Source organism: Geodermatophilus sp. SYSU D00696 (genome assembly GCF_054050235.1).
In genome coordinates this window covers 1-47,352 of sequence record NZ_JBJGYY010000037.1, presented here as the reverse complement: position 1 = coordinate 47,352, position 47,352 = coordinate 1, and the positions used below count along the sequence as shown (strand labels likewise).

General features: G+C 75.0%; 49 protein-coding genes, 1 other RNA gene and 1 riboswitch. Of the genes, 14 read left to right on the top strand and 36 right to left on the bottom strand.

Features of this window, described 5'->3' with window-relative positions:
* Both nadE and panB read left to right on the top strand, forming a co-directional pair.
* The gene (gene nadE, locus ACI79O_RS19695) at positions 1 to 1,236 is read left to right on the top strand and encodes an NAD(+) synthase (RefSeq protein ID WP_456914969.1); all 1,236 of its coding nucleotides are present in this window, start codon (positions 1 to 3) and stop codon (positions 1,234 to 1,236) included.
* Entirely contained in the window at positions 1,233 to 2,063 is an 831-nt protein-coding gene (gene panB / locus ACI79O_RS19690) for a 3-methyl-2-oxobutanoate hydroxymethyltransferase (RefSeq protein ID WP_456893204.1), read from the top strand. Before nadE ends, panB begins: the two co-directional genes overlap by 4 nt.
* A gap of 143 nt (positions 2,064 to 2,206) precedes the next feature.
* Here panB and ACI79O_RS19685 read toward each other — a convergent pair whose 3' ends face one another.
* Positions 2,207 to 2,779, bottom strand: coding sequence for a DUF2784 family protein (locus tag ACI79O_RS19685; RefSeq protein WP_456914968.1), 573 nt, complete (start codon positions 2,777 to 2,779; stop codon positions 2,207 to 2,209).
* Between the two features lie 126 nt (positions 2,780 to 2,905).
* Here ACI79O_RS19685 and ACI79O_RS19680 point away from each other — a divergent pair, with 126 nt between their 5' ends.
* Positions 2,906 to 4,015 carry a glycosyltransferase gene (locus ACI79O_RS19680; protein WP_456914967.1) on the top strand — a complete coding sequence of 370 codons (1,110 nt, stop codon included), beginning with the start codon at positions 2,906 to 2,908 and terminating at the stop codon, positions 4,013 to 4,015.
* A gap of 16 nt (positions 4,016 to 4,031) precedes the next feature.
* On the opposite strand, the gene ACI79O_RS19675 is transcribed toward ACI79O_RS19680, so the two are convergent.
* Positions 4,032 to 4,217 (bottom strand): hypothetical protein, encoded by a 186-nt coding sequence (locus ACI79O_RS19675; RefSeq protein WP_456914966.1) that lies wholly within the window; start codon positions 4,215 to 4,217, stop codon positions 4,032 to 4,034.
* A 150-nt stretch (positions 4,218 to 4,367) separates the two neighbouring features.
* Between ACI79O_RS19675 and ACI79O_RS19670 the strand changes: the two genes are divergently transcribed.
* Both ACI79O_RS19670 and ACI79O_RS19665 read left to right on the top strand, forming a co-directional pair.
* Positions 4,368 to 5,519, top strand: a complete 1,152-nt coding sequence (locus ACI79O_RS19670; RefSeq protein WP_456914965.1) for a diguanylate cyclase — start codon at positions 4,368 to 4,370, stop codon at positions 5,517 to 5,519.
* Positions 5,520 to 5,571: 52 nt separating this feature from the next.
* Positions 5,572 to 6,861, top strand: coding sequence for a M24 family metallopeptidase (locus tag ACI79O_RS19665; RefSeq protein ID WP_456914964.1), 1,290 nt, complete (start codon positions 5,572 to 5,574; stop codon positions 6,859 to 6,861).
* A gap of 2 nt (positions 6,862 to 6,863) precedes the next feature.
* On the opposite strand, the gene ACI79O_RS19660 is transcribed toward ACI79O_RS19665, so the two are convergent.
* From ACI79O_RS19660 to ACI79O_RS19645, 4 genes are all read right to left on the bottom strand, one after another.
* Positions 6,864 to 7,850: an SDR family oxidoreductase gene (locus ACI79O_RS19660; protein WP_456893194.1), complete on the bottom strand. Its 987-nt coding sequence runs from the start codon at positions 7,848 to 7,850 to the stop codon at positions 6,864 to 6,866.
* A 24-nt stretch (positions 7,851 to 7,874) separates the two neighbouring features.
* Positions 7,875 to 8,300 (bottom strand): ChaB family protein, encoded by a 426-nt coding sequence (locus ACI79O_RS19655; protein ID WP_456893192.1) that lies wholly within the window; start codon positions 8,298 to 8,300, stop codon positions 7,875 to 7,877.
* 89 nt (positions 8,301 to 8,389) lie between these two features.
* Positions 8,390 to 9,127 carry a polysaccharide deacetylase family protein gene (locus ACI79O_RS19650; RefSeq protein WP_456893190.1) on the bottom strand — a complete coding sequence of 246 codons (738 nt, stop codon included), beginning with the start codon at positions 9,125 to 9,127 and terminating at the stop codon, positions 8,390 to 8,392.
* Positions 9,128 to 9,252: 125 nt separating this feature from the next.
* The gene (locus tag ACI79O_RS19645; RefSeq protein WP_456893188.1) at positions 9,253 to 10,446 is read right to left on the bottom strand and encodes an endo-1,4-beta-xylanase; all 1,194 of its coding nucleotides are present in this window, start codon (positions 10,444 to 10,446) and stop codon (positions 9,253 to 9,255) included.
* 169 nt (positions 10,447 to 10,615) lie between these two features.
* Between ACI79O_RS19645 and ACI79O_RS19640 the strand changes: the two genes are divergently transcribed.
* Complete coding sequence (locus tag ACI79O_RS19640) at positions 10,616 to 11,635, top strand: LacI family DNA-binding transcriptional regulator (RefSeq protein WP_456914963.1); 1,020 nt, start codon at positions 10,616 to 10,618, stop codon at positions 11,633 to 11,635.
* Between the two features lie 16 nt (positions 11,636 to 11,651).
* On the opposite strand, the gene ACI79O_RS19635 is transcribed toward ACI79O_RS19640, so the two are convergent.
* From ACI79O_RS19635 to ACI79O_RS19620, 4 genes are read right to left on the bottom strand one after another with little or no spacing between them, the layout of a single operon-like run.
* On the bottom strand, positions 11,652 to 12,011 hold the full coding sequence (locus ACI79O_RS19635) for an acyl-CoA thioesterase (protein ID WP_456914970.1): 360 nt from the start codon (positions 12,009 to 12,011) through the stop codon (positions 11,652 to 11,654).
* Positions 12,012 to 12,037: 26 nt separating this feature from the next.
* The gene (locus ACI79O_RS19630; protein WP_456875438.1) at positions 12,038 to 12,268 is read right to left on the bottom strand and encodes a hypothetical protein; all 231 of its coding nucleotides are present in this window, start codon (positions 12,266 to 12,268) and stop codon (positions 12,038 to 12,040) included.
* A gap of 9 nt (positions 12,269 to 12,277) precedes the next feature.
* On the bottom strand, positions 12,278 to 12,535 hold the full coding sequence (locus ACI79O_RS19625) for a DUF2795 domain-containing protein (RefSeq protein WP_456893186.1): 258 nt from the start codon (positions 12,533 to 12,535) through the stop codon (positions 12,278 to 12,280).
* Positions 12,536 to 12,549: 14 nt separating this feature from the next.
* The gene (locus ACI79O_RS19620) at positions 12,550 to 13,683 is read right to left on the bottom strand and encodes a baeRF2 domain-containing protein (RefSeq protein ID WP_456914962.1); all 1,134 of its coding nucleotides are present in this window, start codon (positions 13,681 to 13,683) and stop codon (positions 12,550 to 12,552) included.
* A 139-nt stretch (positions 13,684 to 13,822) separates the two neighbouring features.
* Here ACI79O_RS19620 and ACI79O_RS19615 point away from each other — a divergent pair, with 139 nt between their 5' ends.
* Complete coding sequence (locus ACI79O_RS19615; protein WP_456893182.1) at positions 13,823 to 14,167, top strand: hypothetical protein; 345 nt, start codon at positions 13,823 to 13,825, stop codon at positions 14,165 to 14,167.
* A gap of 35 nt (positions 14,168 to 14,202) precedes the next feature.
* Here the strand turns inward: ACI79O_RS19615 and ACI79O_RS19610 are convergent, their stop codons facing one another.
* The 9 genes from ACI79O_RS19610 to ACI79O_RS19570 form a co-directional block, all read right to left on the bottom strand.
* Positions 14,203 to 15,096 carry a type II secretion system F family protein gene (locus ACI79O_RS19610; RefSeq protein ID WP_456893180.1) on the bottom strand — a complete coding sequence of 298 codons (894 nt, stop codon included), beginning with the start codon at positions 15,094 to 15,096 and terminating at the stop codon, positions 14,203 to 14,205.
* Positions 15,096 to 16,037 carry a type II secretion system F family protein gene (locus ACI79O_RS19605; protein WP_456875433.1) on the bottom strand — a complete coding sequence of 314 codons (942 nt, stop codon included), beginning with the start codon at positions 16,035 to 16,037 and terminating at the stop codon, positions 15,096 to 15,098. The genes ACI79O_RS19610 and ACI79O_RS19605 overlap by 1 nt, the downstream gene beginning before the upstream one ends.
* Complete coding sequence (locus ACI79O_RS19600; protein WP_456875432.1) at positions 16,037 to 17,455, bottom strand: CpaF family protein; 1,419 nt, start codon at positions 17,453 to 17,455, stop codon at positions 16,037 to 16,039. Before ACI79O_RS19600 ends, ACI79O_RS19605 begins: the two co-directional genes overlap by 1 nt.
* The gene (locus ACI79O_RS19595; RefSeq protein ID WP_456893178.1) at positions 17,452 to 18,642 is read right to left on the bottom strand and encodes an AAA family ATPase; all 1,191 of its coding nucleotides are present in this window, start codon (positions 18,640 to 18,642) and stop codon (positions 17,452 to 17,454) included. Before ACI79O_RS19595 ends, ACI79O_RS19600 begins: the two co-directional genes overlap by 4 nt.
* On the bottom strand, positions 18,639 to 19,424 hold the full coding sequence (cpaB, locus tag ACI79O_RS19590) for a Flp pilus assembly protein CpaB (protein WP_456893176.1): 786 nt from the start codon (positions 19,422 to 19,424) through the stop codon (positions 18,639 to 18,641). The genes ACI79O_RS19595 and cpaB overlap by 4 nt, the downstream gene beginning before the upstream one ends.
* A gap of 9 nt (positions 19,425 to 19,433) precedes the next feature.
* Entirely contained in the window at positions 19,434 to 20,363 is a 930-nt protein-coding gene (locus ACI79O_RS19585; RefSeq protein WP_456893174.1) for a pilus assembly protein TadG-related protein, read from the bottom strand.
* Between the two features lie 233 nt (positions 20,364 to 20,596).
* Positions 20,597 to 20,986: a TadE/TadG family type IV pilus assembly protein gene (locus tag ACI79O_RS19580; protein ID WP_456875428.1), complete on the bottom strand. Its 390-nt coding sequence runs from the start codon at positions 20,984 to 20,986 to the stop codon at positions 20,597 to 20,599.
* Positions 20,987 to 21,096: 110 nt separating this feature from the next.
* On the bottom strand, positions 21,097 to 21,306 hold the full coding sequence (locus tag ACI79O_RS19575; RefSeq protein ID WP_456891967.1) for a Flp family type IVb pilin: 210 nt from the start codon (positions 21,304 to 21,306) through the stop codon (positions 21,097 to 21,099).
* 212 nt (positions 21,307 to 21,518) lie between these two features.
* Positions 21,519 to 22,202 carry a prepilin peptidase gene (locus tag ACI79O_RS19570; RefSeq protein WP_456891965.1) on the bottom strand — a complete coding sequence of 228 codons (684 nt, stop codon included), beginning with the start codon at positions 22,200 to 22,202 and terminating at the stop codon, positions 21,519 to 21,521.
* Between the two features lie 341 nt (positions 22,203 to 22,543).
* On the opposite strand from ACI79O_RS19570, the gene ACI79O_RS19565 reads away from it, so the two are divergent.
* The gene (locus ACI79O_RS19565) at positions 22,544 to 22,810 is read left to right on the top strand and encodes a DUF1905 domain-containing protein (RefSeq protein ID WP_456914961.1); all 267 of its coding nucleotides are present in this window, start codon (positions 22,544 to 22,546) and stop codon (positions 22,808 to 22,810) included.
* 124 nt (positions 22,811 to 22,934) lie between these two features.
* Here the strand turns inward: ACI79O_RS19565 and ACI79O_RS19560 are convergent, their stop codons facing one another.
* The 3 genes from ACI79O_RS19560 to ACI79O_RS19550 all read right to left on the bottom strand — a co-directional run bounded on the left by ACI79O_RS19560 (position 22,935) and on the right by ACI79O_RS19550 (position 24,957).
* Positions 22,935 to 23,672: a hypothetical protein gene (locus tag ACI79O_RS19560; protein ID WP_456914960.1), complete on the bottom strand. Its 738-nt coding sequence runs from the start codon at positions 23,670 to 23,672 to the stop codon at positions 22,935 to 22,937.
* 155 nt (positions 23,673 to 23,827) lie between these two features.
* Entirely contained in the window at positions 23,828 to 24,469 is a 642-nt protein-coding gene (locus ACI79O_RS19555; RefSeq protein ID WP_456914959.1) for an SIMPL domain-containing protein, read from the bottom strand.
* Positions 24,466 to 24,957 carry a hypothetical protein gene (locus ACI79O_RS19550; RefSeq protein WP_456891957.1) on the bottom strand — a complete coding sequence of 164 codons (492 nt, stop codon included), beginning with the start codon at positions 24,955 to 24,957 and terminating at the stop codon, positions 24,466 to 24,468. Before ACI79O_RS19550 ends, ACI79O_RS19555 begins: the two co-directional genes overlap by 4 nt.
* A 178-nt stretch (positions 24,958 to 25,135) precedes the next feature.
* Here ACI79O_RS19550 and ACI79O_RS19545 point away from each other — a divergent pair, with 178 nt between their 5' ends.
* Together ACI79O_RS19545 and ACI79O_RS19540 are read left to right on the top strand one after the other, a co-directional pair.
* Entirely contained in the window at positions 25,136 to 26,089 is a 954-nt protein-coding gene (locus ACI79O_RS19545) for an ABC transporter substrate-binding protein (RefSeq protein ID WP_456891955.1), read from the top strand.
* Positions 26,082 to 26,522, top strand: a complete 441-nt coding sequence (locus tag ACI79O_RS19540; protein WP_456914958.1) for a hypothetical protein — start codon at positions 26,082 to 26,084, stop codon at positions 26,520 to 26,522. The genes ACI79O_RS19545 and ACI79O_RS19540 overlap by 8 nt, the downstream gene beginning before the upstream one ends.
* Here ACI79O_RS19540 and ACI79O_RS19535 read toward each other — a convergent pair.
* Genes ACI79O_RS19535 through ACI79O_RS19525 form a run of 3 tightly spaced genes read right to left on the bottom strand, consistent with a single transcriptional unit; the run spans position 26,471 to position 29,242 of the window.
* The gene (locus ACI79O_RS19535) at positions 26,471 to 27,928 is read right to left on the bottom strand and encodes a protein adenylyltransferase SelO (RefSeq protein ID WP_456914957.1); all 1,458 of its coding nucleotides are present in this window, start codon (positions 27,926 to 27,928) and stop codon (positions 26,471 to 26,473) included. The genes ACI79O_RS19540 and ACI79O_RS19535 overlap by 52 nt on opposite strands.
* A 35-nt stretch (positions 27,929 to 27,963) precedes the next feature.
* Positions 27,964 to 28,347 (bottom strand): hypothetical protein, encoded by a 384-nt coding sequence (locus ACI79O_RS19530; protein ID WP_456891950.1) that lies wholly within the window; start codon positions 28,345 to 28,347, stop codon positions 27,964 to 27,966.
* A gap of 58 nt (positions 28,348 to 28,405) precedes the next feature.
* Positions 28,406 to 29,242 (bottom strand): alpha/beta hydrolase, encoded by an 837-nt coding sequence (locus ACI79O_RS19525; RefSeq protein WP_456891948.1) that lies wholly within the window; start codon positions 29,240 to 29,242, stop codon positions 28,406 to 28,408.
* A gap of 187 nt (positions 29,243 to 29,429) precedes the next feature.
* Here ACI79O_RS19525 and ACI79O_RS19520 point away from each other — a divergent pair, with 187 nt between their 5' ends.
* Positions 29,430 to 30,326, top strand: a complete 897-nt coding sequence (locus tag ACI79O_RS19520) for a helix-turn-helix transcriptional regulator (protein ID WP_456891946.1) — start codon at positions 29,430 to 29,432, stop codon at positions 30,324 to 30,326.
* An 18-nt stretch (positions 30,327 to 30,344) separates the two neighbouring features.
* Here ACI79O_RS19520 and ACI79O_RS19515 read toward each other — a convergent pair whose 3' ends face one another.
* On the bottom strand, positions 30,345 to 31,745 hold the full coding sequence (locus ACI79O_RS19515) for a TonB-dependent receptor (RefSeq protein ID WP_456891945.1): 1,401 nt from the start codon (positions 31,743 to 31,745) through the stop codon (positions 30,345 to 30,347).
* A 174-nt stretch (positions 31,746 to 31,919) separates the two neighbouring features.
* Here ACI79O_RS19515 and ACI79O_RS19510 point away from each other — a divergent pair, with 174 nt between their 5' ends.
* A complete protein-coding gene (locus ACI79O_RS19510) occupies positions 31,920 to 32,060 on the top strand; it encodes a hypothetical protein (protein WP_456891944.1) in 141 nt (46 codons plus the stop codon).
* A gap of 88 nt (positions 32,061 to 32,148) precedes the next feature.
* On the opposite strand, the gene ACI79O_RS19505 is transcribed toward ACI79O_RS19510, so the two are convergent.
* The 7 genes from ACI79O_RS19505 to ACI79O_RS19475 all read right to left on the bottom strand — a co-directional run bounded on the left by ACI79O_RS19505 (position 32,149) and on the right by ACI79O_RS19475 (position 43,277).
* Positions 32,149 to 32,781, bottom strand: a complete 633-nt coding sequence (locus tag ACI79O_RS19505) for a hypothetical protein (protein ID WP_456891942.1) — start codon at positions 32,779 to 32,781, stop codon at positions 32,149 to 32,151.
* 50 nt (positions 32,782 to 32,831) lie between these two features.
* Complete coding sequence (locus tag ACI79O_RS19500) at positions 32,832 to 33,350, bottom strand: nitroreductase family deazaflavin-dependent oxidoreductase (RefSeq protein ID WP_456891941.1); 519 nt, start codon at positions 33,348 to 33,350, stop codon at positions 32,832 to 32,834.
* Between the two features lie 79 nt (positions 33,351 to 33,429).
* Positions 33,430 to 37,176 (bottom strand): CHAT domain-containing protein, encoded by a 3,747-nt coding sequence (locus tag ACI79O_RS19495; RefSeq protein ID WP_456914956.1) that lies wholly within the window; start codon positions 37,174 to 37,176, stop codon positions 33,430 to 33,432.
* Between the two features lie 66 nt (positions 37,177 to 37,242).
* A complete protein-coding gene (locus ACI79O_RS19490) occupies positions 37,243 to 38,079 on the bottom strand; it encodes a hypothetical protein (protein WP_456891937.1) in 837 nt (278 codons plus the stop codon).
* Between the two features lie 153 nt (positions 38,080 to 38,232).
* Complete coding sequence (locus ACI79O_RS19485) at positions 38,233 to 39,693, bottom strand: family 14 glycosylhydrolase (RefSeq protein WP_456914955.1); 1,461 nt, start codon at positions 39,691 to 39,693, stop codon at positions 38,233 to 38,235.
* A gap of 100 nt (positions 39,694 to 39,793) precedes the next feature.
* The gene (gene helR / locus ACI79O_RS19480; RefSeq protein ID WP_456914954.1) at positions 39,794 to 41,944 is read right to left on the bottom strand and encodes an RNA polymerase recycling motor ATPase HelR; all 2,151 of its coding nucleotides are present in this window, start codon (positions 41,942 to 41,944) and stop codon (positions 39,794 to 39,796) included.
* 199 nt (positions 41,945 to 42,143) lie between these two features.
* A complete protein-coding gene (locus tag ACI79O_RS19475) occupies positions 42,144 to 43,277 on the bottom strand; it encodes a serine hydrolase domain-containing protein (RefSeq protein ID WP_456891931.1) in 1,134 nt (377 codons plus the stop codon).
* A 180-nt stretch (positions 43,278 to 43,457) separates the two neighbouring features.
* Here ACI79O_RS19475 and ACI79O_RS19470 point away from each other — a divergent pair, with 180 nt between their 5' ends.
* Positions 43,458 to 43,796 carry a GYD domain-containing protein gene (locus tag ACI79O_RS19470; RefSeq protein WP_456891929.1) on the top strand — a complete coding sequence of 113 codons (339 nt, stop codon included), beginning with the start codon at positions 43,458 to 43,460 and terminating at the stop codon, positions 43,794 to 43,796.
* On the opposite strand, the gene ACI79O_RS19465 is transcribed toward ACI79O_RS19470, so the two are convergent.
* The 3 genes from ACI79O_RS19465 to rnpB all read right to left on the bottom strand — a co-directional run bounded on the left by ACI79O_RS19465 (position 43,687) and on the right by rnpB (position 45,898).
* A complete protein-coding gene (locus ACI79O_RS19465) occupies positions 43,687 to 44,568 on the bottom strand; it encodes a response regulator transcription factor (RefSeq protein ID WP_456914952.1) in 882 nt (293 codons plus the stop codon). The genes ACI79O_RS19470 and ACI79O_RS19465 overlap by 110 nt on opposite strands.
* A 110-nt stretch (positions 44,569 to 44,678) precedes the next feature.
* A complete protein-coding gene (locus ACI79O_RS19460) occupies positions 44,679 to 45,242 on the bottom strand; it encodes a dihydrofolate reductase family protein (RefSeq protein ID WP_456914951.1) in 564 nt (187 codons plus the stop codon).
* 243 nt (positions 45,243 to 45,485) lie between these two features.
* Positions 45,486 to 45,898, bottom strand: an RNA gene (gene rnpB / locus ACI79O_RS19455) — RNase P RNA component class A.
* Between the two features lie 201 nt (positions 45,899 to 46,099).
* A riboswitch (cyclic di-AMP (ydaO/yuaA leader) is annotated at positions 46,100 to 46,259 on the top strand.
* 259 nt (positions 46,260 to 46,518) lie between these two features.
* Here rnpB and ACI79O_RS19450 point away from each other — a divergent pair.
* A complete protein-coding gene (locus ACI79O_RS19450; protein ID WP_456891901.1) occupies positions 46,519 to 47,169 on the top strand; it encodes a hypothetical protein in 651 nt (216 codons plus the stop codon).
* The last annotated feature ends 183 nt before the right edge of the window (positions 47,170 to 47,352 follow it).

Genomic DNA, 47,352 nt, shown 5'->3' with positions numbered 1-47,352 from the left:
GTGGTTAACCCCCCACCCGCCCCCCCGCCGGGGGGGGAATCTTCGGCCGGGGGGGGGCGGGGGGGGCGCCCCCGCGCGGCCGCGCCCCCCGCGCCGATCGTCTACTGCAACCTGGTGGGCGGGCAGGACGAGCTGGTCTTCGACGGCGACTCGCTGGTCGTCGCCGCCGACGGCGAACTGCTGGCCCGGGCGCCGCAGTTCGTCGAGCACCTGCTCTGCGTCGACCTCACCCTCGACCGTGCCCGGGTGCCCGAGCGGCGGGAGGGCCGGATCGGCCCGATGACGGTCACCCGCACCGTCGTCTCCGAGGAGCCGGTGGCCGCCTTCGAGCCGCGGCCGGGGCGGGTCGCCGAGCCGCTGTCCGACCACGAGGAGGTCTGGCGGGCGTTGGTGCTGGGCCTGCGGGACTTCATCGACAAGAACGGCTTCCCGTCGGTGGTCCTCGGTCTCTCCGGCGGCATCGACTCCGCGCTGGTGGCCGCGCTGTCGGTCGACGCGCTGGGCGCCGACCGGGTGCACGCCGTCGCGCTGCCGTCGCGGTGGTCCTCGGAGCACTCACTCGCCGACGCCGAGGACAGCGCGCGGCGGCTGGGCCTGCACTTCTCCACGGTGCCGATCGCGCCGATGGTCGACGCGTTCGAGTCGGCGGTGGAGCTGTCGGGGACGGCGGCGGAGAACCTGCAGGCCCGCATCCGCGGCACGCTGCTCATGGGCCTGTCCAACCAGCACGGGCACCTGCTGCTGACCACCGGCAACAAGAGCGAGGTCGCCGTCGGCTACTCGACGCTCTACGGCGACGCCGCGGGCGGGTTCGCACCGATCAAGGACGTGCCCAAGACGCTGGTGTGGGAGCTGGCCCGCTGGCGCAACGCGCACGCCCGCGACCGCGGCGAGACCGAACCGGTCCCGCAGAACTCCATCGACAAGCCGCCGTCGGCCGAGCTCGCGCCCGGGCAGAAGGACAGCGACTCCCTGCCCTCCTACGAGGAGCTCGACGCCGTCGTCGCCGACTACGTCGACCGCGACCTCGGCATGGCCCAGCTGCTCGAGCGCGGCCACGACCCCGAGGTGGTGGCCCGCGTCCTGCGGCTGGTCGACGTCGCCGAGTTCAAGCGCCGCCAGTCGGCACCCGGGACGAAGATCAGCCTCAAGGCCTTCGGCCGTGACCGGCGGCTGCCCATCACCAACCGCTGGCGGGAGAGCCTGCCCAGCGTCCGCGAAGGAGCCCAGGCGTGACGGAGTCGGTGCTGTACGGCGGGACGTCGACCGCCCGGGTGCGCATCCACCACCTGCAGCAGGCCAAGGAGCGCGGGGAGCGGTGGGCGATGCTCACGGCCTACGACACCTACGCCGCCGCGGTGTTCGAGGAGGCCGGCATCCCGGTGATGCTGGTCGGCGACTCGGCCGGCAACGTCGTGCTCGGCCACTCCTCGACCGTGCCGGTCACCGTCGAGGACCTGCTGCTGATGACCAAGGCGGTCACCCGGTCGACCACGCGGTCGCTGATCGTGGCCGACCTGCCCTTCGGCAGCTACGAGTCCGGGCCGCAGCAGGCGTTCGCCACCGCCGTCCGGATGATGAAGGAGGGCGGCGCGCAGGCGGTCAAGCTCGAGGGCGGGGTGCGGGTGGCGCCGCAGATCCGGCTGCTCTCCGACAACGGCATCCCGGTGATGGCGCACGTCGGCTTCACGCCGCAGAGCGAGCACGCCCTCGGCGGGTTCCGGGTGCAGGGCCGCGGCGTCGGCGCCGAGCAGCTGCTCGCCGACGCGCGCGCGGTGCAGGAGGCCGGCGCGTTCGCCGTCGTCCTGGAGATGGTGCCCGCCGCGATCGCCGCCGAGGTGACCCGGGAGCTGGCCATCCCGACGATCGGCATCGGCGCCGGGCCCGACTGCGACGCCCAGGTGCTGGTGTGGCCGGACATGGCCGGCCTCAACGGCGGCCGGGTGCCGCGGTTCGTGAAGAAGTACGCCGACCTGCGCGGAGAGCTGCTCCGCGCGGCCCGGGAGTACGCCGACGAGGTGCGCGGCGGGGTCTTCCCCGGCCCGGAGCACTCCTTCGACTGACCGGTGACCGCCGACGGCACCCCCGACCGGCCCGCCGGACCCGCCCGGCGGCCGCCCGTGGTGCGTCGCGTGGCCGGGGTGCTGCTCGGCATCGTGGTGACGACGCTGCTGACCCAGCCGATCGCCGTCGCGGCGCTGTTCTCCTACGCCGCGTTCAGCGGCTGCCTGGTCGACTGCGCCGACCCGCCCGACCTGGGCGGCGGGCTGCTGTGGTCGGCCGTCACTGCGGTCGGGCTGGCCATCCCGCTCGCGCTGGGCATGGCGGTGGCCGGGGTGCGGTCGCGGCGGGCGTGGCTCGCCGCCGGCGCCGTGGTCCTGGGACTGGTGCTCGCCTGGGCGGTCGCGGGGCTGCTGGGCTGAGCTCCCCGCCGGGCCCGCGCCAGGAGGAGCCCGTAGCCGAGCGCGTTGAGGCCGAACGCCAGCAGGTACGTGCCGACCTGCGTGGACGTCGCCGCCACGTCGAGGCCGAGCGGGCCGTAGACGTAGTGGGCGAGGAAGCCGCCGTCGTAGGGCGCCGCGCCGGCCCGCTCCCGCAGCGCGAGCTCGAGCGTGGTCAGCGGGCAGGCGGCGCCGGCCAGGTTCACGGCCAGCACCGCGAGCGCCACCGGCGCGTGCACGAGCACCAGCCGGGGCCACCGGAGCGCGAGCAGCGCGCCGGTGAGCATGAGCAGCACGGCGGCCCCGTGCAGGACCGCGACCGAACCCGCGAGCACCACGCCCCGATCCTCCCGGAGCGGGTGCGCCCACGCCGCACTCCGGAGCGCGGGACACCGCACCGGCGCACACGCTCACCGGGCGCGGGACACCTTGTGCCGGCGCGCGACCGCGGCCAGCCTGGCGACGTGCGCGTGCTGGTGGTCGCCTCCCCGCTGACCGGCCACGTCCTGCCGCTGGTCCCGCTGGCCCTGGCGCTGCGCGAGGCGGGTGCGGAGGTGACCGTCGCGACCGCCGGTGACGGCATCGGCGTGTGTCCGACGGAGCTGCCGCCCGCCGACGTCGCACCGCGGCTGCGGCTGGGGCCGCTGTTCGGCCGGCTCATGGCGCGCCACCCGCTGCTGGCCCGCCGCGAGCTCGCCGGGCGGGGCGGCACCCGGGCCGTCGGGCTGCTGTTCGGCACCCTCGGCGCGCGCACCGCCGACGCCGTGGTGGCCCTCGCCGACCGGCTCCGCCCCGACCTGGTGGTGCACGAGCCGCTGGCACCGGCCGGGGCCGAGGCCGCCGCCCGGCTCGGCGTGCCGGCGGTGCTGGTCGAGGGCAACCTGTTCGACGTCGGGCAACTGAGCGCCGCCGCCCTCGGCGTCTACCGGCCCGCCCGCCGGCTGGGTGACCTCCCGGCGCCGGTGGAGGTGGTGACCACGGCACCGCCGAGCCTGGTCGGCCCGCGAGAGGGGCGGCCCATGCGCTTCGTCCCGTGGACACCCGACCGCCCCGTCGACGAGGAGTTCACCCGGCCGGGCGCGCGGCGGCGGGTGCTGGTCAGCCGCAGCACCGTCGCCTCCCCCGGCCGGGACCGCCTGATGGGCGACGTCGCCGCCGCGGCCGCGGGCACCGACCTCGACGTCGTCCTCGTCCGCCCCGACCGGTGGGTCACCCGACGTCCGCTGCCGGCCCAGGTCCGGACGGCGGACTGGCTGCCGTTCCCGCGGGTGCTGCTGGCCGCGGACGGCGTCGTCCACCACGGAGGAGCGGGCACCCTGCTCACCGCGCTGGCCGCCGGGGTGCCGCAGCTGGTCGTGCGCGGCGCCGGTGACCGCCGGACCAACGCCGACCTCGTGGCCGCGCGCGGCGCAGGCATCGCGACCGAGCCCGGCGAGGTCACCGCGGCACACCTCGAGCGGCTCGTCGGTGACCCGGCGCTGCGGAACGCCGCCCGCGAGGTCGCCGCGGAGATCGCCGCGATGCCGGCGCCGGGCGAGCTGGTGCCGGAACTGCTCTCGCTGGCCCGGCGCTGAGCGGGACGGGCGCGGGTCAGTCGCCCTCCCGCCACTCCCGGTCCTCGGCGTCGAGGCGCTCGTTGCGCTCGGCCACCGACTGCAGCGCGATCGCGGCCTCCTCGCGGGTGGCGTAGGGCCCCAGCCGGTGCCGCTCCGCGCACCCGTCCCGGTCCTCGACGGTGTTGTGCTTCAGGCAGTAGAACCACGGTCCCTGCGCCACGGGGGCACCTCCTCGTCGACGACCGTCCCCCTGAGCGTGCCCCGGCGAGGGCCGCGGTGAACCCCCCGGCCGCCCGGTCGTGGCGGACGACGGCGTCTCGCGTGCGCGAGGCGCCCCGCTCCGGCCGTCTCATGAGGCATCCTCTCGCCCGTGACGGTCCGAGCGCGTGACCTGGACGGTCCGGCACCCGCCCAGCGCCGGGACGGCGCCGAGACCCGAGTGGCCGCCCTGCTGCTGGCCGTGCTGCTGGTCACCGGCGGCGGCACGGGGCTGGTCAACCTGGCCCTCGACGGCGTCGTCCGCGACGGCGTCATGCGCACCGCCTACGGCGCGACGATGGCCGCCTGCCTGCTCGCCGCGGTGCCGCTGGTGGTGCGCCGGGGTGTCGGCCGCTGGCAGACCTTCGGCCTGGTGCTGCTCGGCGACCTCATCTACGCCGTCGTCGCGCTGTGCATCCAGGACCCGGTGCGCTACGCCACGCCGCTCATGCTGCTGTTCCCCGCGGTCGTGGCGGCCTGGTTCCTGCGCCCGTGGATGCTCGCGGTCAACATGGTCGCCACGCCGCTGGCGGTCCTGGTCGCGCTGTGGACCAGCTACCCCGACCCGGTCGGTCTCGCCGTCCAGGTCGCCGTGCACGCCGGCATGCTCGACCTGGTCGCGGGTTGCGTGGCCGTGCTGCGGCACCGCGAGCGGGCGCTGCTGGCGGAGACCGCGGCGCTCACCCTCCGCGATCCGCTCACCGGCCTGGCCAACCGGCGCCACCTCGTCGAGCAGGCGCCGCGCACCTGGCGGCAGGCCCGCCGCGAGGGCCTGCGGGTGGCCGCGATGGTCATCGACCTCGACCACTTCAAGCAGGTCAACGACGTCCACGGGCACGCCGTCGGCGACGCCGTCCTGCAGACCGTGGCGCGGGCGCTGTCGGCCACCGTCCGGCCCAGCGACGTCCTCGCGCGGCTGGGCGGTGAGGAGCTGGTGGTGCTCGGCCTGGTCGGCGATCCCGGGGAGGCGCAGCGGCTGGCCGAGCGGCTCCGGCAGGCCGTGGCGGGCGCGCGCACCGCGCAGGGCCACGGCGTCACCGCCTCCATCGGCGTCGCACTGACCCGGCCGGTCGACGGCGAGGACCCCGCCGCGGCGCTGTGGTGGCTGGTCGACCGCGCCGACGCCGCCATGTACGAGGCCAAGCAGGGCGGCCGCGACCGGGTGGCCGGCACCTGCCCGCCGCGGCCCCGCCCCGCGCCGTCGGGCGAGCGGTTCGGCCCGCCGACCGTCCCGGGCCCGGCGCTGCCCTCCGACGTCCGCTGAGCGTCCCCGTCCTCACCCGGTGGGGAGGGCGGTTCTCTGCTTCCCTGTCCCCATGACCCTGGTGGTCCCGGACCCGACCCGGACGGTGCCGCTGCCGCTGCGGCAGCAGGCCGACGTCCGCGACCGCTGGCTGACCGAGCGGTTGCTCGAGGTGCTGCCCGGGCTGATGGACCGCGCGGGCATCGACCTGTGGATCGTCACCGGCCGCGAGAACAACGAGGACCCGGTGCTCGCGACGCTGCTGCCGGCCGTGTGGCTGTCGGCGCGGCGGCGGACCGTCCTCGTGCTGCACCGCAGCGACGACGGCGTCACGCCGGTCGCCGTCTCCCGCTACCCGGTCGGCCAGTTCCTGCCCGGCTGGTCGCCGGAGGACGGCGGGGAGTGGGACGCCGTCCGGCGGATCGTCGAGCAGGCCGCACCGCGCCGCATCGGCATCGACGTCTCGGCCCGCTGCGCGCCGGCCGACGGGCTCACCGTCACCGAGCACCGGGCGCTGGCCGACGCCCTGGGCCCGTGGGCGGGGCGCCTGGTGTCGGCCGAGGACCTCGTCGTCGGCTGGCTGGAGACCCGGCTGCCCGAGGAGGTCGCCGCCCTCGACGCCCTCAACCGGCTGACCGACCGGGTGCTCGCCGAGGCGTTCTCCCCCGCCGCGCTGACGCCGGGCGCGACGACGGCGGGCGACCTCGCCTGGTGGCTGCACCAGCGCCTGGCCGACCTCGGCGTCCCCCCGTGGTTCCACCCGGGGGTCACCGTGCAGCGCGCCGGGGTCCCGCTGCTCGACGAGGGCGGCGTGGCGCTACCGGCGCTGCCGCGGGACGCCGTCCTGGAGCCCGGCGACCTGGTCACCTGCGACGCCGGCCTCACCAGCCTGGGCCTGGCCACCGACCTGCAGCGCAGCGGCTACCTGCTGCGGCACGGGGAGACCGCTCCCCCGCCCGGACTGCAGGCGGCGTGGACGGCCGGCACGCGGGTGCGGGCGCTGACCGCCGAGGCGCTGACCGCGGGGCGCACCGGCAACGAGGTGCTCGCCGCCGCCCGCGCCGCCGCCGACGCCGAGGGGCTCGCCGCGGAGGTGTACTCCCACCCGATCGGCGTGCACGGGCACGGGGCCGGGCCGGCGATCGGCCGGTGGGACGACCAGCGTGGCGTCCCCGGCGACGGCGACCGGGTGCTGCACACCGGCACCGTCTACGCGCTGGAACTCGCGGTGCGCGCGACGGTGCCGGAGTGGGGCGGTCAGGGGGTGCGGCTGGGCCTGGAGGAGGCCGTCGTCCTCACCCCGGCCGGGACGTCGTTCCTGGGCTCGCCGCAGCGCGAGCTCTGGACGGTGCCGGCCGGCTGACCTCAGCCCGAGGACCGGCGGCGCCGGGCGCGCATGAGCAGGTCGCCGGGCCGGGGCACCGCCCAGGCCGCCCGGCTCAGCGGGCTGGTGGTCAGCGCCTGGTCGGCGTACTCGCCGCGCACCCGGCCGGGTCCGGGCGTCGGGGTGTCGAGGATGTCGGTGCCGTCGTCGGGGCGGTCGCTGGTCTGGGCCCGCGGGCCGACCACCGACAGCAGCGCGTCGGTGAGCGCGGGGCTGACCTTCTGCCCGGTGAGGAAGCCGAACGCGGCGTCACCGACCGGCACCTCGCGGCGCGGGTGCTCGGCCAGCCGGACGACCGCCTCGGCGACGAGCTCGGGGGCGTACACCGGCGGCGGGGGCTTGGGCATGGACCCGGTCCGGCTGCGCGAGTGCTCGAAGAAGGGCGTCGCGATGCTGGCCGGCAGCACCGTGCACACCGACACCGGGGAGCCGGCGTCGGTCAACTCCATGCGCAGCGCGTCGTAGAACAGCCGCACGGCGGCCTTGCTCGCCGAGTAGGCCGCGTGCAGCGGCAGTGCCCGGTGGCTCTCCACGGAGCCGATGCCGACCAGCACCCCGCCGCCGTCCCGCTCGAGCACCGGGACGGCGGCCTTCGCGGCGGCGACGTGGCCCAGGTAGTTGACCTCGGTGACCCGGCGGAACTCGGCCATCGTGGTGTCGGCGACGGTGGCGTAGACGCTGACCGCCGGCACGGTGACCCAGGTGTCCACCCGCCCGAAGCGCTCCTCCGCGTCCTGCGCGAGGGTGGCCACCGCGTCGTCGTCGGTGATGTCGGTGGGGACGGCGACGGCCTCCGCGGGGCGTTCCCGGAGGTCGTCGACCAGCGTGGCCAGGGCCTCCACCGACCGCGAGGCGACGACGATGCGGGTCACCCCGCGGCGGACGAACTCCAGTGCCGTCGCCCGGCCGATGCCGCTGGAGGCACCGAGGACGACGACGACCTGCTCGGACAGCGGGCGTGGGCTCATGCCGCCCGGGTACCCCGCCCGCGGCTACTCCTCCCGCGCCCGGCGCGTCTCGCGGTCGTTGGCCTGCTGGATGGCATCGACCAGCTCGTCCTTGGTCATCGACGAGCGGCCGTGGACGTCGAGCCGCTTGGCGACGTCCATGAGGTGCTCCTTGGTGGCGTTCGCGTCGACCCCGCCCTTGGTCTCGCGGTCGGTGCCGGCGCCGCCCTCGGCCTGGGGGTCACTCGGCCCCTTGTGGTCCTTGGGCTCCCAGTGGTCGCCGACCTTCTCGTGGGTGTGCTTGACCGCCGCCCACGCGACCCGGTTGGCCCGCTGCTCGTCGCCGTCGTAGGTCTCGACGGCGGAGTCGTGCGCCTTGGCGTACGTGCGCTGCGCCTTCTCGTCGGAGCGCTGCAGGGTGCTGGGGAGTTCCTCGTCCCTCGCGTCGCCGCTCTTCGTCGTCTTCGGCATGGCGCTGCACTACCCCGTTGGGACAGGCAGGACCCGCGACGGGGTGCCACTGGCGGCACCCCGTCGCGGGTCCCCCTGTCAGGAAACGGTCAGCCGCGGCGGTCGGGCTTGTGGAAGCGCCAGCCCTCGGCCTCGAGCTCCGGGATCACCCGCGCCACGGCCTCGACGGTGCCGCTGCGGTTGATGTCCGGGCCGTCGTGGAGCAGGACGACCGCGCCGGGGTTGGCCCGCACCCGGCTCTCGAGCCGCTCGGTGAGGACGTCGGCGTCCTGGGTCTCCCAGTCCTCGATCGTGACCGTCCAGCCGAGCGGCTGCATGCCCAGGTCGGCGGCGACCTGCGGGCTCTGGCCCCAGGCGCCGTACGGGGCGCGGAAGTAGGGGATCCGCGCGCCCGGCACGATCTCGCGGATGAGCGCGGAGGTGGCCTCCAGGTCGGCGCGGACGGCCTCCGGCGACCAGTTGGTCAGGTTGTCGTGGTGCATCGTGTGGTTGCAGAGGGTGTGCCCCTCGGCCACGATCTGCCGGACCAGGTCCGGGTTCTGCCGGGCGACGTCGCCCCACAGGCAGAACACCGCCTTCACGTCGTGCTCACGCAGCACCCCGAGCAGCCGCGGGGTGTCGCGCGTGTTGGGCCCGTCGTCGAACGTGAGGGCTGCGACCCGGCCCTCGAGCTTCGTGGTCGTGACGATCTCGGCGGTCGCCGGGCCGCCCTGGCCCGGGCCGGCGCCGGCGCCGTCGGCCTGCGCCGGCGCGACGCCGAGGAGCAGTGCGCCGAGGGTCAGCGGTGCGGTGGCGAGGCGCAGCGCGCGCCTGCGGGACGTGGTCATGGACTCCCCCTGGAACGTGATCGGACCGGGACGGGCGGCCGCCCCGGGGTGGCCGCTGACGCCGGGCGGTCGCCGTCGTGCGTGGCGACCGCCCGGCGGTCAGCTCCTGGCCGGTGGGGCCGCGGTCAGTCCTGCGCCGCGGCCAGGGTCTCGTGCAGCGCCCAGTAGGCGGGCTTGCGCTCGTAGTCCTCGAACATCACGGTCGCCGCGCCCTGGCCCGGCGAGAAGCTCGGCACCCAGGAGTACTTGTCGGTGAAGCCCCAGATGGTGAACGAGTTGCAGTCCTCCACCGCGAGGCACGCCTCGAGCACGCCCTGGTAGGTGTCCGCCTGGTCCTCGAGCTGGTCGGCGGTGGGGACGCCGCTCGCCGGCAGGGTGAACCGCACGTCGAGCTCGGTGATCGCGGTCTCCAGGCCCAGGTCGTCGAAGCGCTGCATGTTGGCCTGCAGCGTGGTCGGGAAGGGGTACTGCAGGTCCAGGTGCGCCTGGAAGGCGAAGCCGTGCAGCGGGACGTCGTCGGCGAGCAGCTGCTTGGCCAGGTTGTAGTAGGCGGTGCTCTTCGTGTTCCAGTCCTCGACCGCGTAGTCGTTGAGGAAGAGCTTGGCCTCCGGGTCGGCCTCGTGGGCCCAGCGGAAGGCGTCGGCGATGATGCCCGGGCCGAGCTTCTCGATGAACGGGTTGGCCGTGGCACCCGTCGAGCCGTCCCGCAGCCGCACGCCGCCGTCGTCCCACTCGTCGGCGAAGATCTCGTTGGCGACGTCCCACTGCTGGATGCGGCCGGCGTAGCGGCCGACCACGGTCTGGATGTGCTCCTTGAGGACCGCGCGGAGCTCCTCGGGGTCCTCGATCTCGTGCACCCACGCGGGCAGCTGGCTGTGCCACAACAGGGTGTGGCCGCGCACGACCTGGCCGTTGGCCTCGGCGAAGTCGACGATGGCGTCGGCCGGCCCCCAGTTGTAGACGCCCCGTTCGGGGTGGATGAAGTCCCACTTCATCTGGTTCTCGGGCGAGACGGAGCTGAACTCCGCCGCGAGGAGACGCCGGTACTGCTTGTCGTAGGTGAACGGGTCGGGGTAGCCGGCGTCCACGTGGTGCCCGCCACCGGCGGCCGCGGTGCCGATGACCAGGTCGTCGGGCGCGACCGTGCGCAGGCCGTTCTTCTTGGCCTGGCCGTAGGACTGGTCCTCGTTGGCGTGGCTCGGCGGCGCCTCCTGCGCGGGAGCCGCGGCGGCGGGCAGCACCGCCGCGGACAGGAGGACGGGCACCAGACCGAGCCCGAGGGCACCCCGGGCGACGATGCGGGACGTGTGAGCACGCATGCAGCTGGACCTTCCGAGAGGAGCTGTTCGAGGTTTCCGAAAGTTTCCGGAACGTGAGCCACGTTACGGATGGGTGTCGCGGTACGTCAAGGCTCGGTCCCGGACCGTGCGGTGGTCCCGCCCCGAGAGCGCGCGGCCCTAGGCTGGACCCTCCGAGGAGGAGGAACGGGTGTCCGAGAGTCAGGGCCGTGCCATCACGATCGCGGCCATCGCGGCGGAGGCCGGCGTCTCCCTGCCGACCGTGTCCCGGGTCCTCAACGGGCGTTCCGACGTCGCGCCGCGCACCCGCGAGCGGGTCGAGCAGCTGCTGCGCGAGCACGGGTACCAGCGCCGCGGGGGCCGCGCGCGGGACCGGGCACGGCTGGTCGACCTCGTGTTCAACGACCTCGACAGCCCCTGGGCGGTGGAGATCATCCGCGGCGTCGAGGAGGCCGCGCACGCCGAGGGGGTCGGCACCGTCGTCTCGGCCATCCACCGCCGCGCCAGCGCCACCCGCGCCTGGCTGGAGAACCTCGGAGCGCGGGCGAGCGACGGCGCCATCCTGGTGACCAGCGAGCTGGACCCCACACTGCGGTCGGAGCTGGAGGAGCTGCAGGTCCCGGCCGTGGTCATCGACCCGGCGGGGGTCGCGTCGCTCGACGTGCCGACCATCGGCGCGACGGACTGGGCCGGCGGGCTGAGCGCCACCGACCACCTGACCGGGCTGGGTCACCGCCGGATCGGGTTCGTGGGCGGCCCGGCTCCCCTGTGGTCCAGCCGCGCCCGTCTCGACGGGTACCGGGCCGGCCTGAGCGCCGTCGGCGTCGCCGTCGACCCGGACCTGGTACTGGAGGGCGACTTCGGGTACGCGTCCGGGTTCGAGTGCGCCGGTGCGCTGCTGCGGCTCCCCGACCGGCCCACGGCGGTCTTCGCCGCCAACGACCAGATGGCGCTCGGTGTCTACGAGGCAGCCCGCAGGCAGGGTCTGCGGGTGCCCGAGGACCTCAGCGTGGTGGGGTTCGACGACCTGCCCCAGGCCCAGTGGTCCCCGCCGCCGCTGACCACCGTGCACCAGCCGCTGGCCCAGATGGGCATGCTCGCCGCCCGCACCGTGCTCCGGCTGATGCAGGGCGAGCCGGTCGAGGGACCACGGATCGAGCTCGCCACCCGGCTGGTGGTCCGGGACAGCACCGCACCTCCGCCCGGCTGACCGCCCGCGCCGGCGGTCAGTCCACGAGCCAGCGCGACCAGTGCGCCCGCTGGTCCCCGGTCAGGGGCGTCGAGGCGTCGGCGGCGTAGTCGAAGTTGACCAACACCATCTCCGCGCGCAGTGCCGGCTGCCCGTCCTGGGCGAGCTCCTGGCGCAGTCCGATGGAGCTGTGGCCCAGCCGGGTCACCGTGCCGACGACGGTCAGGTGCTCACCGGCGCGGTAGTGGATCTGCCGCAGGTAGTCGACCTCCAGCCGGGCGAGGATGATCCCCCCGCCCGGACCGGGGTCGGCCATGGCCAGCCGGGCGTCCTCGAGCAGGCCGAGCACGCGGGCGTGGTTGACGTGCCCGAAGACGTCGGTGTCCGACCAGCGCAGCTGGACCGGGTGCTCGTGCGGCCGGCTCAGGGCAGGTCCGCCGTCTCCGCGGACTGCCGGTGGGCGCCCTGGGCGTCGTCCGGGTCCGGGTGCAGGGTGCGCTCCTCGGACTCGGCCAGGATCACCTCGGCGGCCACCTCCTCCATGCCCGAGCCCTTCATCTCGGCCTCCTCGGGGAGCAGGTCGGCGCGGGTCTCGATGTTGTGCTCGGTGACGTTGGCCAGCGCCTCGGGGCTGGGTTCCTTCTGGGTGACCACGAGGCCTCCTCAGAACCGCTGCTGCTCGGTGCCGATGCCGAGCGCCCGGGCCACGTCCTGCACGTTGTCGAACTGCCGGCCCTCCGGCAGCCGGCGCAGGTCGGCCAGCACCCGGTCGGTGGCGTTCGACTCCTGCGCCCGGGCGAGGAGGGTGTCCCGGTCGGCCGGCCACACCTCCTTGCCCAGCACCTCGGCGATGGCGGCGCGGCGGTCGACGTCGGCCGGGCTGGTCCCGGCGGGCGTGCCCTCCTGGTGCGGATCGGACATGGCTGCGGCCTCCGTCACTGCGGGGTGGGGGTGGAGTCGTCGGTGTAGCGGAGGATCGCCGCCACCGGGATGTCGCCGGGCATGGCCGCGCGCGGCACGACGACGACGCCGGCCGTGCTCGCCACCGCCGCCGCCAGCAGCGCCCGCTCGGCCGGCACCGAGTGGACCTCCTGCACGCCGAGGGCGTCCATGTCGGCCTGGTCGACGCCGAGCTCGAGCGGCGAGGCGCCCACGAGCAGCTTCTCGTCGTCGGCGGGGTCGGCGAGCACGAGCGTCTCCACCTGCGCCTTGCGCAGCGCCTCGACGACGTTGGCGGTGCCGGTCACGGCCAGCCCGTGGGCGCCGGCGGAGCTGATCTTCTCCACGGCCTCGGCCTCGTCGCGGGCCTCGTGCTCGGCGACGAGCTCGGCGGCCTTGCGCTCGACCGGCTCCCGGTCGGCGCCGGCGGCCCGGCCGCCCTCGTCGATGGAGACGATCAGGTCCGACCACAGCCCGCTGGCGCGGTCGGTGAGGATCTGCCGGGCGCGCATGTCACCGGCGAGCAGGACGAAGCGGGGGTGCAGGCGGCGCACGACCGAGGCGATGTGCTCGGCGACGTCGTCGGCGTTGTGCACCCACTTGTTCTCGGCGTTGTGCTGGTACCGGTGGTGGGCCCAGCCGCCGCCCTGGAACTTGCGGATCTGGAAGGTGTCGCCCTTCACCGTCTCCTCCTCCTCGGCGTGGCCGGGGAGGGTGGCGAGGGTGAGGTCGGCACCGGTGCGGTCGGTGAGGACCACGACGTGCGGCACGCGGCCGGGCAGCGCGCGCAGCACCGGCAGCAGGTCCGGCTGCGGCGACCACTCGGCGAGCTCCTGGCGCGGCACGTCGCCGAGCTGGGAGTCGAAGACCACCCTGCCGTCGGAGGCGACGATCACCGCGCGGCCGCGGATCGTGCCGGCCTCGCCGCCGTCGTTGCCCTCGAGCAGTCGGCTGCGCACCGCCTCGACGACGGCCTCCGGCGCGCCCTGCTCGGTGAGCTTCTCGGCGACCGCCCGGACGCGGAGGTCCAGCTCGGTGTCGGCGTTCTCCGTCACGTGGGTGACGTCAGCGGTGACAGTGGCGAAGGGACCTGGGGCCTCGAAGACCGGTGCCAGGAAGGACACGTCCATGGGTGGGGACCACTTCCTCAGTGCGGGATCGGTGTGCGGAACGGCGTCCTCGGCGGGACGCGCACTGCTCGCCGCCTACCCACCGGCCCGACCGCCACACACGGTGTCGGATCCGGCAGGCAGGGGTAGGCGCCTCCCCATGACCGAGCACGACCAGCTGCCGCTGCCCGACTACGACCACCTGCCGGTGGAGGGACTGATCTCGCGCATCCGCACGCTGGACGCGACCGGCCTGCAGACGCTGCTCGACTACGAGCGGGCCCACGCGAACCGACTGCAGGTCGTCATGGCCATGGAGAACCGCCTGGAGTCCCTGCACGAGGGCGCGCAGCCCTCGGGCGGTGACCCGGCGTCCGCGGCCGCGGACGACCCGGTGCACGCCTCGGCCGGCTCCAAGGTGTCGCAGGCGACCTCCGGTCCACCGATGAACCCGCCGTCGCAGGGCGACCCGACCAACCCGGCCCAGCCCCGCTCGACCGGCTGAGCCCTGACCCGTGCACTTCCGCGGGAGTGCACGGGTCAGCCGCTGAATGCGCCGACCATGTCCATGACGGCGGGACCGAGCAGCACGATGAACAGCGTCGGCAGGATGCAGACGATCAGCGGGAAGATCACCTTGACCGGGATCTGCATCGCCTTCTCCTCGGCCCGCTGCCGGCGCTTGAGCCGCATCTCGGCGGCCTGGGTGCGCAGCACGTCGGCGATCGAGACACCGTAGGCGTCGGCCTGGACCACCGCGCGGATGAACCGGCGCAGGTCGGGGACCGCCGTCCGCTCGGCCAGCGCCAGGTAGGCCTCCCGCCGCGGCTGGCCGACGCCGATGTCCTGCAGCGTGCGGATCAGCTCCTCGGCCAGCGGGCCGCGGCCGTTGCGCCCGGCCCGCGACATCGCCGCCTCGAAGCCGAGCCCGGCCTCCACCGCGATGGTCATCTGGTCGAGGGTGTCGGCGAGCTCGAGGCCGATCGCCTGCTGCCGCTCCTGCCCGCGGCTGTAGAGCAGCAGCTCGGGGACGACGTAGGCCACCCCGGTCGCGACGACGGCCATCAGCACGGTGAGCGGGCCGGGCCGGGCGGTCGCCACCACCAGGCCCAGCGCCGCGGCGACCGCGGCGAGCACCAGCTTGGCGGCCACCAGCCGGGGCACCGGCCACTCGGCGGGACGGCCGGCGGCGGCGGCCAGCCGGTCGAGCCGGGCCACCGTGCCGGCCGGGGTGAGCGCCCTGGCCAGCCGCGGCAGCAGCCGCGGGCGCGACCGGCCGGCGGCGGCCCCGGGCAGGTCCAGGCCCCGGGTCAGGTTGGCGCGGGCACGGGCGGCGGCGTCCTGCGGCCGGGCCAGCAGGGCCCAGCCCAGCAGCGGGACGGCGAGGGCGACGGCCAGCGCGGCCGCGAGCACGGGAGGCGGGAGGGTGCTCATCAGAACCGGATCGTCACGGTCTTCTTGAGCCACACCGCGCCCACGGTGAGCAACGCGGCGGCGACCCCGATCATCACGTAGCCGGCGAGACTCTCGGTGAAGCCGGACAGGTACGCCGGGTTGCTCACCGCCAGGAACGCGACGATGCCGAACGGCAGGGCCATCAGCACGACCGCCGACAGCTTGCCCTCGGCCGACAGCGCCTTGACCTGGCGGCGGATCGCGTTGCGCTCGCGGATCGTGTGCCCGACGGTGTCGAGCACCTCGGCCAGGTTGCCGCCCACCTCGCGGTGGATGGCGATGGCCTGTGCGATCCAGCGGAAGTCGTCACTGGCGGTCCGCTCGGCCACCTCTTCGAGGGCGTCGCCGAGGTCGCGGCCCACCCGGGTCTCGTTGACGATGCGGGCGAACTCCTCCGACGTGGGGGACGCCGCCTCGGTGGCCACCGAGTCCACCGCGCGCAGCAGGCTGTGGCCGGCCCGCAGGCTCGAGGCCATCAGCTGCAGCGAGTCGTCGAGCTGGTCGGCGAAGGCCGCCTGGCGCCGCCGGCGCCGCAGGCCGAGCCCCACCTTGGCGCTCAGCGGAGCCAGCGCCGCGAGCGGCACGGCGAGCAGCACCCCGCCGGCAAGGAAGCCGAGGGCGCCGAGGACGAGGCCGGCCAGGCCCACCAGCAGGACGACGTCGGCCAGCGCCATCGCCACCCCGGCCCGCTCCAGCGCCGCGGTGCCGGCCGCCACCCGGCCGCGGCGGGCCAGCGCGCGCTCGACCGCGGCCCCGGCGACCGCCGACGCCCCCGCCAGCGCCGACGCCGGGGGCGCGACCGTGGGGTCGAGGCGGGACAGCGGCACCCGCCGCGGCCCGGCCGGCAGGACGGCCAGCGCCAGGACCAGCAGCGCGGCGGTGACCGCGAGCAGCCCGGCGGCGAACAGCAGCGGGGACATCAGGCCCACCCCCGGCGCGGCTCGACGGTGCCGAAGACCCGCGGGGAGACCCGGATGCCGAGCTCCTCGAAGCGGTCGGTGAACCGCGGCCGGACGCCGGTGGGCACCGGCCGGCCGAGGAACCGGCCGGCGGCGTCGACGCCGGCGGAGTAGTCGAAGAGGAACGCGTCCTGCAGGGTCACCGTCTCCCCCTCCATGCCCTGGACCTCGGTGACGTGGGTGACCCGACGGGTGCCGTCGCGCAGCCGGGTCAGCTGGACGACGACGTCGACGGCGGAGGCGATCTGCTCCCGGATCGCCCGCAGCGGCAGGTCCATGCCGGCCATGAGCACGAGGGTCTCCAGCCGGGCGATCGCGTCCCGCGGCGAGTTGGCGTGCACGGTCGACAGCGAGCCGTCGTGACCGGTGTTCATCGCCTGCAGCATGTCGAGGCTCTCCCCGCCGCGGCACTCACCGACCACGATCCGGTCGGGCCGCATCCGCAGCGAGTTGCGGACCAGGTCGCGGATGGTGATGGCGCCCCGGCCCTCGATGTTCGGCGGCCGCGACTCCAGCCGGACGACGTGCTCCTGCTGCAGCTGCAGCTCCACGGCGTCCTCGATGGTGACGATCCGCTCGCCCTCGGGGATGAACGAGGAGAGGACGTTGAGCAGCGTGGTCTTCCCGGTGCCCGTGCCGCCCGAGACGATGATGTTCAGCCGGGCCTCGACGCAGGCGTGCAGCAGCTCGGCCATCTCCGGCGAGAGGGTCCCGAAGCCGATGAGGTCCTCGACGCCGAAGGGGTCCTTGGCGAACTTGCGGATGGTCAGCGTCGAGCCGGAGAAGGCCAGCGGCGGGATGATCGCGTTGACGCGGGACCCGTCGGCGAGGCGGGCGTCGACCATCGGCGAGGACTCGTCGATCCGGCGGCCCACCTTCGAGACGATCCGGTCGATCACCCGGCGCAGGTGCTCCTCGGAGGTGAAGCGCGCCCCGGAGCGGACCAGCTTGCCGCCCTGCTCGACGTAGACCGCGTCGGGGCCGTTGCACATGATCTCGGTGACACTCGGGTCGTCGAGCAGCCGCTGCAGCGGGCCGTAGCCGAGCACGTCGTCGGCCAGCTCCGCGGTCAGCCGCGCCCGCTCCTCGGCCGAGAGCGGGACCCGCTCCTCCTCGACCACCTCGTCGAGCTCGCCGAGCACGATCGTGCGCAGCTGGTCCTCCGACAGCGACGGGTCGTTCATCCGGCTGCCCATGCGCTCGAACAGCGCCTTGGCCACCCGGTCCTTGAGCCGGGTGAGCGCGTCGGTGGGCGGCGCCGCGACCGGGGCGGCCGGCCGGGACACCGGCCGCGGCGGCGGGACGGCGGAGGGGGCGGCCGGGGCCTCGGGCGCCGAGTGCCGTCCCTGCGCCGCGGCCAGCCGGGAGGCGAGGTTCACGACGCCGCCCGGTGCTTGGCGCGGTACCGGCCCGGGCGCACGATCGGCGTCGCGGCGAACCGGGCGACCAGCCGGCGCAGCTCCTTGGCGGCGGGGTCCCGGCGGCCGGCGGCGAGGATCGGCACGCCCTGGTTGGTCGACGCCGGCACCGCGGCCGAGCGCGGGACGACGACGTCCACCCCGGTGCCGATCGCGGTCTCCACGTCGCGCACCGACAGGCCGCCCTTGGCCTCGGCGAAGTTCATCACCACGTGCCGGCCGGCGGGGATCATGCACAGCTCGCCCAGCACGTCGAGCTCCTTGCGCAGCCCGCGGACGCCGGGGACGTCCATGCTGCTGAGCATGACGACGTCGGTGGCCCGGTCCAGCGCCGCGAGGGTCTGCTCCGACAGGCCCGGCGCGGTGTCGACGACGACGTAGCGGAACTCGCGGGCCAGCGATGCGAGCAGGCGGGTGACGTCGGCGGCGGTCACGCTGTCGCCCGCGGCCGGCGAGTCCGCGCCGCAGACGGCGTAGAGGCCGCTGGGGTGCTGGGTGAGGAAGGTCTTGAGGACCATCGTGTCCTCGGCCGCCGGGCCGTGGGCGACGTCGGGCAGCGCGTACTCGGGCACCAGGCCCAGCGCCGAGGCGACGTCGCCGAACTGCACGTCGAGGTCGACGAGCACGGTCGACTGGGGCGCGGTCTCGGTGAGCCCGATCGCCAGGTTGGAGGCCACGGTCGTCTTGCCGACGCCGCCCTTGGGCGAGGCCACGGTGATGACCCGGCCGGTGTAGCGGGCGGTCTCCTCGACCGGCCGCAGCACCCGCCGCCGTCCGGCTGCGGCCGACCCGGCCCGCTCGACCGCGGCGCGGATCTCGGCGGGGTCGGCGGTCGGCGCCAGCAGGTCGCGGATGCCGGCGCGCATGGCCTCCTGCCAGGTCTCCGGCGTCGGGTCGGCGACCAGGACGACGCTGATGCCCGGGCACTGCACGTCCAGGCGCGCGGCCAGGCCGAACGCCTCCTGCAACACCGCGTCTGGTCCGATCAGCAGGACGTCGGGCAGCTCGCCGTCGACCAGCTGCTCGAACAGCCGCGCGGGGTCGGCGGGCAGCCGGCCCGGCGGCAGCACGTGCACGTCGCCGTCGGCCGCCTCCTTGACGCGCAGGACGAGCTCCTCGCCCGCCGCGCCCAGCACCACTCGACTCACTTGGACTCCCCGTAGACGTTGCCCAGGGCGGAGAGGTCGCCGTACACGTTGCCCTGGGTGACGATCTTCGTGCCGCTGCGGTCGGCGCCCTCGGGCTCCAGCGCGAGCCACACGGTCCCGTGCTCCATGCCGAAGACGACCAGCTCGGCGTCGCGCGCCGGGACGGCCACGGTCACCAGCAGGCTGCCGGTCGGCGCCGCCCCGCCCGACGACGCGGTGTCGGTGGTGTCGTCGGGCACCGGCGCCGGGGCGCCCTGGACCTGGGTCACCAGCGCGCCGTGCAGGGTCGCGTGCGTGGTGCCGACGGTCTTCCCGGCCTCGTTCTCCAGGGTCATGGAGACGTAGACGCCGATCTCGTCGCCGGCCGCCAGCCGGCCGCCCACGGCCCGCTGCGGCTCGAGCAGGACGCTGACCTCCGAGGTCCCCGGGGGCGCGGCCACGGTGCCGGGCACGGCGAGGTCCTCGGGGGCGGCGAAGCGGGTGGCCAGCAGTTGCTCGCCCGGCTGCAGGTCGGCGGTGGCCACCTGCCCGGCGAGCTGGTCGAGGTCGGTGACCCCGCCCTCGACGGCGGCCTTGGCCGGGAGCCGCTCGGTGCGGACCAGGTCGGGGAGGTCCTCGGCCGGCGTCCCCTCGGGGACCGGCTGGTCCACCACCAGGACGTCCACGGTCCGCACCCCGGCGAGGGCACGGGCGTCGGCGCCGCGCACGTAGGCCAGCAGCACCACCGCGCCGGTCCCGGCGAGGAGCAGTGCCACGAGGGCGGCGAGCAGTCGTCGTCTCACGAGGAGCCCCTATCGGACGAGTCGGAGGACCCAGGCACCCATCTGCGGGGCCTCGGAGTCGTAGTGGAAGGCCTCGCCGAGCTCGACGAAGCGGGTGAAGTAGCCGGTGACGCAGCGGTCGCTGCCGCCGCACGGCTTCGGGTCGGTGCTGAACTGGCCGCCCAGGTGGAACCCGGTCAGCCGGAAGGCGGCGTAGCCGTAGACCCGGTACCAGGCGTTGCTGCCGGTGCCGCCGTACTCGTCGAAGATCGGCAGCAGCACGGTCCGCCCCAGCCAGGCGGAGAAGTCCTGGGGCGAGCACCCCGACGGCGGCGTGTTGCCCGTCGAGGAGTACGAGCGCTCGTCGACGGCGCTGGAGGCGCGGCACCGGCCCGGGTCGCTGACCAGGTAGCCGAAGCCGCCGGGCACGAAGTTGTCCGACGGCCCGGTGCAGTCCTCGGGCGTGTCCGAGGACTTGGTCAGGTAGATGGTGCGCGCCGTGGTGCCCGAGGGCAGCCCGCCGCCGGTCTGCTGGCTGAACTCGCACCAGCTGAAGGTCAGCGGCAGGACGGCGGTGCCGCGGCTGGGACCGCCCCACGCCACGGTGGCGGTGGCCGAGACCTCGGTCGCGTCGTGGCCGATCACGGGAGCGAACCAGTGCTCCTGCGGCGCCCGCCCGGCGACGGTGACCCGGTTCGGGTTCGACGCCAGGACCGGCGGATCGGCGGTGGCGTCGCCGAGGTTGGCGTCGACCATGGCCTGGGCGGTGGCCTGCATGTCGCCGCAGGCGCCCTTGGCGCAGTCGGCCGCGACGGCGAGCGCGGCGGCGTCGGCGGCGACCTGGAGCCGGGCCCGCTCCGCGTAGAGGGCGCCGACGTCGACGGCGATGGCGGTGAAGCCGAGCATCGGCACGAGGAGCAGCACCAGGAGCACCGCCGAGGCGCCGTGCTCGCCGGCCATGCGCCGGCGGAGGAGGGAGCGCCGGGGGGCAGGTGAGGTGCTGGAACGGCCCCTCCGCAGGGCCCCGCTGCGAGCCTGCGAGTCGCGGGGGGCAGGTGAGGTGCTGGAACGGCCCCTCCGCAGGGCCCCGCTGCGAGCCTGCGAGTCGCGGGGGGCAGGTGAGGTGCTGGAACGGCCCCTCCGCAGGGCCCCGCTGCGAGCCTGCGAGTGGCGGGGGGCGGAGGGGTCCTTCGTCAGCCGTTGCACCGCATGACCCCCGTCCCGGTCAGGTCGATGCTCGCGCCGAAGAAGTCGGTGAGGAACGGCATCGGGTAGTCGACGGTCACGCGCACGTTCGCCGTCCCCGTGGGAGGGCACGCGGCCGGCGTGACGGTGATCTGGCCGTTGGTGATGGCAGGGTCGAGGGTCGGGGCGGCGGCGCGGACGGCGTTGCGGGCCGCGGCCGGGTCGTTCTGCAGGGCCATGGCCCGCGCGCCCTCACGGGCGGCGGCGGTCAGGGTGCCCTGCACCTGGAACGCGTGCCCGAACTCGGCGATGCCGAGCACCAGGACGAGCAGCACCGGCAGGATCAGCGCGAACTCCACGACACTCGCGCCGCGCTCGTCGCGCACTCGACTGCGCACCGGTCCCCCACCTCCTCCGCTGGTCGTCGTCGCCGTGCTCGGGGACCGAGTACGGCGCGGCGCAGTGGCCCCGGGGGGACGGGGCCACTGCGCCGTGGGTGGAGCCGGGATCACTCGCCGGCGTTCTCCAGCTCGCCGCCGATCTCGGTGAACAGCGCCGAGAGCTGGTCCTCGAGGAGCATGACGGCGGCGATGATGGCGATCGCGATCAGGCCGACCATCAGGCCGTACTCGACGGCGGTGGCGCCCTTCTCCTCGCGGCGGACGCGGTCCTGGGCGAAGGAGAGCAGGGTGGCGAGGGCGGCGAACGGGTTCTGCACGGGGACTCCCTGGAGGGACGGTGCCGTCCGGCCGGGGTCGGTCGACCCGGCGTCGCGGCGGACACCAGGGGTGTCGGTCCGCAGAAACGCCGGCTTGAGCACCTTCCACCGGATCGGGCGACGCCGGTCCTCCTGACGGGGCAGCCGGACGGGCCGGTGTCACGCGCCGTGACCGGTCGCGGCCCCTTCAGTGCAGCGGTGCGGGGGGGTGCTCAGGACAGCAGCGCTGGAGCCCCGGCCACGAGCGCGGCCCCGACGAGCAGGGCGGGGCCGAAGGGCAACTCGGCGCGCAGGCCGATGCGACGGGCCGCCAGCAGCCCGAGGGCCAGCACCGCCTGGATGAGGAACCCGGCGAAGAGGCCGACGACCACGTGCGGCCAACCCAGCCACCCGAGGTACAGCCCGAGGACGGCACCCAGCTTGACGTCCCCCATCCCCATGCCGGCCGGCGAGACGAGCGCCATCGCCAGCAGGACGCCGAACACCGCGGCGGAGGCCAGCAGCGCCCGCAGCAGCGCCGGCCACTCCCCCTCGAGCGCAGCGGCACCGGTGAGCAGGACCGCGCCGGTGACCAGCGTCGGCAGGACCACCCGGTTGGGCAGCAGCCGCTCGCGCAGGTCGATGACGCCGAGCAGAACCCCGGCGGCAGCCAGCCAGAGCCAGGCCGCCAGCTCCGCCGTCGGCCCGAAGCGCAGCGCGGCGAGCACGAACAGCGCCGCCGTCGCCACCTCCAGCAGGCCCCGGGGGGCCGCTCCCCCGCGCCCGCCGAGGACCGCGCCGACGGTCGCCGGCCGCGGCCACGGGAAGCGGGCGGCCGCACGGTCGACCAGGTGACCGGTCGCCGCGCCGGCGAGGCCCGCGACGGCCAGCGCGGCGACCTCCACGGGGGCGGTCACCGGGCGGTCCGACGGCGGGGAGCGGGCACGGCCAGCACGGTGACACAGCCGCGCCGGCGGCCCGCCCCTCCCCGCCGCGGAGGCACCCCCACGGGGGAAGTCCACCGTGCGGCTTCCCTTAAGGCCGGGCAGGATCGACCGATCCCCTCCCCGCGACCAGATACGTGGCGCGCCGCGTGCCGGGGACCTCCCGCTGGCCTCTCGCCGTGGCCGCCGGCGCGCTCGCGGTGTCCGCGACGGGCGTCGGCTCGCCGTCGGCCGCGCGAGGCGACGGTGTGGCGGGCGATCACGGCGTCACTGCTGTGCACCGCCGTGTCGTCCCCCTGCGGCAGGCTGCGCCCGTGCCCTTCGACGCGACGCTTGTGCGCTGGCCCGGTGCGGCCGGCTGGGTCTTCGCCCCAGTGCCGCCCGAGCACGCCCCCGACCACGCCGGCGCGTTCGGCCGGGTCCCGGTGACCGCCACGGTCGACGGGCGGACCTGGTCGACCAGCGTGTGGCGCGACCGGGAGGCCGGCTGGCTGCTGCCCGTCCCGGCGCGCGTGCGCCGCGGCAAGGACGACGGCGACCTCGTCACTGTCGCCGTCGAGGTGGACCCCACCCGCCTGTGACAGCGCTGTGCCGGCTCATTCCGCACTCTGCCGGCTCGATCGCGACCGCAGATTGCGGAAGGAGCCGGCAGAGGGACCGCCGGCCGACGCGAGAACCGCCTGCGAGTCCGCGCCGCGGGCCGGCTCAGCGGCCGTACCGGACGACGAGCAGACCGTCGTCGCACTCGGTCAACCGCCCACCGGCGGCGGCCATGGCCTCGGCGACCCGGGCCAGCCGCTCGTAGGCCGCGGCGGCGTCGGCCAGCGTGGCCGCCCGGTCGGCCGCGTGCCGGAAGGTCAGCGCCTCGACCGTGCGGACCAGTGCGCCGTCGACCACCGCGTGCACCCGCAGGGCGCCACGCTCGGCCACGAGGTCGAGCCCGGGGCCGACCCGGGCGGGCACCAGGGCCCATCGCCGCAGTCCGGCCTGGTCCGCGGACACCTGGTGTCCCAGCTCCGCGAGCACCTCCGCCCCGACGGCGGGACCGGCGAGCTGGTGCGGTCCCCCACCGGTCCAGGACAGCACCGGCGTGCGCGGGACCGCCGCGAGGTCGAGCACCTCGTCCCCGGGCACCGGCGGCTCGTCGACGAGACGGACCCGCCGGCCCGTCAGCGGCGGGGCCTCCCCGGTCCCGGGTGGGACGGCAGCGGCGCCCCGGGCCCGTTCGCGGCGGGACGGCCGGGTGGCGAGCAGGTGGCCGTCGCGCAGCGGCTGCGCCAGGGTCCAGCCGGCGGCGTGGGCGGCCCGCAGCTCGGCGGCCAGCGCGGCCAGCCGCGGAGCCACGTCGGCCAGCGAGGCGACGTCGTCGAGCTGCCAGCGGTGCACGGTCTCGTGCCGGGAGCCCGGCCAGGGCGAGGGCGGGCGGGTGGTGGGAGCGGTCATGGCGTCCTCGCGCGAGCGCCTCGCGGGCCCCGCGGGGTGCCGGCAGTGGGCTGCCGGGCCGGCGTGGGGTCCCGCGGCGCGCGTCGCGGGTCGGGGCCGGCGGGTGTCCCCGGACGGGGGCCGGCGCCGACCGCACCGATCATGGCACGCCCGGCTCAGTCGTCCAGCGCGTAGGTGGCCTCGACGACGGCCGACACCGTCACGTCCCGCGGGTCGAGCTGCAGGCCCGGCCCGGCCTCCGCGGAGCCCCGCGCCACGACGGCCATCGCCTCGGGGACCGCGGCCGACGACAGCCCGGCGTCGGCCAGCTCGAGCAGCGGGCCGAGTCCCCGGCCGACGGCGTCGGCGAGGTCGGTGGCGGCCTCCCGGGCGGCGTCGACGGCGGCGCGGCGGACCGCCCGGCGGGCCACGGCCGGGTCGTCGAGCTCCCACCCGACGCCGCCGATGCCGGCACCGGCGGCCGCGACGACCTCGGCCAGCGCCTCCGCGGCGGCGGCGTCGGCGTGCACCGAGCCGGCCACGGTCGCCTCCCACCCGGCCGGCTGGTGCCGACCGGCGCCGGGGTCCCAGGCGAACCGCTCGTGCACCGCCACCCGGGACAGCACCACCCGGCGCACCCCGTCGGCGGCCGCGAGCGCCTCGCGCAGCCGCGCGGCCACCCGCGACGCCTCGTCGAGCGCCGTCTGGCGGCTGTCCGGGGACACCGCGCTCGCCGACACCGCGAGGACCGCGACCTCGGGCGGGTGGTCGGCGGTGGCCTCACCGCGCACGCGGACGACGGCGCGCGGCGCGCTCACCCGCGGGGTCCGGCCCCCACCGGAGCCGCCAGCGCCGCCTCGTAGCAGCCGTGCAGCAGGTCGAGCCGCTCCAGCAACCGGGTGACCCACGCCGCCGACGTGCTCACCGGCGCCGGCTCGTGCATGAGCGACCAGAACAGCCGGTCCACGGCCCCGGCGTCCGCCCACCGCCGCTCCTCGGGCGACAGCGGGGCGCCGACGTCGGCCACGACCCGCCGGGCGACGTCGCGCCGCAGCCGCCCGGCGTCGGCGGAGACGAGGCCGATGGCGCGGCCCAGCAGGGGCAGCAGGCGCGGCCGGTCGGCGGCGGAGAGCACGTCGTTGGCGTGGCGCAGGACCGCGGCCAGCTCGCCGTCGACGCACCGCGGCGCGTCGCTGAACGGCTCGCCGGCCAGCAGCGAGGTGTACTCGAGGAAGCAGGCGCCGCGCTCGGGGCTGCGGTGCCTGCCCCGGCTGAGCACCGGCAGCGAGTCCGGGATCCGATGCATGGTCAGCGCCCCTTCCGCCGGTGTCCGGCCGCCCGAGCGTAGGTCCCGGAGGACGCCGCGAACAGCCGCCGTGGACCCGCCGGTGGCCGGAGGACGGCCGGGTAGCGGATCGAGAACGTCCCCGGCCGACCGGCGACGGCACTTGTGAGGCAAGCCTTCCCTCACCTATGACTAGCCGGTGCCCCTCCGTACCCGCACCGCCGGCTGCGCCGCCGGCCTCCTGGTCCTCGCCGCGTGCAGCTCCGAGCCCGACGCCTCCGCCTCCTCCGGAGCCGCGAGCGGATCGGCGACCGACGACCAGGTCGTGCTCGCCCTCGACGACTTCGCCGCGATGCACGCACTCACCCTCGGCGTGGAACCCGACCTCGTGCTGGAGGTCTTCGAGTACGAGTCGACGTCGGCGGTGTTCGACGACGTCGGCCTCGACACCCGGCCCTACGGGTCCGAGCTCGACCTCGAGGCGGTGGCCGCCGCCTCCCCGGACGTGGTCATCGGCGTCTCCATCCCGACGACGGCCTCGGTCGAGTCGCAGCTCGACGCCATCGCCCCCACCACGGTGGTCGACTACACCGCCGGCTGGGACGAGCAGCTGTCCACCGTCGCCGAGGCGCTGGGCCGCGAGGACGAGGCCGCGCAGATCCGGGAGGGACTGCAGGAGGCCACGGCCGACCTCGCCGCCGACCTCGACGCGGCCGGGCTGGCGGGCTCGGTGACCTCCGTCGTCGGCGACAACGGCGGCTTCTTCTCCCCGCCCGCCGCCACCGCCGTCGGCTCGGTGCTGACCGGGGTGGGCCTGGCCCGCCCGCCCGCGCAGGAGCAGCCGGGCGACCCGGCCAGCCCGTTCGTCACCTTCACCGCCGAGACCCTGCCCGACCACGACGGCGACGCGCTCTTCCTCCTCTCCGGCGGCCCGTACCTCACCGACGGCCTCACCGGGTCGCCGCTGTGGCCGGGGCTGCGGGCGGTGCAGGCCGGCGCGGTGCACGAGGTCAGCGGCGAGACGTGGCTGTCGGCGTCGGCCTTCTCCGTGGGCTGGGTGCTCGACGACCTGCGCGCCGCGCTGCTCGGCGAGGGCGAGCCGGCCACGACCGACCAGGCGCCGGCCCGCTTCGCGGAGTTCACCGGTGCCTGAGCCGGACACCTCGTCGGCCACCTGGGACGGCGCGGTGCTGCACCTGGCCCTCGTCGGGCGGCTGACGGCGGCCGACGTCGACCTGGTCGCGGGCGCGCTGCGCTCCGCCGGCGGACGCGTCGGCGTGGTGCTCGACCGGCGGCGGCTCGGCGCCCCCACCGCGGAGGGCCGCGCGGCGCTGGAGCGCTGGGCCGCGGAGGAGCTGCCCGCGCACGTCCCGGCGATCGCCGCGTGGGCCGACGTGTTCGACGAGCGCCGCTACCGCTCGCTCACCCGCGACGGGCAGGACGAGGGCCACGGGCCGGGGTACCCCCAGCGGACCTTCGCCGACCACGACGCCGCGCTCGCCTGGGTGCGCGCCGCCCTCGACGCCGCGAGCGGTCAGGTGCCGCAGAAGGTGACGTACGGGCCGCCGGGGCCGGGCTCGGCGTAGCGCTCCAGACCGGGGCGCTCCTCGAACGGACGGCCGACCACCTCGACCAGCCGCTCGACCGGGCCGATGTCACCGGCGGTCGCGGCGTCCAGCGCCTCCTCGACGAGGTGGTTGCGCGGGACGTAGACGGGGTTGACCCGGTCCATCGCGTCGGCGTCGGGCCCCACCGCCCGCCACCGCTCGAGCCACGCGTCGACCGCGGCGAGGTCGAGCACCAGGCCGCGCGCCGGCTCGGCGTCGCCGCGGGCGGCCGCGGACAGCCGCCGCGCGAAGCCGGTCAGGTCGACGCGGTGCGTCTGCAGCAGGTCGAGCAGGTCGTCGACCAGCGCGGTGGCGACGGCGTCGTCGAGCCCCTCGGGCAGGCCGAGCTTGGCCCGCCAGCCGGCCGCGAGGGCGGCGTCGTAGGCGGGGCGGAACCGGTGCAGCGCCTCGACGGCGAGCGCGACGGCCTGCTCCTGGTCGTCGGCGAACAGCGGCAGCATCGCCTCGGCCAGCCGGGCGAGGTCCCACTCGGCCGCGAGCGGCTGGTTGCCGAAGCGGTAGCGCCCGCCCTGGTCGACGGAGCTGTACCAGGCGTTCGGGTCGTAGCCCTCCATGAACGCGCACGGCCCGAAGTCGATCGTCTCGCCGGAGATCGTCATGTTGTCGGTGTTCATGACGCCGTGCACGAACCCCACGAGCATCCACCGCGCCACCAGGGAGGCCTGCGCCGCGACGACGGCCTCGAACAGCGCGAGGTACCGGTTGCCGGCGTCGGCGCAGGCGGGGTGGTGCCGGCTGATCGCCACGTCGGCCAGGCGGCGGAGCAGGCCGTCGTCGCCGGTGGCCCGGGCGTACTGGAAGCTGCCCACCCGCAGGTGGCTGGCGGCCACCCGGGCCAGGACGGCGCCGGGCAGCAGCGTCTCCCGGCGGACGGGCCGTCCGATCGCGACGACGGCGAGCGAGCGGGTGGTCGGGATGCCGAGAGCGTGCATCGCCCGGCTGACGACGTACTCGCGCAGCATCGGCCCGACGGCGGCCAGCCCGTCGCCGCCGCGGGAGAACGGCGTGCGCCCCGAGCCCTTGAGGTGCAGGTCGTGCAGCCGGCCCGCGGTGTCGACGAGCTCGCCGAGGAGCAGCGCCCGCCCGTCCCCCAGGCGCGGGTTGTAGTAGCCGAACTGGTGGCCGGCGTAGGCCTGCGCCACCGGGTGCGCACCCTCGGGGACGGCGGTGCCGGTGAGCAGGCCGATCCCCTCGGGACCGCGCAGCGCGGCGGGGTCGAGACCGAGCTCGGCGGCGAGGTCCTCGTCGAGCACCAGCAGCCGCGGATCGGGCACCTCCGCCGCCTGCCAGGCGACCGCCATCTCCGGCAGCTCGCGGGCGAACCGGTCGTGCAGGGTGACGGTCAGGGCGGGGGCGACGCTCATCCTCGCCAATGTACGAGCGTCCGTGGGCGGCCGCGTCAGCCGCGGAGCAGACCCGAGAGGCGGTCCTGGGCATGGCCGACCAGGGAGCGCACGAGCCGCGTGGCGCGCGGGCGGGCGGGCAGCCGCGACTCGACGGCGGCCAGCCGGGTCTCGAGGGCGACGACGTCGGCGACGACGTCGCCCTCCCGCGGGGGCTCCGCCGGCCGGGCCGCCAGCCGGGCCAGCCCGTCCGACAGCGCGGCCACCAGGCCGGAGACCTCCTCCGGCCGCAGCTTGACGGTGCCGACGCAGAGGTCGTCGCGCCAGACGCTCAGGTTGAGCAGGCCCTGCTCCGGGTGGGTGGAGACGCGCAGGGCGCGGCTGCGGTCCCGCGCGTCCCAGACCCACCGACCCGGCTTCGGCAGTGCGATCACCGTCATCCCGCCATGATCGACGGGATCGGCCCGCGCGGCCAGCAGGACCACCGCGCCGGTCCCGTCACTGGGCGCCGGCCACCTCCGGCCGCGGACCCGTGGCGTGCGCCAGCGCCCAGTCGAGGACCTCGTCGGCGATCCGCTCCCACCCCTCCTGGGCCGGCAGCAGGTGGGCGTAGCCCGGGTAGTCGCGCACCTCGGTCACCGTGTCACCGCGGTAGTGCCGGGCGTTCGAGCGCTGGATGGCCGGCGGCATGATGTGGTCCTCCCCGCCGGAGCCGAACAGCAGCGGCGGCCGGGCCGGGTTGGCGTAGTCGACGTGCGCGTCCTGCGGGCCGGGCATGAGGTTGGCGAGCACGGAGTTCCACAGGATCCGGCCGGACGCCGGGACGTGGTAGCGCCGGTAGAGCGCCCGCGACTCCTCCTCGGAGAAGGTGTTCGTGAACGCGTAGTGCCACTGCTCCTCGGTGAGCCCGACGGCGCGGTGCCGGTTGGCCGGGTTCTTGAACACCGTCCAGGTGGAGCGCAGCTGCGACAGCGGCAGCAGCTTCACCCCCTCGGTCGGCGCCGAGTTCAGCGCCACCCCCACGGCACCCAGACCGCGGTCGAGCAGCAGCTGGGTGAGCGTGCCGCCGGCGGAGTGGCCGATCAGGACCGGCGGCCGCTCCACCCCGCGGACGACGGCGGCCAGGTGCTCGACGATCGCCGGCAGGGTGAGCTCGGCGATCGGCGTCGGGTCGGCGTTGAGCGCCTCCACCTCGACCTCGAAGCCGGGGTAGCCGGGGGTGAGGACGCGGAACCCGCGCTGCTCGTAGTGGGTCTTCCAGTTCTCCCAGCTGCGCGGGGTCACCCAGAAGCCGTGGATCAGGACGATGGTGTCCGGTGCGGTCGGCGTGGTCACGGTCGCTCCCTCGGGATGGTGGCCGGTCAGCGGGGAGCCTGGCAGCGGGCCCGGCCGGTGACGGGTCCCTGCGTGCACGACTCCGGTCCCTGCCCGCATCCCCGGGCGGGTTCCGATCACCGCGGGCCTCTGCCAGGCTCGGCGGCGTCCACGGGGGACGTCAGCTGCGCGACGCCCAGGGACGGCGATGCTGCTCTCCGAGACCATCCCGCTGCCCCGCGCCGGGCACCGCGGGGAGCCCGCGGCGGTGCCGGGGAGGCTGCAGGCGTTCCCCTTCGGGACGACGGTGCTGCTGACCACCGGCGCGACCCGCCCGGGCCCGGTCCGCGGCCGGCCGCACGAGGCGCGAGACGGCACCTCCCTGGTCGCCCTGGTCTTCCCGCACCGCGCCCCGGACGGGTCCGGCCGGCCCGGGCACGGGACGCCGGTCGAGGGCGGTGACCTGGAGCTGGTCGACCCGGCCACGCCCGCCGGGTCCGCCCGGGTCACCGGCGGGCGGTCCGGCGCGCTGCTGGTCCCCCTCGACCGGCTCGGCCTGCCCGTCGACGTCGTCCGCCGCGCGGCCCCCCGGCTGCGCACCAGCGCACTGCACGGGCTGGTGCGCGCGCACCTGCAGTGGCTCGCCGACGACGCGGCCGGGCTGTCGGCCGACCCCGGCGCGGCGGCCCTCGGCGGCGCGACCGTCGAGCTGGTGCGCGCGCTCGTCCTGTCCGCCGCCGGCGACGACCGGCCCGACCCCCCGGCGCCGGAGGACCCCCTGGTGACCCGGGTCCGGGCGCACGTCGCCCGCTACTCGACCGACCCCGACCTCACGCCGGACGCCGTCGCCCGCGCGCACGGGGTCTCGGTCCGCCACCTGTACAAGGCCCTCGCCGCGGCCGGAGTCAGCCTCGAGCAGGAGGTGATCGCCCAGCGGCTGGAGGCCGCGCGGACCCGGCTGGCCTCGCCCGCCGGGCGGCAGCGGTCGATCGCCGCCACCGCACGGTCCTGCGGCTTCGCCGACCCCAGCCACTTCGCCCGGCGGTTCCGCCGCGCCTACGGCACCAGCCCGCGGGAGTGGCAGCGGACCGCCGTTGCCCGCTGACCGGTCCCCGCCGCGTGGTCAGCGGTCGCGCCGGTAGCCGAAGAAGCCGCGCTGCTTGATGACCTCGCAGACCTCCGGCGGGACCATCGACTCCCAGCCCTCGTCGTCGGTGGGGATCCGCTTGAGCACGTCCCGGCTGAGGATCGGCAGGTACTCGGGCTTGTACCGGTCCAGGTGCACGAAGCTGCCCCGCTGCGCCAGGTAGTCGTAGAGCGGCTGCAGCTGCCCGCCGATCGAGACGGTCTCGACCGTGGTGACCTCGCCGTCGCGGAGCATCGGGTAGACGAACAGCCGGAGCTCGTTCTTGAACAGGCGGCCGAAGCTCTCCAGGATGCCGCCCGGCAGGTCGGCGTGGCTGGCCTCGTCGAAGAGGTCCAGCAGGCTCGGCAGGCCCATGACCATGCCGATCCGGCCGTCGGTGCGCCAGGCGAGGTAGGCGGCGAGCCGGTGGTAGGCCACGTAGTCGGAGATGAGCACCGTCATCCCGCAGGCGGCCAGCAGGTCGGCGCGGGCGAGGAAGTCACGGCGGTCGACGACATCACCGCCGGCGCGCAGGTTGGCCATCGTCAGCTCGGTGAGCAGCAGGACGTCGCGTCCGGCGACCGCGGGGTCGGCCTCGAACTCGGCCCGGGCCGCCTCCAGCATGTCGATGTTGACCACCGTGGGCGGGCGGAAGCTGCCCCGCTCGACCAGGATCGCCTTCTTGCGCAGCACCTCGCTGGGCTGCAGCACCCGCCGGTCGGGGCCGAACATCGCCGCCCCGCTGAGCCCGACCTGCACGAGCTTGAGCGCCATGACCCGGTTGTCGACCGTCCGGAACTCGATCCCGGACAGCTCGATCATGTCGATCTCGATCCGGCCGGTGGTGAGCTGGTCGAGGAGGCTCTCGACCAGGCGCTCGGGCTCGTGGTGGTGGAAGAACGCCGCGTGCAGCAGGTTCACGCCCACCACGCCCAGCGCCTCCTGCTGCTGGGGCGCCTCGTCGTCGAGCATCCGCACGTGGACGACGACCTGGCTGGGCTCGTCGCGGGGGTGGGACTGGAACTTCACGCCCATCCAGCCGTGGCACTCGTTCCCGCCCCGGTAGCTGCGCGCCACGACCGTGTCGGCGAAGGCGAAGAAGGCGGTGTCGTCGCCGCGCTGGTCCCCCAGGCGGTCGAGGTTGAGCTGGAACTCGTGGTCCAGCATCGCCTGCAGGCGTCCCTTGGAGACGTAGCGCTCGCTCTTGCCGTAGACGGCGTCACTGACCGCCATGTCGTACGCCGACATCGTCTTGGCCACGGTGCCGGCCGCGCCGCCGGCCCGGAAGAACCACCGGGCGACCTCCTGGCCGGCACCGATCTCCGCGATCGTGCCGTACCAGCGGGGGTCGAGGTTGATCTGCAGTGCCTTCTGCAGGGTGTCGACGCCGGCGTCCATCGCGGGCTCCCGTCCTCACCAGGGTGGCGGCGAGCGTAGTCCCCGGCGCACCGCCGGGCACCCGGACCGGACGGCGGACGCGAGGCCCTCGCCCTGCGGGAGCGCCGACGGGCGAGGAGTCCCGTCGGGAACCCGCACCGTGCCCCGCCGGGGCCCCGGGAGACGAGGAAACCCATGAGCACTCCGACCAGGAACTCGGTCTGGCGGCGGATGCCGATCGACCAGATGGAGGGGATCGAGGAGGAGACCGGCGGCGTCCTCCACCCGGAGGGCGGCTGGGCGCTCCGCCGAACGGACCCTCGTCCTCCGCGGTGAGTCGAGCAGCATCGTCGGGACGCCGTCGGCCAGGTCACCGAGCGCGGCACGCTCGGCTGAGCCTCGGGCCGGCCTTCGCGCGGCGATCTCAGGGGCGCAGCGCCTGGCTCTCCCGGTAGGACCGGTCGCGCACGGAGCGGAAGAGCGCGACCGGCTGCAGGTCGTCGGCGCCCAGGGTCGGCGCGAAGCGCAGGTGCTCGGCCCGGTCGCCGGACACCGCCGGTCCCGGGGTGAGGTGCCCCCACCGTGCCCAGCCGCCGGTGAGCGTCGCGGCGAGGAGCTCCCACCCGGTGCCGGTCCCGTCGTCGCGCGCCCCGAGCAGGACCAGCCGGCCGCTGCCGGTGCGGTAGGGCAGCACGGAGGAGAACGTCCGGCCCAGCGGCGCGGGCAGGAACAGGTGGCGCAGTCCGGGCGGGCCGCCGGCGGTGTTGACCAGCACGTCGAGCGGGCCGCCGGCCCGGCCCAGCCCGTCGAAGCGGACGGCGAGGCCGACGACGTCGGGCAGCGGCTCGGGCAGCCCGGCCCCGCGCGAGCGGCGGACGACGACGTCGTGGCGGCCCGCCTCGTCGAGGAGCCGGGCGCCCCAGGCACCGCCGCCCTCGGTCTCGACGGTCGCCATGAACGCCTCCCCGCGGGGGTGGAAGACCCGGGCGCCGCGCAGCGCTGTCCCCAGGGCGAGCGCGGACGCGGTGGCGGCACGGGGCAGGGAGAGCAGGTCCATGCCGCCCGGCTACCCGGCCGGGCGCGCGGTGACCCACCCCGCCGCGGGGCTCAGGCGGGCGCGAGGACGAAGACCCGCAGTCGCCGGCGGTCGCCGATGCGCCGGCGGTAGGCGGCGTAACCGCGGTAGAGCGGTGCCGCGTTGGCCATGACCTGCTCGACCTCGTCGTCGCCGGCCGGACGCGCGACGACCTCCACGGAGCGGTGGCGGTAGGTCACGGTGGCCCGCGGGTCGGCCTCCAGGTTGAGGACCCAGTCGGGCGTGGCCGGCTGGCCGAAGTTCGTCCCGACCAGCGCCAGGGTGTCGCGGTGCGGGACGGCGATGAGATGGGTGGTGCGCCGCCGTCCGGAGCGGCGGCCGGTGGTGGTGACGTCGACGACGGGCAGGCCGGCCAGGAGCTCGGGCGCGCTCGTGCGTCCCCGGCTGATCCGCCCGATCCAGTCGTCGACGGTGGGGAGCACCCGGGCGAAGACCCACGCACCCGGCCGTGACGCGACGACGGCCTGCGTCGCCCGCTGGACGGGGTTGGCGGGGTGGAACCCGTAGCCGAGGTCCCTCGCCAAACCCATGCCCTCAGCACAGCGCACCGGCGGCTCGCGCGGTGGTATGCCGGGTGCGGGAAGCCGTCGTCCAGCCAGCCAGGACACCTCAGTGCACCTCCACTCCGACAGCGCGTGTGCCGGCCTGCCGTGTGGCCGGCAGTTCGTCCTCCGCCATCCAGCGCAACAACTCATCCGGCTCGCGTTCCCGGAGGGGAGCGAATCCCTCGTTCAGGTAGGGAGCGAAGCGGGCATCGTTGGCGTGGCTCAGCCGCCAGAGGGCCGCGGTCATGTGCTCCTCCATCGCGTCCTGTCCCTCCAGCGACGTGTAGGTGTTCCTCGTGGCGAGGACCCCGGTCACGAAGGCGGCCGCAGCGGGCAGTTCCTCGGGCGGGATGGTGTCCAACAGTGCCTCGGCACGATCGGCCAGGTCGGCCATCTGTGTCGGCACCTCGATGTGCACCCGCTCCCACGGGACGGCGTCGAGAACCGCCAGCACGCGGTCCACCTCGGCGGGGAACTCCAGCACGTCGTCGACCGGATGTCCGGCAGCGATGTCACGGACCAGAGCGTCGACCGCTCCGGCTTGGCCCTCGACGACGTCACGGTCGAGGAAGCTGGTCTTCTGGGTGGACCACAGGTGCCACAGCAGGCCACAGACCATGGGGAGCGTCCGCTCCTCGCTGGTCGCCGGCACGTGGCCACCCGCGATCAGCTTCCGCGTCAGGAGTCGGCAGTACGCAGTGGCGGAGATCGTGTCCTCGAAGCGGTTGGGGTGCCCGAGGACCACGGCGTTGTAGCTGATGTCGTGCAGTCCGGTCTCCACGACACGGGGGGTGACGCGACCGCGCTGTTCCTCCGCCCGCTGCTCGGACACGAGGACGACGTCGACCACGGCGTCCATGGCCGGGTCGGGCTCGGTGCCGTCCGGCAGGCGCTGCGTGATGGTCAGTCCCCGAGCCGCCATCTCCGCCCGACGGAGGCGCGCTCGGATGCCGAAGGCCATGCGACCCCACGCAGGCTGCTCCGGCCCGAACGTCTCCAGGTGCGTGACGGCGTCACGCAACAGCTGTTCCTCGGTCCAACGAGCGGGTTCCGGCAGCCCGACCTGCGCACGCAGGAGGCGGAGGACGGCCTGCGCCTCGGGGGCGCCGAGCTCGTCGGCCAGGGCGAGCGCGATGTCGACGTCGGCGCGCGTCTGCTGGTCGGAAGACCCCGGTGCGATCCCGGCCGCCGCTGAGACGAGCGCACGAGCAGCAAGGAGCCGGTGGTGGGAGGAAGGCCCTGCGAGGGCCTCGGCGAGCCGCTGCTCCGCGGCGGCGTCGGTGGCGCCGGGCTCGATGTCGAAGTAGGTGCGGATGAGCTCACCGGCGGCATCGACGGTCTCGTCCTGGCGCTGACGAGGATCGAGGACGTGCCAAGGGTCTCCGATCAGGACGACTCGCGCCAGCACCGCGGGATCGACACCATCGGCAAGGAGCCGCCGACGGGCTGCCAGGAGAGCTTGACCGGCAGGCGCGTCCTGGCTCTCCTCGTAGAACCGCACGGCGATCGACGTCGAGGCGGTGTCGAGGACGTCGGTCGTGTTCGCCACCACGGCCGGGGCACCCATCTCGGCGAGCGTGAACGCCAAGCCGCGCGCCTGTCCCCCGCCCAGGTAACGCGTCCGTCCCAGCTCGCAGGTGTTGAGGTAGACGAACGGCGGCCGGGGCGCGGGCCGCCGGAGGAGGTCGTCGACCGAGAGCCGCTCACCATTGGGCAGCACCAGGTACTCGGTGCCGGCCTCGGAGGTTCCGTGCGCAGCGACGTGCAGCACGTCGACCCGGCCGAGGCGCTCGGTGAGGTAGTCCGCGGAGAGCCTCCCGGGGGAGATCTGCGGCGCGTCGAAGCCGCGGCCGGCCAGGACGTCTCGGACGGTCGAGACCTCGGGGTCGGCGGTCGGCAGCGGACGTTCGGGCAGACCCTCCGCGGCTGCGACCGCGAGGGCACGCGGAGGCCGCTGCGGCGGCAGGACGGGGGTGTCGAGCGTCCGCGCCAGGTGACGGAGCGAGGTGAACCTCGCGACCACACGGGAACCCATCAGGTGGGCCGTGCCATCGTGGAGGAGCTCCCAGGGGACGTCGGACAGCACATGACGGTGATCGGGCGCCACCAGCACGGTGTTCGCGGCATGCAACGTCTCCTGGACGGCTCCGGGGAGCGCGTCGAACGCCGCCCGTGCCGGTCGTGTCAAGGCATCCGCGGTCCCGCCGAGGAGTCCTGCGCTGCTCTTGAACAGGGCCAACTCCGCCGCGCGGTCGAGTTGCTCGACCGCGCCGGCGAAGGTGCGGTCGACGCGGTGGACGGAGACGGTGGCCGAGTCGACCAGGACGATGTCCTGCTCGCCGGAATCGTGCTCGTGCGGGATGACGGCAACCACCCCGTCGGCGCCCGCGAGAGCAGCCGCGACACGGCCGAGGGTGTCCTGGACGACGCGCAGACCGGCGGCCAGCGCGCTGGCTCCGTCACCCAAGACGTCCTTGCCGCCCAGCATCGTCCTCGGCGGGATCCGCGGTACCCGCAGGAGGTCCAGCAGGCCGGCGATCCGGTATCGGGTGGGCTCGTCCTCCATGTCCGGAGCACGCCCGAGCAGCCAGCTCGCCGTCTCCGCCACGAAGGGGTCGAAGAGAGCCCGGAGACGAAGATCTTCGAACGCGTCCGGATCGGATCTGCGGGCCGCGTCGAAAACCGTGAGGAACATGTCGATCATGGCCGAGACGCGCTGCTCGTCACTCGACCTCCGGGCGAGCAGACCCGCATAGCTCCCGAAGAGGAAGGCCAGAGGGACGGCAGGGCTGCCGGGCCGGCTCATCTGGGACGTCACGGCTTCGTGGAGGGCACCGTTCGCGAGCTCGTGGTCGCCGGTACGTTCCATCGCGGACGCCATCGCGGCAGCCATGGCGATCTCGAGAGCCCGTGCCTCCCCGTGGTCCGTCGGGACCGCGGAGTACCTCTCGATCAGCTCGGGCGGGAGGTCACCGGCCTCTCTCAGCAGAGCGGCCGGATCGGCTGACGATGCCCTGAGCAGAGCGTCTGCGAAGGCGCGCGCATCGCCCGGAGCGAGCCTGGACACGGGATCGACGAGCAAGAGTGGGTGGACGGCCTTGGCGAGGCGGCGATCGGCGATCGCCGCACGGATCGCCTCGGTGAGCTCAGCCAGGCCCGCAGCGTCGCCGTCGATGGTCCGGAACGCACCCAGGAGCGCGTCCACGTGCCACTGCCCGAGTTGCACCTCGGTGGCGTGCCGGAGGCCCTCACGCTGCTGCTGCGAGACGTCGCCGACGCCGTACATCTCGGGCAGCCACAGCTCCAGGAGGCGGTCGCGGTGCGTCTCCGCCGTCAGCGACCCCAACCAACGGCGCGCCTCGGCGAAGGCCGTGCGTGCTTCGGTCCTCTCAAGGCCGAGCTCCTGCAGTTCCGCTCGCACCAGCGCGCTGTGACCCAGGGCAGCCGACGCGATGACGTCGTCGGGATCGCGGCCGGCCAGCCGCGCGTCGGCGCTGCGGAGTGTGGACAGTCCGTCGAGCCGCGCACCATCGCGCTGCTGCGAGGCCGCCAGGTGCGTCAGCAGGAGCGCGGCCGGGCCTGGATGGCGACCGCTGGATTCGGTCATGAGGTCGGCGTCCAAGCCCGCCCTGACCGCCCCGGCGACCAGGTCGGTCCGGTGCGAGGACCACATCCCGGCGACGAACTGCCAGGCGAACAGCCGGGCGTCCGTGCCGTATTCCGGCTCGCGCACCACCAGGTTCTGCAAGGCGTCGCACGCCCGCTCCGCTGCGCCGGCGTCGCGACCACCAGAGCGCACGTAGCTGCTCATCGCCTCGAGGTACTGGGACACCCAGACCTGACCGGCCCGGGTCGTGGGTGGCGTCCGCATGTCCGGCTACTCCGAGGCGATGACGAACAGCAACGGCACCACGGGCTCCTCACCCGCGCGGGCACACAACGCGTAGTCATGTCGACCCGGTAGCTCGAAGTCGGCTCTGAAGCCCTCGGACCGTTGGCATGTCGCGCCGAGCTCGAGAGTCGAGGGCAGGCCCGGGACGCCGAGCTTCACCTTGATGGACCAGCTGCGCATGGTCGTCGATGACCAGGACAGGCTCGTCGCGGTTGCCCGATCTGCCCGGCGCTCGATCTGGGGGACGGTGTAGCCGGCGGCGCGTATCTCCGCGACGCTCAGCGTCGCGCCGTTCAGGGGACGGAACTCTCCCACCAGGTCGCGCACGCGGAACTGGGGCGTCTCTTCCCGTTCGTCCACGTCCACGCGCAGGAGTTCCTCACCCGTCAGGTCGTTGACGTACGGGATGACGGTGAGGTGGATCAGCGTCTCGTAGAGCACTCCCTGCCCGTCAGCGGGCAGGACCACGTCGCGGGCGAGCTCTTGACGGCTGAAACCCCCGAAGCCCATCGCGGGCACGATCGAGATCTCCGCGCGGTGCTCTCGCTGGCCCACGACCTCGTAGGTGAGTTCGGCCGTGCTGCCGGGCGCGGCCCACAGCTCCGCGAGAGGGACCCAGGCGGGTGCACGTTCGCAGAGGGGGACCCCGCGACGGAACCCGCGTAGCCAGTCCCACATCTGTTGTGCGACCGCCCCGACCTTGCCACGGACCGCCGGGACTGCGTAGTCACGGTCGGCGACGTCCTCTGGCGACTCGGCACCGGCCTCCATCAGCTCGAGAAGCCCTGGCACGTAGTTCCAGCTCACCGTGGGTGCTGTCATCAGACCTCTCCTCGCAGACGATGGGGCCAGCCTGCGGTGAGGGCGTCACCGGTGCGTCACCGGTGAAGAGTGCGACCCCCGTCCGGGAGTCAGGTGCCGCCCACGGGAGGGTGTCCGGGACACCCGCCCGTGGGCGGTGGTGACGCCGGGCGGTCAGCGGTTGGGGCTGTACTTCTGGATGAACTGCGCGTAGCGCGTCTCGCCGACGCCCTCGGCCACGTCGTTCATCCGCAGCACGGTCAGGCCGAGGTACCCCCACCCGTCGAAGGCCTCGTTGATGTTGTCCCAGCCGCCGTCCCAGGTGACCCCGCCGGAGAGCGCGTTCTCGCCCTTGAGGTCGACGCCCGCGCGGAACCCGTAGTCGCCGATCCACTGCACGAGGGTCTGGGCCAGCGAGTACTGCGGCGCGTAGTTCTGGTCGTCCATCTCCAGCGCGGTGAAGTGCATGACCACCTCACGCGGGCCGCCGTCGAACCGGTTGGCGAGCTCGACGATCCGCGCGTAGCCGTGCCCGGTCGCCCACGAGTTCTCGTCGACACTGGTCTGGATCAGACCGGTGGTCACCTCGGTCGCCCGCGGGTGCACCGGGTGGGTCATCTGCCAGTGGATGCCCGGGACCTTGTAGCCGATGTCGGCCTCGGGGAACTCGTTGCCCAGCGTGCGGATGACCGTGGTCAGCACCCGCTCGCCGTGGTCGACGAGCGAGCCGTTGTACCAGTCGACGAAGTCACGGCCGTACTGCGTGTCCATGTACGCGCGGCTGGTGAAGAAGGCCTCGGCGTCGGCCGGCGGGGCGATCTCGTCCGCCGACCGCAGGGTGGTCCCCCAGGCACGGTTGACCGCCCGCAGCGAGCCGTACTGCTGGACCATCGACTTCTGGAAGTCGCGGACGGCCAGCGGGGAGTACGACTGCAGCGCGCCCCGGGTCGGGTAGTCGGTGCCCGTGTCGTGCTGGTTGTAGGAGGGGTACCGCAGCTCGCCGGACGGGCCGAGCGAGACGTTGATCTCCACCACCTCGTCGGCGTAGAGGTCGCCGTAGCGCTGCTCGAACGCCCGGGTGAAGTCCCGGTACTCGTTCATCACGATCTGGTCGGCCCAGCCCTGCACGGTCTCGCGGCTGTAGTTGCCCTGCTCGCTCTTGTGCTGCAGGCCGTTCGGGCCGAGCTTGACCCCCCGGAAGCTGCGTCCCTCGTACTTCGGCCACAGCCACGCGGGCAGCAGGCTGGTGTAGTCGTCGCCGACGTTCCCGCCGCACTGGTGGAAGGACAGGATCGGCGCGAGGTCGAGACCCTTCGAGGTGATCACCTCGAAGATCCGGTCGTAGTAGGCCCAGTCGAACTGGTTGTCGGCGACACCCTCGACGTCACCCCACCAGACGTCGACGCTCACGGCGTCCACGCCGTAGGCGGCGACGGTCTCCAGGTCGGCCTCGAAGTCCGCCCACTCCCCCGCGGACTCCACCTTCAGCGGTGCCATGACGTTGGCGGTGAACTCGGGGTTGTCCTTGGCGACCGGCCCGGGGGGCACCGGGCCGTCGGCGGGCGCGGCCTGGGCGGTACCGGCGCCGGCGAGGAACAGGCTCAGGGCGGCGATCGCGACTGTGGTCCGTCTCACGGCGCTGCATGCTGCCAGTCGGTCACGGTTCGGTCACAGGGGGGTTTCCGGCCGAAGTCGTCCGCCCAGCGTGTCCGGCCGGACGCGCCCGGCGGCCTGTTCAGGAACTCGTGAGGACGACGAGCTGCCGGGTCGCCCGGGTCATCGCGACGTAGCGGTCGACCGCACCCTCGATCCCTGTCCCGAACGCCGCCGGGTCGACGAGGACGACCAGATCGAACTCCAGTCCCTTCGCCAGCTCCGGGGTCAGCGAGCGGACCCGGGAGGTGGCCCGGAAGGAGGGGTCGCCGATGACGCAGGCGGTGCCCTCGGCGTTCCCGGCGAGCCAGGCCTCGAGCACCCGGTGCAGGTCCGCGACCGGTCCGGTGAGGACGGGGACGCCGCTGCTGCGGACGGACGTCGGCACGTTGGCGTCCGGGAGCACGGCGCGGATGACCGGCTCGGCCTGCGCCATCACCTCCGCCGGCGTCCGGTAGTTGATGTCCAGCGAGGCGATCCGCACGGAGGCGAGCCCGACCCGCGCGAGCCGTTCCTCCCACGACTCCGGGAAGCCGTGCCGGGCCTGCGCGCGGTCGCCGACGACGGTCAGGCTGCGGGAGGGGCAGCGGCGCAGCAGCACCTGCCACTCGGCGTCGGTGAGCTCCTGCGCCTCGTCGACGACGACGTGCGCGAACGGGCCGGCGAGCAGGTCCGGGTCGGCGGTGGGCAGCGCGGCGTCGTCGACCAGGGCGTCGCGGAGGTCCTGGTGGCGCAGGCTCGTCATCAGCAGCAGCTCGGAGTCGTCGGCCGCGATCAGCTCGTCGATGACGCCGGCCATCCGCTCGTGCTCGGCGGCGACGACGGCGTCGTGCCGCCGCCGGCGCCGGGCCGCCTGGGCGTCACCGAGTCGCTGGCGGGCGGCGTCGAGGAGCGGCAGGTCGGGCAGCGTCCAGGCCCGCGCGTCGGCGCGCTGCAGCGCCCGGACGTCGTCGCGGCCGAGCCAGGGGGCGCACCGCCGCAGGTAGGCGGGCACCGACCACAGGTCCCCGACGACGTCGGCCGCCTCGAGCAGCGGCCACGCGCGGTCGAGGGCCGCCCGCAGGTCGCCGTCGCGCTGCAGCGTCCGGCGGAGCAGGCCGACCGGGACGTCGTCGTCCTCGTGCGCGTCCACCAGGATCGCGAGCAGCGCCTCCCAGACCTGCTCGCGCGCCTCGTTGTGCGGCGTGCCGGGCTCGGCCGCGTCGAACGCCTCGGCCCAGTCGTCGGGGTCCAGCCAGACCTCGGCCCACGGGGTCGAGACCGTCGTCCCGGTGGTGGGCGGCTCCTCGTGGAACCGGACGGCGGCCTCGATCACCTCGGCCATCCGGGCGGACGACTTCAGGGCCGCCACGTGCGGGTCGGTCTCGACGACGGCGTCGGCGCCCTCGGGCACGAGGTCGCGCAGGGTGGCGGTCTGCACGCCCTCCTCGCCGAGGCTGGGCAGGACGTCGGCGACGTAGGCCAGGTAGGGCTGGTGCGGACCGACGAACAGCACCCGGCCCCGGCCGGGACCGAGCCGGGGGTCGGAGTAGAGGAGGTAGGCGGTGCGGTGCAGGGCGACGACGGTCTTGCCCGTCCCCGGGCCGCCGTCGACGACCAGGGCCCCGTGGGACCCGGCGCGGATGATCGCGTCCTGGTCGGCCTGGATGGTGCCGAGCACGTCGCGCATCCGGTCCGACCGGCTGCCGCCGAGGCTGGCGAGGAAGGCGGACTGGTCGTCGAGCGCGGCGTGGCCGACGAGCCCGTCGGGGGTGAACACCTCGTCCCAGTAGTCGGTGACCCGGCCGCGGGTCCAGCGGTAGCGGCGGCGGCTGGCCAGGCCCATCGGGTCGGCGTGGGTGGCCCCGAAGAACGGCTCGGCCGCGGGCGACCGCCAGTCGACCAGCAGCCGTCGGCCGGCGCGGTCGGTGAGGCCGAGCCGGCCCACGTAGACGGGCTCGGGGTCGTCGGACCGGACCATGCGGCCCAGGCACAGGTCGAGGCCGAAACGGCGCAGCGTCCGCAGCCGGGCGGTGAGCCGGTGGACCTCCAGGTCGCGGTCGAGCGCCGCCTGGCCCTCTCGGTCGGGGGCCCGGCGCTCGGCGTCGAGGCGGGCGGACAGGTCGGCGACGGTCTGCCCGAGGCTGTCGGCGATGGCCGCGAAGTGCTGCTCGTCGGCCGCGACCAGCGCCGGGTCGGCCTTGGCGGCGAGGTGGTCGGGGAGGTCGAAGGCACTGGTGGTCAGGGAGGGCACGTCGGCTCCGATCCGTGGTGCGGGACGCCGGTGCCGGCACGGCCGCGCGCGGGGCACGCGGCGCTGCGGATGGGGTCGCTCGTCCCGTTTCCGCAGGTCCGGGCGTCGGCCGGGCGAGTGTGGGGCATCCCCCGGCCCTTGCCGCAAGCCCCCTGCTGCGCTATACGTTGGAAGTGGCGGGGGGTGGTCCCGCCGGACCTCAGATCGCGGCGTAGACGGCGTCGATGTAGGCCTGCGCGCGCGGGGAGCCGACGATGCCCGGTGCCATCCGGTTCATCATGTAGCTCGTCGTCACCCGGCGGTCGAGGTCCATCACGATCATCGAGCCACCCCAGCCACCCCAGAAGGCGACCCGGCCCCCCGGCAGGTAGGGCACGGCCGCGGACGGCGACAGCCCGAAGCCGATGCCCATGCGGAACGGCACGCCGAGGACCAGGTCGACGCCGTCGGCCTGGACCTCGAAGGCCAGGTCGAGGGTCTCGTCCGACAGCAGCCGGACGCCTCCGGCCTCGCCGCCCAGCGACACGACCCTCATGACGTCGAGGACGCCGCGGGCGTTGCTGTGCCCGTTGAGCGCGCCCAGGTCCGCGGCCCGCCACCCGGGCGTGTTGGCCTTGCTCGCGTCGGCCACCGGGCCGGTGAAGCAGCGGACGACCGGGCTGGCGGGGTCCATGGCCGCCAGGTCGAACGCCAGGGGCGGCGGGGGGACGACCGGCGCGATGCGGCCCTCGTCCTCCGGCGCGGCGCCGATCTGGAAGTCCGCCCCGAGCGGGCCGGCCAGCTCCTCGGCCACGTACTGCTTGAGCGACCGGCCGTCGACGCGACGCAGCACCTCGCCGAGCAGGTGGCCCTGGTTCTGCGCGTGGTAGCCGGACGCCGTCCCCGGCTCCCACCACGGCGCCTGGGCGGCGAGCCGCGTGACCGAGCTGTCCCAGTCGTACATGTCCTCCACGGTGAACGGCGGGTCCCAGCCGGCCACGCCGGAGGTGTGCGACATCAGGTGTGCCACGCGGATGCCCGCCTTGCCGTTGGCCCCGAACTCCGGCCAGTACTCCGCGACGGGGGCGTGCACGTCGAGCCGGCCCTGCTCGACCAGCGTCAGCACGGCGAGGGCGGTGATCGTCTTCGTCGTCGACCAGACGTTGACGATCGTGTCCTGCGTCCAGGGCGTCGTCCGCCCCTGGTCGCGCCAGCCGCCCCAGATGTCGACGACGGTCTCCCCGTCCACGTCGACGGCGATGGAGCCACCGAGCTCGTCGCCCTCGAGCTGCGCGGCGAACGCGTCGCGCACCCCGCGGAACCGGTCGTCGTACGTGCCGTGGACCTCGGCCATCAGGACTCCTCGGGGCCGGCGCGACCCCGGTGTCGCGTCGGCTGGATCCCACCACCGGGCTCGTCGAGGACGCAACGCGCCTCGGCCCCGGACGACGCCGACCCGCTGGGCGCCGGCCGGTCGTAGGCTCCGATCTCCACTCGCGGAGTCGCGCACGCCGACGCTCGGGAGGGAGCGACGATGCCGCTCTACCTGACCAGGTTCAGCTACACCCCGGAGACGTGGGCCCGGCTGATCGAGCACCCCGAGGACCGCCGGACTGCTGCCCGGACCTACATCGAGTCGGTCGGGGGGCAGTTCCACGGCTTCTGGTACGCCTTTGGCCCGCACGACGGGTACACCCTGTGGGAGGCCCCCGACAACGTGTCCATGGCCGCGGTCGCGCTCGCGCTGTCGGCCGGTGGCGCGCTCAGCACGGTGGAGACGACGGTGCTGCTGAGCGTCGACGAGACGATGGACGCCATGCGGACGGCCGCGCAGGTCCGGTACCGGCCGCCGGGGGCAGCGTCGCAGGGATAGCCGTACCGGCCTGCGGTCGCGGCCGCGGGAGGATGCCGAGCTCGCGCGCCCGGTCGACGGCGAGCAGCCGGTCGTGGCGGTCCAGCTTGCGATAGGCGTTCTCCAGGTGCTTGTGCACCGTGCGGGGGCTGATCCGCAGCAGGCGCGCGGCGGCGTCCGCGGTCAGCCCGTCGCCGACGTGAGCCAGGACCTGCACCTCGCGGGTGGTGAGGCCGAGCCGCTCGGCCGCCGCCGCGCCGTCCGGCGTCGTCGCCGACCGCGCGCCGACGGCCCGGTCCAGCAGCGCCAGGACCGGCTGCAGCGCGCACGCCGACGCCAGCTCCTGGTCGGTGAAGTCGGCACCCGACCGGTTCACCGTCCACCCCCGGCCGCCGGCCGCCGTGCGCGCGGTCAGGATGGTCAGCTGGTGCTCGGCGCCGCCCGGGCGGAGCAGATCGACGTAGGCCGGACTGCGCAACAGGTCCGCCCGGGTCGCCACGTCGCTCAGCCGTCGAGGCGCCGGCGCACCGCGGGACCGGTCGGCACGGTAGCTGCGCACCACCGGATGGCTGTCGGCCAGGGCGAGGAACTGCCGGGCCACGTCGCCACCGGGCCGTCCGCTGCGCGGCAGTCGCTCGACCCGGGCCCACCGACTGCCGAGGTCGAGCGCCACGTGCCCGATGAAGTCGGCGTGCAGCAGGTCCGTCAGGGCTCCGGCGACCACGCTCAGGTACTCGGCCCGGTCCGTCACGCCGTCGAGCTCGCCGACCAGCTCCGGCGACACCGACCGCATCCGCCCTCCCCACACGGCGACCCCGACACCGACCGCGGAGGTCGTGCGGAGGACGACAGCGTGGCACCGGATCGCCGTACCCGGCCAGACCGGCGCCCCGGCCCGGCCACTCAGTGCTTGGTCTCGTACCTGGTCAGGAGCACGCCGCCGGGGAACGTCCGGGTCTCCACCAGGGTCAGGTCCACCCGGTCGTCCAGGGCCGTGAAGAGCGGCGTGCCGCCGCCCACCAGGACCGGGTGGGTGACGAGCGCGTACTCGTCGACCAGCCGGGCCCGCATGGCCACCGCGGCGAGGGTGGCGCCGCCGACGTCCATGGGACCGCCGTCCTCGGACTTGAGCCGGGTGATCTCGGTGACGGCGTCACCGGTGACCAGGCGGGCGTTCCCGTCGACCGCGCCGATCGTGGAGGAGAACACCACCTTCGGCATGTCCCGCCAGCGGCGGGCGTACTCGATCTGCGCCGGTGTGGCGCCGGGCTGCTGGTCGGCGGTCGGCCAGTGGGAGCTCATCGCCTCCCACAGCCTGCGCCCGTACAGCGCCAGGCCCGTCGCCCCCACCCGGTCGGACCACCACTGGAACAGCTCGTCGCTCGGCACGCTCCAGCCGAGGCCGTCGCCGGGCGCGGCGATGTAGCCGTCCAGGCTCACGTTCATGGCGAAGGTCAGTTTCCGCACGGCGCAGCCTCCCGCGAGTCGGTGTCCGGCGTACGGACCGACGCGGCGCGGCGAACTGATCGGTCGGACCACACCGAGGGCCGCTCGACCGGACCGGGAACACCGCGGGACACCCTGCTGGACGGTCGCGGTCTCGTCGTCCGGGAGGGGCCGTCTGACGCCGGCCGGGGGTCGCGCCGACGACCACCTGTACGGACCGACGCCGCCCGCTGAGCGTGGGACCGGAGGTCGACGGCGGGACGACGGACGAGTCGGCCTGTACGCCGGGTTCTGTCCTCGGGCGCCTCGCGGCCTCCCGATGGGCGGTCATCCATCTAGGCCCGCCGTTGCCGGCGGGCTCGAGCGGTCCACCCGCAGGCTCGGGCGGGCAGCCCTCGAACGCCTGCGCGGGACGGCGGTCCGGTCGCCCAGCCGCCGTCCCTTCTCGACCTTGCTCCGGGTGGGGTTTACCGAGCCGCACCGGTCACCCGGTGCGCTGGTGGTCTCTTACACCACCGTTTCACCCTCACCAGCGGCGAGCCGCTGGCGGTCTGTTCTCTGTGGCACTGTCCCGCGGGTCACCCCGGGTCGCCGTTAGCGACCACCCTGCCCTGTGGAGCCCGGACGTTCCTCGGCGACGGGGTCTCCCCCGCCGACGCGACCGCCCGGCCGACTCGTCCGTCGTGCGGCCAGTCTACGGGCCCTCCGCACGGGGTCCCATGACGCCCGGCCACCGGCGCGACGCTCCCGGTGAAAAGACACGCCGGGGCCCACCAGCCAACTCCTCCAGTTCACTGACCCGGAGTTGGCACAAGCGCACAAGACCTCTACGGTTTCGGCGTCCGGTCGGTCGTCACCTCCCCCATCCGGGGGAACCGCGCCGGATGCCGCCGAGTCGCGCCGGCCCCGTCGGCGCGAACCGGGGACCCACCGCACCACTGGGGTGAGTCCCGCCTCCCGAGCCCTGCTCGGGGGCGGGTAGGGCGCATCCCCGCCCGAACCCGTCAGCTGACCCGGTAGGCGGCCAAGGGAGAAACGGAGATCTGCAGCGAGGGGCGCCGAGCGGCGCCCGTCCTCGCACCCCCAGACACCGTCGCCGCGACCCGCTGGACACCTACGCCGGTCGCCGCGTACCGGGCACGGACCTCGGCACCCCTGCGCGTCGCCTGCCTCCGGCGGGCTCCGCACGGTCGCGCGCGTCCGGCTGCCCGTCCCCTCAGGTCACCCCTCATCCGGAACGGGGACCCGCCCGGTCAGCGGGCGGCCCCACGGACCACAGTCAGGAGCTCTCCTCACCATGCCCTCGAACACCCCTCGCCGCACCGGCGTCCGCCGGTCGCTGACCGTCGGCGCCTTCGCCGTCGCCTTCGGCCTCGCCGGCCAGTCCGCTGCTCAGGCCCACGACTGGGACCGCGACCGCGGCTGGGACCGTGGCGGCTGGGACCGCTGGGACCGGACCTCGGCCACGGCTCCGGCCGAGTCCGGGTCCGAGGCCTCGGCGGAGGCCCCCGCACCCGCCCCCGCTCCGGCGGAGGCGCCCGCGGTGCCCACCGGGGCTGCCGCACCGGCTCCGGCTGCGACGCTGCCCGTCTCGACGGACCTGAGCGGCAAGCCGACCCCCACCTCGACCGCCTACAGCGCGTGGGCGGCGCACGTCCGCCCGGTCGTCGCCGAGGTCACCCAGGCCTTCGGTGTGTCCACGGTCCTCACCCGGCCCGGCCACTCGCCGACGCAGGAGCTCGCCGCCGACTTCATGGTCTACAGCGACTCCGCCAAGGGTGACGCCGTCGCCCAGTACGTGATCGACAACGCCGAGCGGTTCAACGTCGACTACGTCATCTGGGAGCAGCGGATCTACATGATCGGCGGCTCCGGCTGGCAGGCGATGGAGGACCGCGGGTCGATCACCGCCAACCACTACGACCACGTGCACGTCAGCTTCAACTGACCGGCGCCGTGGGGACGCGGTACCCCGGCCGCGTCCCCACGGCACGCTTCGTCGTGCACCGGCCGGCCTCATCCCGCGGGGGGGGGGGGGGGGCGCCCGCGCGGGGCGGGGGGGGGGGGCGGGGGGCGGGGGGGGGGGGGGGGGGGGGGGGGGGGGGTGGGGGGCGGGCCGTGGGCCGTCTGG

Excerpts from the sequence above, each read along its gene's own strand:
- ACI79O_RS19535 (WP_456914957.1), bottom strand. The coding sequence starts at position 27,928 with ATGAGCGTCGCCCCCGCCCTGACCGTCACCCTGCACGACCGGTTCGCC.
- ACI79O_RS19625 (WP_456893186.1), bottom strand. The coding sequence starts at position 12,535 with ATGTCCGATCCGCACCAGGAGGGCACGCCCGCCGGGACCAGCCCGGCC.
- ACI79O_RS19560 (WP_456914960.1), bottom strand. The coding sequence starts at position 23,672 with ATGACCGCTCCCACCACCCGCCCGCCCTCGCCCTGGCCGGGCTCCCGG.
- ACI79O_RS19645 (WP_456893188.1), bottom strand. The coding sequence starts at position 10,446 with ATGCGTGCTCACACGTCCCGCATCGTCGCCCGGGGTGCCCTCGGGCTC.
- ACI79O_RS19465 (WP_456914952.1), bottom strand. The coding sequence starts at position 44,568 with ATGCGGTCGGTGTCGCCGGAGCTGGTCGGCGAGCTCGACGGCGTGACG.
- ACI79O_RS19470 (WP_456891929.1), top strand. The coding sequence starts at position 43,458 with ATGCCGCTCTACCTGACCAGGTTCAGCTACACCCCGGAGACGTGGGCC.
- ACI79O_RS19500 (WP_456891941.1), bottom strand. The coding sequence starts at position 33,350 with ATGGGTTTGGCGAGGGACCTCGGCTACGGGTTCCACCCCGCCAACCCC.
- ACI79O_RS19510 (WP_456891944.1), top strand. The coding sequence starts at position 31,920 with ATGAGCACTCCGACCAGGAACTCGGTCTGGCGGCGGATGCCGATCGAC.
- ACI79O_RS19650 (WP_456893190.1), bottom strand. The coding sequence starts at position 9,127 with ATGACCACGTCCCGCAGGCGCGCGCTGCGCCTCGCCACCGCACCGCTG.
- ACI79O_RS19620 (WP_456914962.1), bottom strand. The coding sequence starts at position 13,683 with ATGGACGTGTCCTTCCTGGCACCGGTCTTCGAGGCCCCAGGTCCCTTC.
- ACI79O_RS19515 (WP_456891945.1), bottom strand. The coding sequence starts at position 31,745 with ATGGACGCCGGCGTCGACACCCTGCAGAAGGCACTGCAGATCAACCTC.
- ACI79O_RS19505 (WP_456891942.1), bottom strand. The coding sequence starts at position 32,781 with ATGGACCTGCTCTCCCTGCCCCGTGCCGCCACCGCGTCCGCGCTCGCC.
- ACI79O_RS19520 (WP_456891946.1), top strand. The coding sequence starts at position 29,430 with ATGCTGCTCTCCGAGACCATCCCGCTGCCCCGCGCCGGGCACCGCGGG.
- ACI79O_RS19655 (WP_456893192.1), bottom strand. The coding sequence starts at position 8,300 with ATGCCGAAGACGACGAAGAGCGGCGACGCGAGGGACGAGGAACTCCCC.
- ACI79O_RS19585 (WP_456893174.1), bottom strand. The coding sequence starts at position 20,363 with ATGGCCGGCGAGCACGGCGCCTCGGCGGTGCTCCTGGTGCTGCTCCTC.
- ACI79O_RS19665 (WP_456914964.1), top strand. The coding sequence starts at position 5,572 with ATGACCCTGGTGGTCCCGGACCCGACCCGGACGGTGCCGCTGCCGCTG.
- ACI79O_RS19450 (WP_456891901.1), top strand. The coding sequence starts at position 46,519 with ATGCCCTCGAACACCCCTCGCCGCACCGGCGTCCGCCGGTCGCTGACC.
- ACI79O_RS19605 (WP_456875433.1), bottom strand. The coding sequence starts at position 16,037 with ATGTCCCCGCTGCTGTTCGCCGCCGGGCTGCTCGCGGTCACCGCCGCG.
- ACI79O_RS19490 (WP_456891937.1), bottom strand. The coding sequence starts at position 38,079 with ATGACAGCACCCACGGTGAGCTGGAACTACGTGCCAGGGCTTCTCGAG.
- ACI79O_RS19660 (WP_456893194.1), bottom strand. The coding sequence starts at position 7,850 with ATGAGCCCACGCCCGCTGTCCGAGCAGGTCGTCGTCGTCCTCGGTGCC.
- ACI79O_RS19550 (WP_456891957.1), bottom strand. The coding sequence starts at position 24,957 with ATGCATCGGATCCCGGACTCGCTGCCGGTGCTCAGCCGGGGCAGGCAC.
- ACI79O_RS19610 (WP_456893180.1), bottom strand. The coding sequence starts at position 15,096 with ATGAGCACCCTCCCGCCTCCCGTGCTCGCGGCCGCGCTGGCCGTCGCC.
- ACI79O_RS19615 (WP_456893182.1), top strand. The coding sequence starts at position 13,823 with ATGACCGAGCACGACCAGCTGCCGCTGCCCGACTACGACCACCTGCCG.
- ACI79O_RS19530 (WP_456891950.1), bottom strand. The coding sequence starts at position 28,347 with ATGACGGTGATCGCACTGCCGAAGCCGGGTCGGTGGGTCTGGGACGCG.
- ACI79O_RS19475 (WP_456891931.1), bottom strand. The coding sequence starts at position 43,277 with ATGGCCGAGGTCCACGGCACGTACGACGACCGGTTCCGCGGGGTGCGC.
- ACI79O_RS19495 (WP_456914956.1), bottom strand. The coding sequence starts at position 37,176 with ATGAGCAGCTACGTGCGCTCTGGTGGTCGCGACGCCGGCGCAGCGGAG.